The 57,671-nt window shown below is 33.4% G+C and carries 58 protein-coding genes and 1 riboswitch (2 of these 59 cut by a window edge); of the genes, 14 read left to right on the top strand and 44 right to left on the bottom strand.

Annotated elements, in window-relative coordinates:
* Positions 1–236 carry the final stretch of a putative hydro-lyase gene (locus tag ISP02_RS01730; protein ID WP_195719950.1) on the top strand. Its footprint begins 550 nt before the window's first position, so the window shows 236 of its 786 coding nt (coding positions 551–786); the start codon falls outside the window, past its left edge; its stop codon occupies positions 234–236.
* 32 nt (positions 237–268) lie between these two features.
* On the opposite strand, the gene ISP02_RS01725 is transcribed toward ISP02_RS01730, so the two are convergent.
* Together ISP02_RS01725 and ISP02_RS01720 are read right to left on the bottom strand one after the other, a co-directional pair.
* The gene (locus ISP02_RS01725; protein WP_195719949.1) at positions 269–838 is read right to left on the bottom strand and encodes a sugar O-acetyltransferase; all 570 of its coding nucleotides are present in this window, start codon (positions 836–838) and stop codon (positions 269–271) included.
* A gap of 21 nt (positions 839–859) precedes the next feature.
* Positions 860–2,053, bottom strand: coding sequence for a DUF819 family protein (locus ISP02_RS01720; protein ID WP_195719948.1), 1,194 nt, complete (start codon positions 2,051–2,053; stop codon positions 860–862).
* Positions 2,054–2,241: 188 nt separating this feature from the next.
* Between ISP02_RS01720 and ISP02_RS01715 the strand changes: the two genes are divergently transcribed.
* Positions 2,242–3,663 carry an SLC13 family permease gene (locus ISP02_RS01715; protein WP_195719947.1) on the top strand — a complete coding sequence of 474 codons (1,422 nt, stop codon included), beginning with the start codon at positions 2,242–2,244 and terminating at the stop codon, positions 3,661–3,663.
* Between the two features lie 114 nt (positions 3,664–3,777).
* Positions 3,778–3,984, top strand: coding sequence for a hypothetical protein (locus ISP02_RS01710; RefSeq protein ID WP_195719946.1), 207 nt, complete (start codon positions 3,778–3,780; stop codon positions 3,982–3,984).
* Positions 3,985–4,482: 498 nt separating this feature from the next.
* Here the strand turns inward: ISP02_RS01710 and ISP02_RS01705 are convergent, their stop codons facing one another.
* Complete coding sequence (locus ISP02_RS01705; protein WP_195719945.1) at positions 4,483–6,372, bottom strand: ABC transporter permease; 1,890 nt, start codon at positions 6,370–6,372, stop codon at positions 4,483–4,485.
* Entirely contained in the window at positions 6,362–7,123 is a 762-nt protein-coding gene (locus ISP02_RS01700; protein ID WP_195719944.1) for an ABC transporter ATP-binding protein, read from the bottom strand. Before ISP02_RS01700 ends, ISP02_RS01705 begins: the two co-directional genes overlap by 11 nt.
* Positions 7,124–7,402: 279 nt before the next feature.
* Between ISP02_RS01700 and ISP02_RS01695 the strand changes: the two genes are divergently transcribed.
* Together ISP02_RS01695 and copZ are read left to right on the top strand one after the other, a co-directional pair.
* Entirely contained in the window at positions 7,403–9,778 is a 2,376-nt protein-coding gene (locus tag ISP02_RS01695) for a heavy metal translocating P-type ATPase (protein WP_195719943.1), read from the top strand.
* A gap of 27 nt (positions 9,779–9,805) precedes the next feature.
* On the top strand, positions 9,806–10,012 hold the full coding sequence (gene copZ, locus ISP02_RS01690; RefSeq protein ID WP_195719942.1) for a copper chaperone CopZ: 207 nt from the start codon (positions 9,806–9,808) through the stop codon (positions 10,010–10,012).
* Between the two features lie 64 nt (positions 10,013–10,076).
* Here the strand turns inward: copZ and ISP02_RS01685 are convergent, their stop codons facing one another.
* Together ISP02_RS01685 and ISP02_RS01680 are read right to left on the bottom strand one after the other, a co-directional pair.
* A complete protein-coding gene (locus tag ISP02_RS01685; protein ID WP_195719941.1) occupies positions 10,077–11,237 on the bottom strand; it encodes an aminotransferase class I/II-fold pyridoxal phosphate-dependent enzyme in 1,161 nt (386 codons plus the stop codon).
* Positions 11,238–11,542: 305 nt separating this feature from the next.
* Entirely contained in the window at positions 11,543–12,319 is a 777-nt protein-coding gene (locus ISP02_RS01680; protein WP_195719940.1) for an aggregation-promoting factor C-terminal-like domain-containing protein, read from the bottom strand.
* Positions 12,320–12,886: 567 nt separating this feature from the next.
* Here ISP02_RS01680 and ISP02_RS01675 point away from each other — a divergent pair.
* Positions 12,887–13,177 (top strand): hypothetical protein, encoded by a 291-nt coding sequence (locus ISP02_RS01675; protein WP_195719939.1) that lies wholly within the window; start codon positions 12,887–12,889, stop codon positions 13,175–13,177.
* A gap of 120 nt (positions 13,178–13,297) precedes the next feature.
* On the opposite strand, the gene ISP02_RS01670 is transcribed toward ISP02_RS01675, so the two are convergent.
* From ISP02_RS01670 to ISP02_RS01645, 6 genes are all read right to left on the bottom strand, one after another.
* Positions 13,298–14,341, bottom strand: a complete 1,044-nt coding sequence (locus tag ISP02_RS01670; protein ID WP_195719938.1) for a PTS transporter subunit IIC — start codon at positions 14,339–14,341, stop codon at positions 13,298–13,300.
* Between the two features lie 172 nt (positions 14,342–14,513).
* Positions 14,514–14,939 carry a 6-pyruvoyl trahydropterin synthase family protein gene (locus ISP02_RS01665; protein WP_195719937.1) on the bottom strand — a complete coding sequence of 142 codons (426 nt, stop codon included), beginning with the start codon at positions 14,937–14,939 and terminating at the stop codon, positions 14,514–14,516.
* A 70-nt stretch (positions 14,940–15,009) separates the two neighbouring features.
* Entirely contained in the window at positions 15,010–15,594 is a 585-nt protein-coding gene (locus tag ISP02_RS01660; RefSeq protein ID WP_195719936.1) for a M23 family metallopeptidase, read from the bottom strand.
* A gap of 179 nt (positions 15,595–15,773) precedes the next feature.
* The gene (locus ISP02_RS01655) at positions 15,774–16,526 is read right to left on the bottom strand and encodes a trypsin-like serine peptidase (protein ID WP_195719935.1); all 753 of its coding nucleotides are present in this window, start codon (positions 16,524–16,526) and stop codon (positions 15,774–15,776) included.
* Between the two features lie 354 nt (positions 16,527–16,880).
* Positions 16,881–18,383 carry a CoA transferase gene (locus tag ISP02_RS01650; RefSeq protein WP_195719934.1) on the bottom strand — a complete coding sequence of 501 codons (1,503 nt, stop codon included), beginning with the start codon at positions 18,381–18,383 and terminating at the stop codon, positions 16,881–16,883.
* A gap of 228 nt (positions 18,384–18,611) precedes the next feature.
* A complete protein-coding gene (locus ISP02_RS01645) occupies positions 18,612–19,466 on the bottom strand; it encodes a fructosamine kinase family protein (RefSeq protein WP_195719933.1) in 855 nt (284 codons plus the stop codon).
* A 201-nt stretch (positions 19,467–19,667) separates the two neighbouring features.
* On the opposite strand from ISP02_RS01645, the gene ISP02_RS01640 reads away from it, so the two are divergent.
* Together ISP02_RS01640 and ISP02_RS01635 are read left to right on the top strand one after the other, a co-directional pair.
* Positions 19,668–20,732 (top strand): quinone-dependent dihydroorotate dehydrogenase, encoded by a 1,065-nt coding sequence (locus tag ISP02_RS01640; protein ID WP_195719932.1) that lies wholly within the window; start codon positions 19,668–19,670, stop codon positions 20,730–20,732.
* Positions 20,733–20,814: 82 nt separating this feature from the next.
* Entirely contained in the window at positions 20,815–21,237 is a 423-nt protein-coding gene (locus tag ISP02_RS01635; protein ID WP_195719931.1) for a universal stress protein, read from the top strand.
* Positions 21,238–21,312: 75 nt separating this feature from the next.
* On the opposite strand, the gene ISP02_RS01630 is transcribed toward ISP02_RS01635, so the two are convergent.
* The 4 genes from ISP02_RS01630 to ISP02_RS01615 form a co-directional block, all read right to left on the bottom strand.
* A complete protein-coding gene (locus tag ISP02_RS01630) occupies positions 21,313–22,119 on the bottom strand; it encodes a Cof-type HAD-IIB family hydrolase (protein WP_195719930.1) in 807 nt (268 codons plus the stop codon).
* Positions 22,120–22,318: 199 nt separating this feature from the next.
* Entirely contained in the window at positions 22,319–22,699 is a 381-nt protein-coding gene (locus ISP02_RS01625) for a VOC family protein (RefSeq protein ID WP_195719929.1), read from the bottom strand.
* 52 nt (positions 22,700–22,751) lie between these two features.
* Positions 22,752–23,177, bottom strand: a complete 426-nt coding sequence (locus tag ISP02_RS01620) for a MarR family winged helix-turn-helix transcriptional regulator (protein ID WP_195719928.1) — start codon at positions 23,175–23,177, stop codon at positions 22,752–22,754.
* 178 nt (positions 23,178–23,355) lie between these two features.
* Positions 23,356–24,264, bottom strand: a complete 909-nt coding sequence (locus ISP02_RS01615) for an ABC transporter substrate-binding protein (RefSeq protein ID WP_195719927.1) — start codon at positions 24,262–24,264, stop codon at positions 23,356–23,358.
* Positions 24,265–24,525: 261 nt separating this feature from the next.
* On the opposite strand from ISP02_RS01615, the gene ISP02_RS01610 reads away from it, so the two are divergent.
* Entirely contained in the window at positions 24,526–24,990 is a 465-nt protein-coding gene (locus tag ISP02_RS01610) for a thioesterase family protein (protein WP_195719926.1), read from the top strand.
* A 91-nt stretch (positions 24,991–25,081) separates the two neighbouring features.
* Here the strand turns inward: ISP02_RS01610 and ISP02_RS01605 are convergent, their stop codons facing one another.
* The 4 genes from ISP02_RS01605 to ISP02_RS01590 all read right to left on the bottom strand — a co-directional run bounded on the left by ISP02_RS01605 (position 25,082) and on the right by ISP02_RS01590 (position 28,868).
* Positions 25,082–25,738, bottom strand: a complete 657-nt coding sequence (locus ISP02_RS01605; protein WP_195719925.1) for a TetR/AcrR family transcriptional regulator — start codon at positions 25,736–25,738, stop codon at positions 25,082–25,084.
* A gap of 9 nt (positions 25,739–25,747) precedes the next feature.
* Positions 25,748–26,878, bottom strand: a complete 1,131-nt coding sequence (locus ISP02_RS01600; protein WP_195719924.1) for an ABC transporter permease — start codon at positions 26,876–26,878, stop codon at positions 25,748–25,750.
* 1 nt (position 26,879) lies between these two features.
* Positions 26,880–27,584, bottom strand: a complete 705-nt coding sequence (locus ISP02_RS01595; RefSeq protein WP_195719923.1) for an ABC transporter ATP-binding protein — start codon at positions 27,582–27,584, stop codon at positions 26,880–26,882.
* A gap of 138 nt (positions 27,585–27,722) precedes the next feature.
* Complete coding sequence (locus tag ISP02_RS01590) at positions 27,723–28,868, bottom strand: bifunctional cystathionine gamma-lyase/homocysteine desulfhydrase (protein ID WP_195719922.1); 1,146 nt, start codon at positions 28,866–28,868, stop codon at positions 27,723–27,725.
* Positions 28,869–29,103: 235 nt separating this feature from the next.
* Here ISP02_RS01590 and ISP02_RS01585 point away from each other — a divergent pair, with 235 nt between their 5' ends.
* The 3 genes from ISP02_RS01585 to ISP02_RS01575 all read left to right on the top strand — a co-directional run bounded on the left by ISP02_RS01585 (position 29,104) and on the right by ISP02_RS01575 (position 31,833).
* The gene (locus tag ISP02_RS01585) at positions 29,104–30,384 is read left to right on the top strand and encodes a homocysteine synthase (RefSeq protein WP_195719921.1); all 1,281 of its coding nucleotides are present in this window, start codon (positions 29,104–29,106) and stop codon (positions 30,382–30,384) included.
* 225 nt (positions 30,385–30,609) lie between these two features.
* On the top strand, positions 30,610–31,362 hold the full coding sequence (locus tag ISP02_RS01580; RefSeq protein WP_195719920.1) for a threonine/serine exporter family protein: 753 nt from the start codon (positions 30,610–30,612) through the stop codon (positions 31,360–31,362).
* 12 nt (positions 31,363–31,374) lie between these two features.
* Positions 31,375–31,833 carry a threonine/serine exporter family protein gene (locus ISP02_RS01575; RefSeq protein WP_195719919.1) on the top strand — a complete coding sequence of 153 codons (459 nt, stop codon included), beginning with the start codon at positions 31,375–31,377 and terminating at the stop codon, positions 31,831–31,833.
* A 59-nt stretch (positions 31,834–31,892) separates the two neighbouring features.
* Here ISP02_RS01575 and ISP02_RS01570 read toward each other — a convergent pair whose 3' ends face one another.
* Together ISP02_RS01570 and manA are read right to left on the bottom strand one after the other, a co-directional pair.
* Complete coding sequence (locus tag ISP02_RS01570) at positions 31,893–32,783, bottom strand: ROK family protein (RefSeq protein WP_195719918.1); 891 nt, start codon at positions 32,781–32,783, stop codon at positions 31,893–31,895.
* A 20-nt stretch (positions 32,784–32,803) separates the two neighbouring features.
* Positions 32,804–33,739 (bottom strand): mannose-6-phosphate isomerase, class I, encoded by a 936-nt coding sequence (gene manA, locus ISP02_RS01565; protein ID WP_195719917.1) that lies wholly within the window; start codon positions 33,737–33,739, stop codon positions 32,804–32,806.
* 307 nt (positions 33,740–34,046) lie between these two features.
* On the opposite strand from manA, the gene panE reads away from it, so the two are divergent.
* Positions 34,047–34,964 carry a 2-dehydropantoate 2-reductase gene (panE, locus tag ISP02_RS01560; protein WP_195719916.1) on the top strand — a complete coding sequence of 306 codons (918 nt, stop codon included), beginning with the start codon at positions 34,047–34,049 and terminating at the stop codon, positions 34,962–34,964.
* Positions 34,965–35,054: 90 nt separating this feature from the next.
* Here panE and ISP02_RS01555 read toward each other — a convergent pair whose 3' ends face one another.
* From ISP02_RS01555 to ISP02_RS01505, 11 genes are all read right to left on the bottom strand, one after another.
* Positions 35,055–36,407: a PTS ascorbate transporter subunit IIC gene (locus ISP02_RS01555; protein WP_195719915.1), complete on the bottom strand. Its 1,353-nt coding sequence runs from the start codon at positions 36,405–36,407 to the stop codon at positions 35,055–35,057.
* Positions 36,408–36,429: 22 nt separating this feature from the next.
* Positions 36,430–36,714: a PTS sugar transporter subunit IIB gene (locus ISP02_RS01550; protein WP_195719914.1), complete on the bottom strand. Its 285-nt coding sequence runs from the start codon at positions 36,712–36,714 to the stop codon at positions 36,430–36,432.
* Positions 36,715–36,719: 5 nt separating this feature from the next.
* Complete coding sequence (locus tag ISP02_RS01545) at positions 36,720–37,160, bottom strand: PTS sugar transporter subunit IIA (RefSeq protein ID WP_195719913.1); 441 nt, start codon at positions 37,158–37,160, stop codon at positions 36,720–36,722.
* A 12-nt stretch (positions 37,161–37,172) separates the two neighbouring features.
* Entirely contained in the window at positions 37,173–39,104 is a 1,932-nt protein-coding gene (locus ISP02_RS01540; RefSeq protein WP_328806060.1) for a BglG family transcription antiterminator, read from the bottom strand.
* Positions 39,105–39,279: 175 nt separating this feature from the next.
* A complete protein-coding gene (locus ISP02_RS01535; protein ID WP_195719911.1) occupies positions 39,280–40,011 on the bottom strand; it encodes an amino acid ABC transporter ATP-binding protein in 732 nt (243 codons plus the stop codon).
* Positions 40,008–40,727 carry an amino acid ABC transporter permease gene (locus tag ISP02_RS01530; RefSeq protein WP_195719910.1) on the bottom strand — a complete coding sequence of 240 codons (720 nt, stop codon included), beginning with the start codon at positions 40,725–40,727 and terminating at the stop codon, positions 40,008–40,010. Before ISP02_RS01530 ends, ISP02_RS01535 begins: the two co-directional genes overlap by 4 nt.
* Positions 40,711–41,505 carry an amino acid ABC transporter substrate-binding protein gene (locus tag ISP02_RS01525; RefSeq protein WP_195719909.1) on the bottom strand — a complete coding sequence of 265 codons (795 nt, stop codon included), beginning with the start codon at positions 41,503–41,505 and terminating at the stop codon, positions 40,711–40,713. The genes ISP02_RS01530 and ISP02_RS01525 overlap by 17 nt, the downstream gene beginning before the upstream one ends.
* A 349-nt stretch (positions 41,506–41,854) precedes the next feature.
* Positions 41,855–42,148, bottom strand: coding sequence for a PTS lactose/cellobiose transporter subunit IIA (locus tag ISP02_RS01520; RefSeq protein ID WP_235980523.1), 294 nt, complete (start codon positions 42,146–42,148; stop codon positions 41,855–41,857).
* Between the two features lie 43 nt (positions 42,149–42,191).
* Positions 42,192–42,512, bottom strand: coding sequence for a PTS sugar transporter subunit IIB (locus tag ISP02_RS01515; protein WP_195719907.1), 321 nt, complete (start codon positions 42,510–42,512; stop codon positions 42,192–42,194).
* A gap of 14 nt (positions 42,513–42,526) precedes the next feature.
* A complete protein-coding gene (locus tag ISP02_RS01510; protein WP_195719906.1) occupies positions 42,527–43,423 on the bottom strand; it encodes a DUF7916 family protein in 897 nt (298 codons plus the stop codon).
* A gap of 25 nt (positions 43,424–43,448) precedes the next feature.
* Positions 43,449–44,777 carry a PTS sugar transporter subunit IIC gene (locus ISP02_RS01505; protein WP_195719905.1) on the bottom strand — a complete coding sequence of 443 codons (1,329 nt, stop codon included), beginning with the start codon at positions 44,775–44,777 and terminating at the stop codon, positions 43,449–43,451.
* 134 nt (positions 44,778–44,911) lie between these two features.
* On the opposite strand from ISP02_RS01505, the gene ISP02_RS01500 reads away from it, so the two are divergent.
* Positions 44,912–46,108: an ROK family protein gene (locus ISP02_RS01500; protein WP_195719904.1), complete on the top strand. Its 1,197-nt coding sequence runs from the start codon at positions 44,912–44,914 to the stop codon at positions 46,106–46,108.
* Between the two features lie 79 nt (positions 46,109–46,187).
* On the opposite strand, the gene bioB is transcribed toward ISP02_RS01500, so the two are convergent.
* From bioB to xylB, 11 genes are all read right to left on the bottom strand, one after another.
* The gene (gene bioB, locus ISP02_RS01495) at positions 46,188–47,171 is read right to left on the bottom strand and encodes a biotin synthase BioB (protein WP_195719903.1); all 984 of its coding nucleotides are present in this window, start codon (positions 47,169–47,171) and stop codon (positions 46,188–46,190) included.
* Positions 47,172–47,323: 152 nt separating this feature from the next.
* Complete coding sequence (locus ISP02_RS01490; protein ID WP_195719902.1) at positions 47,324–48,457, bottom strand: zinc-dependent alcohol dehydrogenase family protein; 1,134 nt, start codon at positions 48,455–48,457, stop codon at positions 47,324–47,326.
* Between the two features lie 43 nt (positions 48,458–48,500).
* Positions 48,501–49,349, bottom strand: a complete 849-nt coding sequence (gene ahlS, locus ISP02_RS01485) for an AhlS family quorum-quenching N-acyl homoserine lactonase (protein ID WP_195719901.1) — start codon at positions 49,347–49,349, stop codon at positions 48,501–48,503.
* A gap of 168 nt (positions 49,350–49,517) precedes the next feature.
* Entirely contained in the window at positions 49,518–50,564 is a 1,047-nt protein-coding gene (argF, locus tag ISP02_RS01480; protein ID WP_235980486.1) for an ornithine carbamoyltransferase, read from the bottom strand.
* A 254-nt stretch (positions 50,565–50,818) separates the two neighbouring features.
* The gene (locus ISP02_RS01475) at positions 50,819–52,078 is read right to left on the bottom strand and encodes an MFS transporter (protein WP_195719900.1); all 1,260 of its coding nucleotides are present in this window, start codon (positions 52,076–52,078) and stop codon (positions 50,819–50,821) included.
* 245 nt (positions 52,079–52,323) lie between these two features.
* Positions 52,324–53,322, bottom strand: a complete 999-nt coding sequence (locus ISP02_RS01470; RefSeq protein WP_195721805.1) for a ThiF family adenylyltransferase — start codon at positions 53,320–53,322, stop codon at positions 52,324–52,326.
* The gene (locus tag ISP02_RS01465; RefSeq protein ID WP_195719899.1) at positions 53,322–54,089 is read right to left on the bottom strand and encodes a thiazole synthase; all 768 of its coding nucleotides are present in this window, start codon (positions 54,087–54,089) and stop codon (positions 53,322–53,324) included. The genes ISP02_RS01470 and ISP02_RS01465 overlap by 1 nt, the downstream gene beginning before the upstream one ends.
* A gap of 1 nt (position 54,090) precedes the next feature.
* Positions 54,091–54,291, bottom strand: coding sequence for a sulfur carrier protein ThiS (gene thiS / locus ISP02_RS01460; RefSeq protein ID WP_195719898.1), 201 nt, complete (start codon positions 54,289–54,291; stop codon positions 54,091–54,093).
* Entirely contained in the window at positions 54,275–55,393 is a 1,119-nt protein-coding gene (gene thiO, locus ISP02_RS01455; protein ID WP_195719897.1) for a glycine oxidase ThiO, read from the bottom strand. Before thiO ends, thiS begins: the two co-directional genes overlap by 17 nt.
* Positions 55,386–55,970, bottom strand: a complete 585-nt coding sequence (locus ISP02_RS01450) for a thiamine phosphate synthase (RefSeq protein ID WP_195719896.1) — start codon at positions 55,968–55,970, stop codon at positions 55,386–55,388. Before ISP02_RS01450 ends, thiO begins: the two co-directional genes overlap by 8 nt.
* A gap of 80 nt (positions 55,971–56,050) precedes the next feature.
* Positions 56,051–56,160, bottom strand: a riboswitch (TPP riboswitch).
* Between the two features lie 86 nt (positions 56,161–56,246).
* A protein-coding gene (xylB, locus tag ISP02_RS01445; protein WP_195719895.1) for a xylulokinase crosses the window boundary here: on the bottom strand, positions 56,247–57,671 show its 3' portion. Its footprint extends 84 nt past the window's final position; only the last 1,425 of its 1,509 coding nucleotides appear in the window; the start codon falls outside the window, past its right edge — the gene reads right to left on this strand; it ends in the stop codon at positions 56,247–56,249.

Below are 57,671 nucleotides of genomic sequence, written 5' to 3'. Positions count from 1 at the left end.
ACGTTCATGGAACACCTATCCATATAGGTAATCCACAAGAAATAGGTATCGAAAATATTAATAAACCAGATTTTGGGGAAGCTGTTTCTATTTATAATAATGAAGTACCCGTTTTTTGGGGGTGTGGCGTTACACCACAATCAGTGGCACTAGAAGCCAAACCTTCATTAATGATTACACATGCTCCTGGACATATGTTTATTACAGACATAAGAGACAGTGATATGACACATTAAAAAGCGCCATTTCAATTGAAATGGCGCTTTTTTTATTTTTCATTATTGTTTATTGATTTAACAACTTTAGCTGGTGCTCCCATTACGAGTTGATTGTCACTAATATTTTTCGTCACAATGCTACCAGCACTTACGACTACACCATCGCCAATAGTCACGCCAGGCAAGACGCTAACGTTAGCGCCTAACCAAACATTATTGCCAATAGTAATGGGTAATGCTTGTTCTAAACCTTTATTTCTTACTATCGCTTTTAAGGGATGATTAGCCGTATACAAACCACATTTAGGTCCTATAAAAGTATTGTCTCCTATAGATATCAGCGCACAATCCATTAGGTAGCAATCGTGATTAATAAATACGCTATCTCCGAGACTTATATTGTATCCATAATCAACCATAAACGGGCTTAGTATTTCTATATTGCTAAATTCATTATTAAAAAGTGAATTCAATATTTTATGTCTTTGGTCTATGTCACTTGGTTTAGTATGATTCAAATCAAAACATAAATCTTTAGCTCTTATTCTTTCTTTATTTAATGCACTATCATAGTTAGCATCATACCACTCGCCAGCTAACATTTTCGCTTTTTCATTCACTTCTAATCCTCCTATTGGTCATTACAACGTTAGTAATAAATGATAAATAAGTGTTCCTGCATAGTTACCGATAATGTAACCTAGCGTCCCTATAATTAAAATAGGACCGATTAAATTGGTCCATCGTTTTCCTATTGCTAAAGCTGCAGCAGTAGTTGGACCTCCAGCAGTAGCATTACTAGCTAATAATATTTCTTCAATTTTAAAATGAAATAATTTACCGATAATTAAACTAAGCCCTAAATTAAATATTAATATGATAATGACAAAGACAAATAATAAAGGTGCTGTTTGAATAATGGTAGCAAATGATGCGGGAATACCTATAACCACAAAGAAAATATATATTAGAAACGTCCCTATTTCCGATGCTCCAGCTAATTTTTCAAAAAAGTCTCCCCAAATTGCCACCACAATTAAAGTAAAAGTTGTTAATAATAAATATTGATCACCAAAGAATGACACAATAATCGTCATAAAGACGTTACTCTTTGGTATCCAATGTTGTATTAACTCTGATAATTTAAAACTTACTGCTACCAATGTAAAAGCTGTTGCCACAGAAATTGCAATATCTAAAATTTGAATCTTCTTCGGTTCCCAAAAAGATTGCTGTTGTTCATCTGTTGTTGCACCATTATAGTTAGTTTTAAAATGTTTTTTGATAAATGGCATAGCAGGTATCGCTATAAGTAATAAAAAATAAAGTGCCATTACGCTATTATCTGCCACGACCGTTGATGAGATCATATCTTTAGGTGTGTTTAGTTTAGAACTTATAGCCGCAAAATTTACGCCTCCACCTATATAACTACCTGTCATCATGGCTCCAATTTTTTCTAAATATGGAATCCACTTATGTAAAGTTAAAAATCCAACCACTGCACCAATCATTGTCCCTACTGATGCAATCAGAAAAATAACCAATAATCTTCTACTTTCTTTCCATACCTTAATAATATTCGAACCGAATAATAATAAGGGAATAGATAAAGGTACAATATAGTCCCAAACTGTATCGTAAACTGGTGCAGACGTCGGTATGATTTTGAAATTTGATAATAGCATTGCACCAACTAATGCTATGATTGCACCTGATATTGTGCTCGCCCATTTATAACGCTGCTCTAGAAATAAACTAACCGTAGCCCAAATAATAATAATCGCCCACAGTACCCAAGTATCATCTTTTGCAATTACAGAACTTAAAATCATTAGCGTCACCTTTCTATTTTTTATTTGTTACATTGATGTGCCTTATTTTATTCTATATTATCAAGGAGTATTAGTATTTAAGCAACTTTTCAGAATTTTTTAACTTTAATTGGAATATTATTGTGTTGACCTAAGTAAATTGCTATTCTTAGTCATAAGGTTTCATAAAACAAAGGGGGACTTTTTATATGAAACAAAAAATCGGATTAATACTTGGCCCAGCCTTATTTTTAATTTTCTATTTTATTCCTGGGATTACAGGCCTCAGTGATGCACCTAGAGCAGTATTAGCTGTTACGTTATTTGTAGCAACTTGGTGGATTACGGAAGCCATTCCAATTCCTGCAACTTCGTTATTACCATTAATCCTTTTACCACTAACTGGTGGTACAAGTGAAAAAATTGCAGCTTCTGCTTATGCTGATCCAATTGTATTCATGTATATGGGGGGGTTTATTATTGCCATTGCATTAGAAAAATGTAACTTACATAAACGTATTGCAATGACGATCATCACTATGATGGGTTCAAACAGTAACCGTATTATACTCGGCACAATGATAGCTACCGCCTTTATTTCAATGTGGATTTCTAATGCCGCTACTGCTTTGATGATGTTACCTATTGCATTAGCACTTATCGAAGAAATTAAAGAAGCAAAGTTTTTATCTCCTGAATCTACACATAAATTTTCTAAAGCATTATTATTAACCGTTGCTTATTCCGCTTCCATTGGTGGTTTGGCAACATTAATAGGTTCTGTACCTAATGCGGTATTTGCGGCTGTTGCTTCGTCAAGTTTACATAGAACAGTATCATTCGCACAATGGATGCTGTTTGCAGTACCAATCACAATCGTTTTATTAGTAGTATTATACTTCTTATTAACGAAATGGTTATTCAAAATTGAAGATGCAGATCAAGTATCTTCTGACTTTGCCAAAAAAGAATTACATGCGTTAGGACCAATGAGTACCGATGAAAAACTTACTGGCATCGTCTTTCTATTCGTCAGTATTTTATGGATTTCTAGCAGTGCATTACCAGCATCATTACACTTATCAGATACTGTAATTTCTATGAGTGGTGCTGTGTTACTTTTCTTAATTCCTGCTAAATCCAAAAAAGGTGGTTTACTCGTTTGGGACGACTTAACGAAACTCCCATGGGGTATTTTAATATTATTTGGTGGTGGTCTATCGTTAGCTGCGGCTTTTGAGGATTCAGGCTTAACGAAATGGATTGGTGGATTATTAGATATTGTTAAACCTTTACCGCTAGTATTAATTGTTATTATTTTGACTACTGCAATTTTATTCTTAACAGAAGTCATGTCAAATACAGCGGTATCAAATATGTTAATGCCTATCAGTATAGGATTAGCCGCTGCAATCCATCAAGACGCATTCTTTATTATGGCAGTAGTTGCATTATCATCCACATGTGCCTTTATGTTACCGATATCAACGCCTCCAAATGCGGCAGTATTTAGTTCAGATGAATTGGAAATGAAAGACATGATTAAAGCAGGTTTTATATTGAACTTATTCACGATCGTTATTATTTCACTATTCGTTTATTTCTGGCTACCTATTGCTTTTAGTATATAAAATATTTAACTATACTACTAAGGTTTGATAAAACTTCTATACTAGGGACGCATGTTTTATTATCATTAAAAAGTTAAACTATATATATCAAGTAGTCAAAGGAGTTATTTTATCATGAAAACATTACTAAAAGTTGCCATTGCAGTATTATTAATTCTTGGCGCTATCAAAACGTTCCAAGAACATAATGTAACCGAAGATGCTAACCACTATTATAATCAAGTCAAAAATGGCGAGATTTTACAAAGTGTTGAAAACATAAATTTTAAATCATTAAAGAACATTGATATTAAAGATTTAAATCCTGCTGACTTCTTTTAAAGCTTTATTTAATTAAGGAATAGCAGCACCTATAATAACTTTTCTAACTCCTATTCACTTGCTTTATATATAAGCACAGACAAATGGCACTAAAAGGCCGCTAACTTTACATAAGTTAGCGGCCTTTACTTTAAATTAATTTATTTTAATACGATTCACAATACGATTCGCATTCCTAGTGGACCATTTCAACCTATACTCCACTACTCTTACGCTACCCTTCAGCAATCTCGCACTCTATACTTTACAACTTACTTAAATTAACCATTTTTACAATGTACCTCTTCATTAATAGTGATTATTGGCATAATTTATATCCTATAAATCTACTTTATAAATAAATATAGTAACAAAGCAAATACCAAAAGCTTAAAAAAGGGCGATTTCTATCTTATTACAACAGAAATCGCCCTTTTGTATTAACCGTGGATATTTTAGTTATAGATTTTAATTTCAAAAACTATGTTTAAGCATTGTTGAAATTAGATCGTTTTAGTTTTAAATGGAGTGTTTAACAATTCTTTTGGAATGTATAAACGCCATAATCGCAAATATACAATAAATGAAAGAATAAGCAATCATTACAATATAAACAGGCATCAAGGTACTAACTCCCATTAATTTCATAAATGCTAAAGCAGCAAATAGAGAATGTAATAACGATACTACTAAAGGTAAACCAAAGTTAAATGCCACTTTTAATGCTAAACCTAGCGTCATATCTTGGTGTGTGTATCCCATTTTACGTAAAATGCGGAAGTTCCCTATCTCATCTTCAGTTTCATCCATTTGTTTAATATAAACAATACAACCCGCTGCAACTAAAAATGCTAAACCTAAGAAGCTTGTTACAAAAAGCAAGATGCCTGTGCTTTGATCCACTTGATGTTTAACTTCTTTTTTAGATTGAATTGTCGGATTAACTTTGTGAGCTATTTTTTCTGCCTGTGACATTTGTTTTTGATGAGCAATATCAAATCCTGATTGTGTCCTTACATCTTTACTATGTTGTTTTAAATTTTTATATTGCGTATCACTTACTAATAGCACTGGACCATTAAATGAAGTTTCAATAGAAAAATCAGTACTATCACTTTTTGAAGTTACTTTAAAACTATGCTTATCTGAGCCTTGTAACACAATATTATTATTTATTTTAGGATGCATATCAGGTCCCATATTACCCATATTAATCAATTTAGCCTTGTCACCTTTAACACCTTCATCATGAAAATATTTATTGCTCGTAACTGTCATTGTTTCACTATTGCTATAAGTTTTAGGCGCATTTAATACATTGTCCTTTAATAATTTAGGCGTAGCAACTTCTTTATATTTAAGTTTGTAATCGATTTTGTGTTGCTTTAATTGTTTTTCAAATTTATTAGCTTGTTTCTGGTCTGTAAATGTAAAATCTTGCGGAGATGATGACGCAATTTGATTATTTATTTGTGATTTACTAATCGCACCAAAGCATAGAATAGTAACTGTCACAGCTGAAATGGTAGCAATAATTGTTAGCGACAATGCGTTTTTCTTCATTCTATGCATTATTGAAGACGTAAATACCACGTCTGTTATAGATACATTTCCTTTTTTCATATGTTTAAGTGATTTAAAAATAAGCGATACAGAACTTCTAAAGAATAAGTAAGCACCCACTACTGTCAAGGCTAATATAACAAATGGTAATACCATTATTATCCCTGAAAATTTACCTAACATTTCTGTTGATAAGTAATAACCAATAAGAATCATTGCAATACCTAGAACGCCTGAAACTGTTTCAGCAATTGTAACTTTTGGGTTCTTTACATCTGATTTTGATTGCTCCCCCATCATTTGTAGAATACTGCGTTTTTTAATAAATAAATAATTTTGGAACATAATTAATATAAATGCTAATACAAGCATCATGACAGTTTGTAATAAGGCTTGGTAGTGAAAATTAATTGAAACGCTTGTGTGTATATTTAATACTTTAAGTACAATCATTAATAATATCTTGGAGCCAAATATACCAATGATTAATCCCAATACGCCTGTGATAACAAACATTGCAATTTGTTCAATCATTAACATACGCATAAGGTTGTTTTTAGTAAGACCAATGAGTTGATACATTGCAAATTCTTTAGTACGTCTTTTAATAAATAAATGACTTGCGTACATTAAGAATACAATGATAATGATAAATAAAAAGTACGCCCCTGTATTGGCTCCTTTTTTAATAATCGCAATTGAATCCGCATTATTAATACTATGTGTGTATTTTAAGGTTACGAAGCTAAAGAATAAAATAATACTTACAATTAACGAAAATATATACATCCCATAATGCTGTATATTCTTTTTAAAGTTTTTTAATACAATTTGATTAAATATCATTCGTTACACCACCTAAGGCAGTTTGCATATGAATAATGTTTCTGTAAAATTCATTATTTGTATCGTCGCCTTGGTATATTTCTGAATTAATACTGCCATCTTTTAACATGATAACTCTGTTTGAGTAACTAGCAGCTACAGGATCATGGGTGACCATAACAATAGTAGCATTTAATTGATTATTCATTTCTTCCAATCTATACAATAAATCTTGAGCGCTTTTTGAATCTAATGCTCCTGTTGGTTCATCAGCAAAAATAATTGATGGCTTATGCACAAAAGCACGAGCCGCCGCTGTACGTTGTTGTTGCCCACCAGATATTTCATTTGGATACTTATGATCAATTTGATCTATACCTAAAGTTTGTGTCACTTCTTGATAATTTTTCATCATCGTAGATTTCGATAAATTTTGGATAGACAGAGGTAACATAATGTTTTCCTTTACCGTCAATGTATTAAGTACACTATAGTCTTGAAAGATAAAGCCCATTTCTTTTTTTCTGAAATCAGCTAATTTTTTATTAGTCATTTTATTTATTTGTTGCCCTTTAATTTCTACAATACCGCTCGTAATATAATCTATAGAACTTAACACATTGAGCAACGTCGTTTTCCCTGAACCCGAAGGCCCCATTATAGAAACGAACTCTCCTTCTTCAATACTGAAGTCTAATCCTTTCAATACTTCTTGACGCTGATGTCTATTTCCATATGTTTTAGTTAAACTATTTGCTTTTAATATAGACATTACACACACTCCTTTTATCTAATTATTAACCATATTGTAAAAAAGATTTACTACTTTTTCGTTTGTTTCACCTAACAAATCAAACTACAAAAATGACAAAACTGTCACATCAATAATTACACCACTTAAAGTAATTCAATTTATTTATATATTGTTTTTATCTTATCATTTTCACTTCTTAACGTAATAAAATTTCAAAGCACGAACGTTGACTTTTATACCTGATAGGGGTATATTGAAATTAAGATAATTGATAAACAAACAGGGAGGTGTAAGTTGATGACCAATAAAAAAAAGGACACTATAGCCATAACAGGTATGACGTGCGCCGCTTGTGCTAACCGTATCGAAAAGAATTTGAATAAGTTAGATCAAGTTACTGCTACGGTAAACCCATCTACCGAAAAAGCTACCATTGAATATAACAATCAACAAACTACATTAGAAGATATTACACAAACAATTCAACATACAGGTTATGATGTAGTCACAGATACTGTCGAATTAAATATTTTTGGTATGACATGTGCTGCTTGTTCTACGCGTATTGAAAAAGTGCTAAATCGCACACATGGTGTACAGCAAGCTACTGTAAATTTAACTACTGAGCTTGGCAACGTTTCTTTTAACCCTGAAGTAATATCTTCAAATGATTTAATTAAACGTATTCAACAATTAGGTTATGATGCTCAATTAAAATCTAGCTCTATAGACAAAACATCTCAAAAAGCCAAAGAATTACGTTATAAACTAATTAAGCTAATTATTTCAATTGTATTATCAATACCGTTATTGATGACGATGTTAGTTCATTTGTTTGGCTTGTCGTTACCACATATATTTATGAACCCTTACTTCCAATTTGTCTTAGCAACTGTTGTGCAATTTGGTATAGGTTGGCAATTCTATACTGGCGCTTACAAAAGTTTACGGAGTGGTTCTGCCAATATGGACGTACTTGTAGCATTAGGTACTAGCGCCGCTTATTGTTATAGTATATATGAATCTATAAAATGGATTATTAATCCTAACATTGAACCTCACCTTTATTTTGAAACAAGTGCTATTTTAATTACACTTATACTTTTTGGTAAATATTTAGAAGCACGTGCAAAATCCCATACTACTCAATCTTTAAGTAAATTAATGAATTTGCAAAGTAAAGAAGCACGAGTAATTAGAAATAATGACATACACATGTTACCCGTAAGTGAGATTGTCGTGGGCGATATTATAGAAGTTAAACCAGGTGAAAAAATACCAGTAGACGGTACTATTATCAAAGGCCAAACAGCCGTAGATGAGTCAATGCTTACCGGTGAATCTTTGCCAATCGAAAAAACAATAAATTCACAAGTTATCGGTTCAACATTAAATAAAAATGGTGCAATAACAATGAAAGCTACACAAATTGGTGAAGATACTGCTCTTGCTTCAATTATTGAGTCAGTCGAAGCCGCACAAGGGTCTAAAGCCCCTATTCAACGTTTGGCGGACGTTATTTCAAGTTATTTTGTCCCCATTGTAGTAGGGTTAGCTGCCATTACGTTTTTAATATGGATTATATTTGTTAATACCGATCCATTCGAGTCTGCATTAATTGCTTCGATATCAGTCCTAGTTATTGCTTGTCCTTGCGCATTAGGTTTAGCGACTCCGACCTCCATTATGGTAGGCACAGGCAAAGCCGCTCAAAGTGGTATTTTATTCAAGGGCGGAGAACATATAGAACAAGCCCACAAAGTAAATACAATCGTCTTTGATAAAACAGGTACTTTGACTAACGGAAAACCTGAAGTAACAGATTTCACTAGTGATTTAGCTACATTACAACTTGTTGCAAGCGCTGAATATTATTCTGAACACCCATTAGCCGAAGCAATTGTAAACTATGCGGCGCAAAAAAAAGTATCCTTAATAGAAGCTTCAATCTTTGAAACGATACCTGGTCAAGGTATTCAGGCGACGGTTGATAATAAAGAGGTATTAATAGGTAACTCTAAATTAATGGACCAACATCAAGTAAGCCTGCATGGGGATTTATCTCCATATGAAAATGAAGGTAAAACAGCTATGTATATCGCAGTTTCAGGCACGTTAACTGGTGTAATTGCAGTAGCAGATACCTTAAAATCAAATGCCAAACAAGCTATTGAACAATTACATGCTTTAAATATCGAAGCAATCATGTTAACAGGTGACAATGAACTTACGGCTAAGGCAATTGCTAAACAAGCAGGCATTGATCGTGTTATTGCGGGCGTGTTACCAGAACAGAAAGCTAACGAAATTAAACAATTGCAAAATCAACAACAAACCGTAGCAATGGTTGGCGACGGTATAAACGATGCGCCTGCGCTAGTCCAAGCACAGACCGGCATTGCTATAGGAACAGGGACAGAAGTTGCTATAGAAGCAGCAGACATTACTATCTTAGGTGGCGATTTACTGCTTATACCCAAAGCACTCAAAGTTAGCAAATATACCATTCGAAACATCCGACAAAACCTATTCTGGGCGTTTGGTTATAACGTTGCAGGTATTCCAATTGCAGCATTAGGATTACTCGCACCTTGGGTAGCAGGCGCTGCAATGGCGCTAAGCTCTGTCAGTGTTGTTATCAATGCTTTAAGATTGAAAAAAGTGAAATTATAATCCTATACTTTAAGGGAGGTGATTTATATGGCAACTAAAACAATTCAAGTAGAAGGTATGAGCTGTGAACATTGCAGAAATGCTGTATCTGACTCATTAAATAGTTTAGATGGCGTATCACAAGCTGACGTTAATTTAGAAGCAGGCACTGTAGACGTAAACTACGACGATACAAAAGTTGATGCTGCAGCAATGACAGAAGCTATAGAAGATCAAGGATATGACGTTAAGTAAAATAGTATAATTTAATAATAAAAAGCACGTTCCTTCTATTACATTGGAACGTGCTTTTTATTAATTATTTATGATGGTATAACTTTATTAGTGATTTTATCCTATCAATTGCCTCTTTCATTTGATTATCGTCCAATGCTAATGACATACGCACATAATGCTTGGCATTTTGACCAAATGGGCTACCTGGCGCTACAAGAATAGATTGCTGTTGTAATAGATATTCCACAAATTGTTCTCCGTCATATGCTGGTGGTGTTTTAAGCCATAAAAATATACCACCAGACATAGGTTCATAAGGGATATCTACCTCGTCTAATTGGGACTGAACATAATCTCGCCTTTGTTTAAATTTACCATTTTGTTCCTCTAAAAAATCGTCATAATTATTAAGTGCATATGTTGCGGCATCTTGCAAAGCACCAAACATACCTGCATGTGTATGAGATTGATATTTTTTTAAGGCTGCTATAATATCTTTATTCCCTACTGCAAAACCCACTCTAAAACCAGACATATTATACGCTTTGGACAGCGAAAATACTTCAACTGCTAAATCTTTAGCGCCTTCAGTTTGTAGTATACTTGGATTTTTAGCGTCAAAACCAAAAGCACTGTACGCAAAGTCATGGACTATTTTTGTTTTAGTGCCTTTAAATTGATTAATTGCATCATCAAAAACTTTTTGTGTGGCAACCGAGCCAGTCGGGTTATTGGGGTAAGTTAAATAAACTAATTTAGTGTTTATTAAAACATCATTAGCGATTTGTGACCAATCCGGTAAATAATATGGTGGTGATAACGGTAAAGTTTTAGGTATGGCATCAGCCAATTGTACTCCTGCCAAATAGTCAGTATAACCTGGATCAGGTAGCAATACATTTTCCCCTGGATTTACAATGCATGTAGGCAAACCAACCAAGCCATTTTTTGTCCCATATAATATACACACTTCTTCTGGATCTAAATCGACACTATATTGTCGTTGATAAAAATCGACGATAGCTTGTTTAAAGGTATCTTTGCCATGAAACGCTACATATTTTTGATTTTTAGGATGGTATAATGCTTTTGCAAAATGATCTAAAATACCCTTAGGTGTTTCTCCATCAGGTATACCCACAGCCATATTTATTAATGGTAACGGACCATGTTCAATTTTACGCCCCATTGTTTTACCAAAATAACTTTCTGTTATTTGGGCTAGTCTATCCGATATAACCATTACAAATTCCCCTTTCTTTATGCCGTGCCAAATATTCGTCCAATAATTAATTCCAATTCTATTATATATCTACATTAAATTACTTAATACTTTCAAATTAAGATTAAGTTTAACAAAAAGGTTAAGCGTGTCAACTTAATATATAACATTCTATTAAAACTAATATCTTTTCACTTCCTAAAACCCAACTAATATTACATATGTATTTATATAATTAATGATTTAGTCACAATTTATCAACATAAAAAAGAAGCTAAGACATCTAACTATGTCCTAGCCTCTAAAATATTTATATTAGGTAATTCTTACCACCAGTTGTTGCTGTTACGGAAAGATAAAGCTGAGTCTACTGAACCATAACGTTGTTTAGCGTAGTTAAGTAAACCTTTAGTTTGGTCAGCAACTGAACCAGTTCCCCAAGATTCTTTAGTTTGACCTAAACCTCTGTAACCTAATTCGTTAACTGCGTTAGGATTGCCTCCTGATTCAGGTAAAACGATTGTGTTCCAAATTTCTTCAGTACCACCAGCAGCTAAGAATTGAGCTTTGACTGATCCACCAGTTGAAGCTGATGAGCTTGAAGTGCTTTGGCTTGAAGTACTTTGGCTTGTTGTTTTTGTTGGTTGTGCAGTTTGAGTTTGTGCTTGGTTTGTTGTTTTTGTTGCTTGTGTAGTTTGAGTTTGTGTTTGGTTTGTAGAAGCTTTAGGTGCTGCTACTGTTTTAACTTCTGATTTTTGAGAAGTTGTTTGTTGTGGTTGAGCAACTTGAGCTGAGTTATTATTATTGTATGAAGCTGAAGATGCTTGTTTAGAATCAGATTGTCCGTTAACTGACCAAGTCCATGAACTACCATTTGATTGGAAATGGAATGAATGACCAGGGTAGTTGAAGCTATAGTCATATGAACCAGCTTGTACTGGATGCTCGTTTAATTCTGAAGCGTTGTTTAATGCTAATTGAGCTAAATGAGCTTGATTAACATTTTGTTCTGAAGCGTGTGCTTGGTTATGGTCACCGCTTACTGCGTATCCTGTTACTCCTAAAGCTACTGCTAATGATGAAGCTAATACTGTCTTTTTCATAATTAAAAAATCCTCCAATTATTTTTGTTTGATAAAACTATATTTTAATTTCATAAATTTCGTATGTGCTAACTTAAAAAAATAATGTGTTGCTTTTTCGACAAGACATAATATACCACAAAAAATATGCATTTGTATTACACATTAATAACAAAATAATTACAAAACATGTAATTTATATGACATAAAATGGTTTTTGTAACAACATGTAATATAACTTAGTAGGTTTAACCCATCTTAATAATTAGCAATTTACCTTTTTACAAACTTCTACAGCAGTTCTCAATAGAATTATTGTTATTATCAGAAAAATTACATGACATAATTTTATTACATGCTTGTAATATAAAAAGTTGCGTTGAAGTTAAGTTATTTAATATAAACAAGGTGATTTCACCTCAAAAAGTAAAAATCTCTATAAATTGAGCAAAGATATTGTGAAATTTATTTTGTAATAATACACTATAAGTGAAGACATTGGTTTACAGTATGTACAAACGAAAAGTATTCCGTAATTAAGAAAGTTTGAAATGGCTCCACGTTACCATTTGAAAGGAGGATTTTATTATGACTACTTATGATGATGCACGTTTGAGAATTGACAAACTTTATGAAACGCGGTCACAACGTATCTCTACGATGATTGACGAAGGTGGACTCGGCGCCGATCGTTATTATGACATTGAAAAATATAAACTTAGCCAGTTGTCTGACGACCAATTATATGATTGGTATAGTCATACAAGCGATATCGAACTTATTGAGTTGTTAGAGGAATTAATAAAAGAAGACACTAAAAGTACAAACTATCATCTAATAAGACCATTAAAATTAGTCATGCTAGAAAGAATGAATTAAATTTAAGTACATTAACATTTATACTTTCATTTTAGACTTCAACATAAATAAGGGACGTTCTCTAATAATTTAGAGAACGTCCTTTTTTATTATCTATTATTCATTTTATAACAGTAAAAATTACGCTAAAAACTTAAATATCTCCCTGTTATATAATTTAAACACTTTCATATATATCGTATTCACTGCGAAACCTACAATAAATGGCACAACAAAAAATGTTAATACCACTATTAATAAACGCATCAATGGATCAGCATCCATTAATTTAAAAGCACTAATTGGTCCTATTAAACCAATAATACCAAATCCTGCTGATTCTTTTGTTCCACTTATTTCTAATAATCCCCCGACAAAACCTGTGATTATGGCCGTCGTAAATATTGGTAGCAAAATTACTGGGTGACGGACCATATTAGGTATCATCATCTTTACGCCACCTAAAAATATAGTTAAAGGCACTCCTACTTTATTAATTTTGATTGTGCCTGATACTAATGCTGCTTCACAAGCTACGATGCCTAACGACGCAGATCCTGCCGCTATACCACTTATTCCTATAGCTAATGAAGTTGCTACTGTAGATATTGGAGAAATAATAAGAAAACTAAAGACAATAGCTATTAAAATAGACATTAATACAGGTTGTAATTCAGTAAATGTATTAACAAGTTTCCCGATACCTGTAGTAATCATTTTGATATACGGTAGAATTGTTACACCAATCAGACTTGCTGAAAAACCTACAGTAGTTGGTAAAAATATGAGTGCCAGGCTGCCAAAGCGATCCCCTATTATTAAAATAAATAATACTGCAATAGCTGCTGTGATCATTGTATTAATTAAATCACCTACACCAACTAACACAACGGCGCCATTTTTAAATTGGGCAATGCCACTTCCTACGAAAGCAGAACTGGCTACTACAGCTGTAGCTAACGGTTGAAGTTTAAAACGCATCGCTATTAATGTTCCAACTAATAATGGCACAGTAAATTGAATAGCTAATACGATTTGTAAAGGGGTTTGAAATATTGCGTTTTTAGAAGATAAAAATTTTAATAATTCTCCAAGTATTGCATTAGGTACAAAAGCTGCAACAATCGCAATTGCAACCCCCGATAAAACATTATATAAAAATTGTTTAGGACTTACTCTTTCCATTTTATATGTACCTCCGTGGTAAAATATAAAACATAATATAACACATATCATTTATAAAAAAATAGTTATTAAATTTTTTATACAAAAATCTACAAAATTTAACCCATTATAAAAGAAACGTAATAATCATTGCGTTTTTTTATAATGGGTTATGGTTATTTTCAATATTTTACTATTGCACATCATCGGCTTTAAGGACTAATCCTTGAGTTTCATTTTCGTAGAATGTTAATTTTTCTAATTTATTACCCCCTGGTATCTCATTAGCAAATTGATCCCAAATCCAAAACGCAATATTTTCAGCTGTTGTATTCATTGTAGGCAATGTTTCATTCACTAGTTGATTGTCTAAATAAGGTGCAATGCGTTCTTCATAAATTTTATCTACTTCATTGAAATCTAGCGCTAATCCTAAATCATCTATCGGTGATAATATTTCGATATCAAACTTATAAAGTTGATTAGTTAAATCTACGTGTTTGCTTTTAGAAAAAAATATGCGATTATCACAAGTAAATTGAAAATAGTTTTTAATTCTTACTGGTGTATTTCTATATTTAAATTGTTCGGGTGGATGTACATTTTTTATATCAGACATATAGTAATCCTCCTTCGTTTAATATTTAAATATATTTACCCTAAAATTATTAATCTAAAGATACTACCCATTACAAATCGTATATATTACGCTCTTTGTGGGGTAATTTATTGATAAATGGAGTGGGGTCTTCGGCGTAACTATTACCGACACCATCTTTCATACGTTGAAAATGTACATGGGGGCCTGTTGTTTGTTTACCAGTATTACCTGACAACGCAATGACTTCCCCTGGCTTAACTTTATCTCCAACTTTAACTTTATAGTCATTTAGGTGCATATACCATTGATAGTACCTGCCATTACTTTCTGTAATTTGCAAAACTTTACCACCTAAATCGTTATCGAAAGTCCGCGTAACTGTTCCATGTGATACAGCTTTTATTTTTGTATCTTCTGGCACAGCATAATCGACACCATAATGTTTGCCTTCACCACTAAGTTTATTTTCTTTATAATCGCCAAATGATTCTGTTTTCCTACTTTGCTTCTTAGAGATAAAATGACTAGAATCAAACTCTTTATTTTCAATATTGTCGTTATTTTGCAGTGTCTCATATAAATGATGCTTCACATTTCCAATATTGAAAGTAATTATAACGGTTGGCACAACTACTATTAATATCCACACACATACTTTTACAATGGTTTTCACTTACTTAATCATTCCTCATATAGATAAGATTGGACTGTTAAGTATACTTATCTATTTTTTTAAAAGCGAATGATTTACACATCTTATAGAAGAGTTTACTTACATTTTTTCTCTATCCAAAATCACTAATGCTTTATGCACTTCTGCTATACACAATTTTTCGAATTTTCTTATCTTCATTAACTATTATTTTCATTAACGAACTTTAATACGTCTCCAGTTAATGGAACGGCATTATTACTTTCATTTTCAACGCCACCATAATGTAGTGCAATTAACTCATTTTCATCATTAAATACGCCCGAACCAGAGTTACCTCCATACGTACTCGCGTCATACGTCATACTTGTTGCGCTATTAGATAGTATTCTACCTTTACTTTCCCACATTGTAGCCGTAGGTTTATCTCCTGGATAACCTGTGACTGTGATGTTGTCCCCTTTTTTCTCTTGAGTCGAATCGCTAATAGTTGCTGGATTAACTACGTCACCTATGTGTTGCCCCTTATCATTAGCTTTAAAATGAACTACAGCTAAATCGGCATCTCCGTCATATTGTTCACTACTTTCTTCTTTAAACTCTCCGTATGGATAAGTATTTTCATCCGTTGCTGCCGGTGCAAATTTCATATTGCCATTAGATAAATCTGCTACGTGTTTATTAGTCAAAATAGTATTTTCACCTATAACAACACCTGTTGCAATATTTTGACCCATATCCACAAAACCTAAAGATTGATAGTGTGCACTTTTTGTATCAGAAACTTGATGTCTATCATTGTTTGGTAATATAACTCTAGAACTTATTTGGTCTGATGGCTGTGTGTCTTGTGCTTGATTATTTGTGGCAGCTTGAATATTATGATGACTAAAATTAATTACTGAAGTTACAGCTAATATTGCCACCAAACTCGTTAATACTTTTTTTGACATAATAAAAAACCTCCTATTCTTTTCTTAATTCTTAATTTATATTTAATATCAAAAATAATCAAATGGTTTATAGAATTAATTTGTAAAATAATTACTCTTTATAAAAAATATACATTTATGTAATCGAAATAACGATAAAAATAATAATCCAACTCATGATATGAAAGCGACACTTATTAAAAATTGCTGACAGTTATATTTGAGATTAAAAAATCCCCTCACCATTTATCATAGCGAGGGGATAATAATAGTTAGCATACGGAATCAGACTAGTAATTTGTAATTAACAATTGAATTTCTATATTAAAAATTATTTTTGATTTAAATTCTATATAATTATCAATACACATTAAATTAATATTTCAACCATTCAGGTTTACTTGACCCTCTCGGAATAAGGGTGAATTTGTAGTGTCCAGGTGTCTCAGTCATTTTAACTTGATCTGTGACTCCAACATAATGGCCAAGTGGCGTATCATCTTCGAATTGGTCTGGACTAACAATTTCATGTTCATCTGTGGAATTGAATGTGCTATTCACATATTCCTTATCAAAGATACCTAAAGATAGGAGGTATAAAGATACACGACTTAGATTAACTTGAACTTTATAACTACCACCCTCTTGGGCCCTTCTTTCTAGTGCTTTAATGGCAGCAGTTTCTAATAACCAAGAAATAACATAATCATTCACTACAACTATAGGTGGCAATTTCGGTTTATCGGCTGTTCCTTCTAAATCCATAACCCCCGTTACACATCCTGCAGTTTGATCGAATCCATTTCTGTCTGACCATGGTCCTTCCTCTCCGTAACAACTTACTGAACAATGAATAATACCAGGTCTTTTTTCCGCTAATTCATGTGGCGTCAAATTTTTCTCAGTCATAAAGCCGTTACGTTTATTTAAAAAGAAAATATCGGCATCTTGCAATAGCTCATCAAATTTTTTAAGATGTTTTTGTTGATTATCAATATCTAAATATGTTGAACGCATGCCAATATGAGAAGTTAATAGCAATGTTTCTTCTTCAAATTCAGTAGGGCGCCAAACATTTAATACATCAGCACCATGTAATGCTAAACCACGTCCTAATCCAGCACCTGCAATGACATGTCCCATGCCAAGCACACGTATGCCGTCTAAAGGTTGTGAAGGATTACTAGTAAAGGGTTCTGGCTTAGATTCTCCTATTTTTTCAATAGTCACTAGAGGATTCTGTGCTGTATATTCAAATTGTTCTTCATTTAAAAATTCAGGCACCGAGCGGACGACAGGCATTACAACACCCCTTTCGGCAGCTTTCTCCTCTAAATCATGTGAATGCCATTGTCTAATAGCATGAGAAATTGACTTTTTATTTGGCAGTGCATTTAATAATTCTAATGTATGTCTTTGTGCACTAGGATAAGGATTTAAAGGCATAACCCAACGTCCATCTTTTGTTTGGTAAAAATCAAATCGTGTTGGGTTATCAGGAAATATTTGTGATTTTGCAGCAAAACCATTTAATGTTTCCCACTTTTTTTCATAGAACGGGGAAAGTCTTTTTAATGCTTTTCTTATATCAACTTGTATATCTTGACTTATACCTGTTCTTTTTTTCCATAATGAAGCAACAGCTACCGATTTGGCTGCTAAACCAATACCAGCAAGAGAAGCTATTTTCAGTGTGCTAGGTTGTATAGGATCTTTACCGTAAAATTCTACCTTGCCACCTGTGTCTTCTACAGAATAGCCAATACCATTTAAAATACTTTCTAATTCTTTATTAATGTCAAAATCGTCTTGTTCTGCTGATTTGATACGATTGTCATAATTATCCAACAAAACATTTTTTAGTCTGTTACTATCCATCTAATTCCTCCTAATTTTTTCCACTCTACAGATAATAATTCTACTAACTTATATATTTTGCAATCTTTTAGCCCATATATTCCTGCTTAAAATAAAAGTTTCCCTTCTTGCTAAAATACAATGACATTAAATCTTTTATAATTTAAATTAGTAGTAGCACCTTGAATTCATTACTCACGAAAAAATTAAGGCTGAGATATCTATTGACATCACAGCCCCATAACTTTATCAATTTAAAATTTTGACCATCGAACGATCTACACTTGTAGCATACAATCCACCAAATTTAAGTAAGTGAATCATTAAAATATATAACTTATAAAATTCCATGCGGAACTCGGCATCTTTAGCTAGTGGATACTGTTTGTTATATTCTTCATAAAATGCTTGATTAAAACCACCAAACACCGTAGTAATACCTAAATCAAATTCTCTATCACCATATAACGGCGCTGGATCAAATAATGCAGGCTCGCCGTCAGTTAGGAACATATGGTTTCCTCCCCACATATCACCATGTAGTAATGAAGGTTTGCTGTTATGTTCTTTTAAAGACTTGTTGATGACGTCTTTAACTTGATTAAAGGTATCTACATCAGCCTCTATCCATAAGCCTTTATCTACTAAAGCATCTTTTAATGGTTCTAAACGTTTTTCAACAAATATTTCTTGCCAAGTATCACACCAACTGTTATCAAACGAAATATCTCCACCTTGATAAGGCATTTCAAAACCAAATTTACCGTCGGGTTGCTGTTGACTGTGCATTTTAGCAACTAATTTAGCTAACTCGCGTTGATCTCCACGTCCACCTTCTTGCAAATAGCTTAATAATAAATAGGCATCATTATTGATTTGACCATTGCCCTCTACTATAGGGGCTTTGATACCCGCTTCTTCAAATTTTTTCAAGCCAGCAATTTCTGCCGCATAAAAATCTGCATCTCTATTTTTTTGTACAAGCAAAAAGTAACTGTCACCGTTTGTTTCTACAATATATGCATCATTAACATCTCCACCGCCAACAGGCGATATGTTTTTAATATTGTTTAATGGTAGTTGTGCTTGCCATGAATTATTCATAACATCCCTACTTTCTTTCATTCCGTATAATTATAATATTACCTAATTAGTCATTTTTTAATCTCATGTTTCCAATTCCTAAGCAAGGAAAATATAATATTTCTTATAGTAACTTTATTTTACCTTACTATTTATTATAGAATAAAGATAATTACCGGAGTTAAGTTTAATGTACAAAATCAAATTATTGGAGCGTAATCAATGTATAAATTAATGAAACCTTTGTTATTTAAAATGGATCCTGAAGAAGCTCATGGCAATACAATCACTGTTCTAAAATTAACACAAAATCATCCTCTATTTTTATCAGCTATTAAACGTTTCTTTTATTATGAACATGCATCATTAACGCAACATATTAAAGGTATTACATTCCCTAACCCTATCGGTCTTGCCGCAGGTTTTGATAAATCTTGTGAAGTACCTAAAGCGCTTGAAATGGCAGGATTTGGTGCAATAGAACTAGGCGGCATAACGCCAAAACCACAAGATGGCAACCCTAAACCGCGTATGTATCGTTTACTTGAAGACGATGCACTAATTAACCGTATGGGGTTCAACAATCTAGGAATGAACAAAGCATTAAGTAATTTAAGACGCTTTGCTTATTCGTTACCTATCGGGCTGAATGTAGGAGTTAATAAAGTCACACCGTATGAAGAAAGATATCAAGACTATATTAAAGTGATTGATACTTTTAAAAATGACGTGACATATTTTACGGTTAACATTAGTTCACCTAATACAGCAAACTTACAAAACTTTCATGACAAAGATGAATTTACAATGTTATGCCGAGCAATTAGTGATTATAAAAAGCAACACAATTTACAAATTCCAATTTTTATTAAACTAACTTCTGATTTAGAAACATCAGAATTAAATCACATTCTGCCATCTATCGTTGACACTTTCGATGGTATCGTATTAGCGAATACAACTCAAAAACGGGAAAATTTAACGTCACAACATAAGCATGAAACTGGCGGTTTAAGTGGCAAGCCATTATTTGAACGTAACTTAGAGCTTATTAAATGGACTTATAAAGAGACTAACGGTAACTTCTTGATTATAGGTACAGGGGGCATATTCACTACAGAAGACGTTATAACTATGCTACGTAGTGGTGCATCTTTAGTTCAAATTTATAGTTCTTTAGTATTGCAAGGTCCAGGACTAACTAAAAAATTAAACAAAGGATTAGCTACTTATTTAGCACAGCATGGCTATAGCAGTGTAAGCGACATTATCGGTTTAGATGTTTAAACTTTATAATTTATTTATTTAACTAAAGTGACATATATTTTTGCTGAAACAGGGTATAGGAATAATAAAGGGGGCAAAGGTTATGTATAAAAATATTTTATTAGCATATGACTTTGAAAACTCATTTACGAACGTACCGAAAGCAATTGAGAATTTAAGTAGTGGACGCGAGGATGCGACGGTAACCATTTATAATGTTATTTCTGATGCAGAATTACAAAGCTCCGTGCGTTATGATAACCAACACGTAGAAGATTTAACAGCTAAAAAAGAAGAAAAACTACAGCCTTTCGTGGAACAACTTCAATCAACAGGTGTACAAGTTAATATAAAATTCAGTTCTGGCCCAATCCGAAGTAAAATTTTAAATGAACTTGAAAACAATGGCTACGACGTTGTAGTCATGAGTAACAAACGCGACAAAGCAAGCTTGGGGAACGTCTTAGGCAATGTAACGCATAAAGTAGCTAATAATTCCCCCGTTCCTGTGCATATCGTAAACTAAATTGAAATAGATAAAAGGGTTATCTCCTAACATTGTAGGAAATAACCCTTTTTAATATAAACAAAGCAACTACTATTATTGTTCTTTTAAATATTTTTCTATTATATGTAAAACACCTGATTCGTCATTAGAAGGCGCTCGATGATGTGCCACTTCTGCTAATTCAGGACTGCAGCTCTCCATTGCATAACTATGTGGTGTTAGTTGTAGCATCTCGATATCGTTGTTAGCATCACCAAATGCTAGTAATTCATCTTCTTCAATGCCCCACTCTTTAAGTAATTCTTTAATTGCTTCTCCCTTATTAACATGAGGTACTAGCAAGTCTAAACTATCAAATCCACTCGTCACTGAACGAATAGACTTACCAAATTTAGCGTTTAATTCATTAACAACATCATTCAATAAAGTTTCATCAGCGATGTGCATTGCTACTTTGACGATTTTGTCGTGACTTAAATCATCAAAGTTGTCTACATATGTAATATCTTTATAATATAATTTAACGTATTCTTTAAACGTTTCAGGGGCATCATCCCGTAAATATGAAGTCTTAACTCCGCTTAAAATAATATTTTTTATTTTATACCTTTGTTCTAAAAATTTAACTGCATCTTCAATTAATGTCGCATCGAAATGATGAGCATTTAGTAATTTATTATTGAAATATGTAACCGCCCCGTTCTCCCCTACGTAAGTAATATCTTCATCTTTATCAGGGAAAAATGATTGTAACTGTGCATATTGATTCCCACTAGCAACAATAAATTTAATGTTTTGGCGCTTGATTTCGTTAAATAATCGATCAAAATAAGTATGATCGTATGTGTGCTCCGAATTTAAAAATGTACCATCTTTGTCTACTGCAATTGCTTGAATCAAAAATATCCCTACTTTCATTGATTATGATTAACAAAAAAGGGAGTGTGACAGAAATCTAAATTTTCATCATAGATTTCATACCCCACTCCATAACAGCGGAAATAACTTGATTAAACTAAGTATAAATTTATGTTCAAATCTCTTTCTACTGCTAACACAATATTATAACCTAAGGCTTCAAATAATATTCCAGCTGTTTTTACATCGTTATAATATTAAAACGATTACCATCAGGGTCACTAAACAGACCACCATAATAACCTTCTAATTCACTACCACGCTGTAAAACTTTCCCATCTGAAGCATCAACTAAATTTAAAAGTTCATCAACTTCATCATTTGTAGATACAGATACAGAAACTAATGCGCCATTGTTCGTCGTTTCGTTTACACTCGCTGCTTTTTTGAATTGTTGTTGTTCAATTAACATGATAATATGCTCATCCTTAGTTTGAACACCTAACATTTTGTCCAACATTGCCTCATTTTTTTTAATTTCAAAACCTATTTTTTCATAAAATGCTTCGCTCCGTTGCAAATTTGAGACACATAAATTTAACCAATTACCCGTAATTTTCACACTAATACCCCCTTTAAATGATATTTTGTTACAATAAAACATCTAACAAGTATTAGTTATTACTGCTATTACTTTTATCATTGTGTGCAAGTTGACGAATATGACTAAAATCAACTTTTTCTAAAATTTTAGCATAAGTATTACTAACATCCTTTATAATTTCGGCACCAGCATCTGTTAAATATATATACATAGCACGATGATCTTCTACACACTCTCTCCTACATACATAATTAGGTGAAAAGCTTTCTAATCTATTAATCAATCGTGACATGGCACTTTGACTTAAATCTACCACGTTAATTAAATCATTGATTTTATATTTATTCCCTTTAGCATTGTTAATTTCATATAATACATAAAATTCTTTTAAACTGAGGTTATATTGTTGTCTTAAACTTTTCTCCATCATTGCTTCAATATAATGCACATATTGCGTTAATTCCAACCATTGTGCGATTTGTTGATCTTGATCCATATACAACTCACACCTCCTTGTCATTTAATTGCCAAAGTTTTCAACGCTTTAAGTATATATGATTTATACAATTATTTGAAGTTCAAGATACTGTGACGAATACACTTTTATACGTTTATTGAAATATAATAACTCCTACGATACATTTATCTATCGTGGGAGTCATAAATAACATTTATTATTGTTGTTTTAACAATTTAGATTTTAAATCTTTACGTTCGTAGTCTAATGAATAAGGATCATTTAACCAATAAATCCCTTCGTCAACTTTGATATCATGATGTTGCGTTACTGCTTTACTATTTTTCCATACGTCTTTATCGCCGAATGATAATTTAGCACCCTTAGCTACTGGTGTAATTACGTAATCACCTGTCATTTTCGGAATATCTTCTTCCGAAATTTCAGCAAGATCATTTTTCTTAGTTGCTTTAGCTACATTAGCTGGCATCTTTAGACCAAATGAATCGTAAAGCACTTCACTACCATGTCCATAAGTTTTACCTAGTACATACAATTTTTTATCGAAATCTTTAATAATTGATACTGATGTGTCAGCACCGATGGCTTTTTTAATTTCTTTACCATCATTTTTTGTCTTTTTATCCCAGTCTTTAACCCATTGTTTCGCTTTATCTTCTTTACCTACAAGCTTACCTAATTCAATATGTTGTTGCTTATAGTCATGTTTTTGATAATTAAATGCTACAGTAGGAGCGACTTTTTGAAACTTTTTAAGGTTTTTATCAGTATTATAATCTATGATTAAATCTGGTTTTAATTTCGCTACACTCTCAACGTTTTCTGGATCTACTTTTTTCACATCTTTAAATTTATCTTTTAATACCTTGCTGTCATTGACGATTTTAGCTACACCAACGACATTAGCGTCTAATTGTTTTAATCCTCCGGCATAGGTAGCGCCTAGAACAACGATACGTTTAGGTTTCTTGGGAACTTTAATATTTTTCCCTGAATCTTGTTTATAATTCTTTGTTGCTTCTTTATCGTTTTTATTACTAGAACCATTACTACAAGCCGTCAACACAAGTAACATTGCAATTAATGTAATAATTATTTTCTTCATTTTATGTACTCCTTTTTATATTAATAATTTATTTCTTATATATTTACGTTTTCCAAACTATTTATATTTTATCTCTATATCTATTTAATAGAAAGGTTAAAATTATATTTTAAAGATTATTGAGATTCAAAGTGCAATTTGGTTCTCAATTTTAATAAAATTAAGCATTTTGAGCGATTATTCTATACACAATCTAATAATTTGGTATAAACTAATATCATTGAGGAAATTGTAAGAGTGAAATTAATTGGAGGACTTCTAATGACAACATTTGAGTATAACTTTACAGTCGAAACATCTTGGATAGATCATAATGACCACATGCATGATGCTAAATATTATTCGTTATTTAGTGATTGCGTGGTCTATTTCTTCAAATCTGTAGGTTATGAATTTGAACGTGAAGATTTGCCAGTAACCATTTTTAGTTTAGAATCACACATTTCTTTTTTAAAAGAATTACGTTTAGGTGATTCCTTTACTGTAAGACCTTATATTTATGATTATGATGCCAAACGTACGCATCTTATTCTAGTAATGTCTAATGCACAGGGAGAAAAAGTTGCTACCTATGAAGTAATGATGATTAGTGTAAGTAATGAGACACGTAAGAGTGCACCGTTCCCGGATAAAATTTATCAAACTATCGCTGACTATTACACACAACAACCGCAATTTGAAGTACCTAAACAAGTCGGTCATGTCATTGGCATCCCCAAAAAGTAAGCTGATGACTAGTATATAGGTACTTCAAACGTATAAAGAGGCTGGGAAATCGCTTAGGTTTCTCAGTCTCTTTACGTTAGTTTTTTATTTTTTACGCTTCGTCACTTTTGAAAGTTCTATACAAACCATCTTTCACAAATACCGCAAACTGTTCAAAATGTTCACTTTTAGTATAGTCGTGATTTACTATGACAGGAATGTTTAAATTAATAATCTGTGCGATGACGGTACGCATAAAAAATTCAGGTTTAACGTCGCGCATTTTACCATTGGTGATAAACCATTCAATTTTACTTTTTAAATTACTAGTTAACTTATGAGTAAAAATATTAACTAATATTTTTTGGAAATCTTCGTTAGTAATAGCTTCATTAAAGACAACTTTAAGAATACGTCTATTGTCATAAATAAATTGAGACCTATTGTCTACAAATAACTTTATAAACTCATCAAAATTAGTTGTTTCGTTTAATTCGTCTGTAAATTGTTTTACTGCCACCGGTGCGATATGATCTCTTAAAATTGGAACTAATCCTGCATATAATAACATTTTTTTACTTTTAAACTGCTTAAATACTGTTCCTTCAGCGACATTTGCACGCTGCGCAATTTGCTTTGTACTCGTCTTATCAAAGCCTTGCTCGCTGAATAACGTAATGGCACTCTCAATGACTCGCCTTTGTTTATCACTTAAATATTCAAGCTGAGGGACTATACTCTCAACTAAAGATTTTATATCTTGATTCATATTATCCTCCTATACTTTTCTGTATCTTTTCATACCTATGATATTTAGAATAAGTAGCAAGATAAAAAAGGCTGCTAACACTATTAAATAAATGTAAATATCATTAAAACTATAACCTTTAATCATAATATTTTGCATTGTTTGTCCCGTGTAAAACAATGGCATGATATGCGCAAAGTATTGTAATCCTTTATTCATAGATTCAATTGGGATAATACCTGCAAATAACACTTGTGGCACAATAACTAATGGGATAAATTGAATCATCTGGAATTCTGATGAAGCAAAAGTGGATAATAATATGCCGAATGTTACGGCTACTAATGCCGTTAGAATTGTTGTTAATAAAACAAAACCTATAGACCCTACTAAATTGATGTGCAAAATATAAATAGCATACAACACAACGACGATAGTTTGGATAACGCTAAAACTACCATAACCGAATACGTAACCAAAAATAATTTCACTTCTTTTTATTGGAGAGGCAAGTAAACGTTCTAATGTGCCAGAAGTACGCTCTTTTAATAAGCCAATGCCAGAAATTAAAAACGTAAAGAAAAAGACAAAAAATCCAATTAAAATAGGATTTATCATATCAAAATACGTAGAATCTGATGAACCATATAAATAGTGCGTTGTTAGTTTATATGGTTTAGCCATATCTTGATGAGGCGTGTCTCCCCCATCCCCGGGCATTTTTTGTTGTATTTTAGTTAACGCTTGATGCAATTTATTAGTATTATCTTTCATGGCATTCATGTTATGACTCATTAACCATTTTTGATTTGCACCTGTTAGTTCTCCTGCTTGTGTAGGATTATCGTTAGCATAAGTCACTGATACTTTTTGACCATCACTGTGCAAAAATCCTGTTAATTTGTCGTTTTTAATTTTATTAGCTATATCATTGTTATTATAATAATGTTCAACATGAATATCTTTATCATGCAATTCAGTAATTAATGAATCCGGTACGTTAGAAACGCCAACCTTGACACCATTAGTATTATCAGCAACTGTGAAAATATAATATAGTAGCGACAATATTAATATAGGTGCAATAAGTAAGAGTGCCAACGTTCTTACATCTCGAATCGTCTGTTTGAAAATACGTCCCGCTATGTGCAACGAATTCATATTATCCCTCCATATTCAGAAATACGCCTTCAATCGTATCTGTATGATATTGTTTTTTCACTTCATCAGGTGTACCCGTTGCCAATATTTTTCCTTGGTTCATTAATACGAGCTTGTCACAGCGTGTAGCTTCGTCTAATACATGCGTTGTCACTATAATGCATTTATCCTCTGCCTTTGCTTTAGCTAAATCCTTCCAAATCGCCTGACGCAATTTAGGATCAATGCCGACTGTAGGTTCGTCTAAAATAAGGATACTAGGATTTTGCAAAAAGCTAATCGCTAAAGATAACCGACGTTTCATTCCACCAGAATACATTTCGACTTTTTTATCCAAATCATTGTCTAACTGAACCATTGAACTACATATGTTCACACGTTTTTTAATATCTTCTTTGTCACGTATATAAATTCTTGCGAAAAACGTTAAATTTTCACGTCCAGTTAAATCATTATATAAAGCATCATTTTGAGCCATATAACCAATATTTGATAATATCTTTCTATTCGGCATTGAATGTTCTTGAATAGTGACTTGCCCACCATCAGTTTTCTCCATGCCTAAAATGCACTGTATTAACGTCGTCTTTCCAGTACCTGAAGGACCAATTAGTCCCACAACTTCACCAGCATTAAATGATATCGATATATCATCCAACACTTGTTGTTTACCAAAGGATTTACTTACATTTTTTACCTCTATCATAAAGTATTCCTCCTCACGCCAATAAAATGAGTGACCACTCACTTTATTTACATATTACTCTTTTTTAGTACGTTGTCAATACAAAAAAAGCGATACTAAAACTTAGAGTTTCAGTATCGCTATTAAACACATATTAAATTATTTAACTACATCTAATGCTTGTTGTAAGTCTTGTACTAAATCTTCTGTGTCCTCAATACCAACAGACAGACGAATTAAGCCATCTGCAATACCTTCTTTTTCACGGACATCTTTTGGAATTGAAGCATGCGTCATAAGTGCTGGTACTGAAATTAAACTTTCAACAGCACCTAAACTTTCAGCTAAAGTAAAGTATTGTGACTGTTTGATGACCTCTTTAGCTTTTTCAATATCTGCAACCTCAAACGCGACAACCCCAGTATGACCAGAAGTTTGGTTTTCATGAATATCATGGTTTAAATGACTTTTAATACTAGGATGGAATACATTATTTACGGCAACGTGATTTTGTAGCATTTCAATAATAGCTAACGTATTGCGTTGAATTTGATCCATTCTTAAGCCTAATGTTTTAATGCCTCTAATTAATAAATAGCTATCTTGAGGCCCTAATACGCCACCAGTTGAATTTTGAATAAAGCCGATACGTTCAGCTAAATCATCACGTTTTGTCGCAACTAATCCTGCTACAACATCACTATGACCACCAATATATTTCGTAGCAGAATGTAACACGATATCTACACCAATCGCTAAAGGATTTTGGAAATAAGGTGTCATAAACGTATTATCCACTACAGAAATTAAATCATTTCTGTTGGCAATATCTACAGCTGCTTTTATATCTGTAACACGCAATAATGGATTTGAAGGTGTTTCAATATAAAGCATTTTAGTTTGTGGTGTAATGTGTTGTTCGATTTGATCGGCATGTGTCGTATCTATAAAATCAACTTTAATACCATAGCGCGTAAATACTTTCGTTAAGGCACGATAAGTACCACCATAAACATCAGAGTTAATTAATAAATGATCGCCTTCATCTAATAACATAATGACCGCTGTAATTGCAGCCATACCAGAACCAAAAGCAAAGCCATAGTTACCTTGTTCTAATTCTGCAATAACACTTTCTAATGAAGAACGCGTTGGATTAGCTGAACGTGAATATTCATAACCTTGTCTTAAATCACCAATGCCGTCTTGCATATAAGTACTTGTTTGATAAATTGGTGTCGTCACGGCTCCAGTGTATTCATCTGTAGTGTGTCCACCATGTATTAATTGAGTTTTTTTATTCATTATAATTCTCCTTTAACTCTCTGTTTGAACTTTCTATTTCTATTGCTAAGTACAAAACTTAAAAATATAAATTAATTCCTATTTAATCGATAAGTATTATACAATAAGCTTGCAAATAATAGCAAACAATCAAACTACTAATCCTTATCTCTTTAATAGGATATATTGATTTCTTTAATGTCACATAGTATAGTTGTAATTATCAGAATATTCTTAATAAAAGGAGTGCTTTGTATTGAGTAAGAATAAATGGCATTTAGATACACTTTCCATTCATGCTGGGCAAGAAGTAGATGATTTTTCAAAATCACGTGCAGTACCAATTTATCAAACTTCTAGTTACACATTTGATGACACTCATCATGCACAATCGCTTTTCTCTTTAGCAGAAGATGGTAATATATATACTCGCATCATGAATCCTACTCAAAATGTATTAGAGGAACGCCTTACTGCATTAGAGGGTGGTGTAGGCGCACTTGCAACATCATCTGGTCAAGCTGCAATTCATTTAGCTCTATTAAACATTGTGGAATCAGGAGATGAAATCGTCGCATCTTCTAATTTATACGGTGGAACTTATAATTTGTTAAATGTAACCTTTAAAAAATTAGGAATCAAAGTACATTTCGTTGACCCAAGTAATCCTGACAACTTTAAAAGCGCAATCAATGATAAAACAAAAGCAGTATATGCCGAAACTATAGGTAATCCACGTATTGATATTTTAGATATTGAGGCTGTAGCTAAAATTGCACATGATAATGAATTACCATTAATTGTTGATAATACTTTCCCAACACCTTATTTATTAAGACCTTTCGAATTTGGCGCCGATATCATCGTACATTCAGCCACTAAATTTATTGGTGGCCACGGTACTTCTATTGGTGGTGTCATCGTAGATAGCGGTAATTTCAATTGGGATAATGGTAAATATCCTGGTCTAGTTGAACCCGACGAAAGTTATCATGGCATTTCATACGTCAATGATGTCGGAAAAGCAGCATACATTACTAAAGCACGCGTGCAATTACTACGTGACCTTGGCTCTGCAGTGTCACCTTTTAATGTTCATGAATTTTTAATTGGCTTAGAAACATTGCATTTGCGTATGCAGCGTCATTCTGAAAATGCTCTACGTGTCGCTCAATATCTAAACGAACATCCAAAGGTTACATGGGTAAACTATCCTGGGTTACTAGACAATCCATATAATGAATTAGCACAACACTACTTACCTAATGGTCAAGGTGCAATACTAACGTTTGGAATCGATGGCACTGTGAATGAAATTTCAAACTTTGTCGATGGTTTGCAACTATTTTCACATTTAGCCAATGTAGGAGACTCTAAATCTTTAGTAATTCATCCAGCAAGTACGACTCACCTACAATTATCCGAAGAAGAACGCCAAGCTTCGGGAGTACTTCCAGAGCTTGTCCGTTTATCAATTGGTACCGAAAACATTGACGATATCATTAGTGATTTAGAACAGGCATTAACTAAAGTCTAACTTGGACATGGAGAAATATATTAAGATACATTTACACCTACATACAACACTTCATTTGTATGTAGGTGCTTTTATTGTCTTGTAGTTTATCACCAATTAGACTACCCTTCATTCTAACGTCAGACAACCCGAAGGCTTACATATATTAGTACTTTTAACATTTTTTGAATTTATAGTTTGATATTGGGATAATAAACTTAATTTACATGACCGGAGGTAGAGTTATTGGTTAATGAACGAGATAAAATTACTATGACTGTTATTTTATTAGCAGGTAAAATATTATTGTCTTCCGGAGCTGAAGTCTCTAGAGTAGAAGATACTATGCGTCGTATGGCAATAAGTATGGGTTATTACGATAGTCAAGGATATGTGATTAATGTATTTATTAATTTCTCCTTAAGTCCCGATCACGACACCCGTATTATTAGAATTGATAAAAATATAACCAATTTATTGAAAATATTCCAAGTTAACACAATATCTAGAAATTTAACGAGTAATCTCATTTCAATAGAAGAAGCACATGACAGTCTTAAACGCATTGATCATACTTCTTATAGGAGTGCTTTATGGAAAAAAGTCATTGTAGCTGGTTTAATTTCATTAAGCTTTTTGTATTTATTAAATGGTACTTGGCAATATGTAGTAATTACTTTTCTTGCAGGTTCAATAGGTTATTTTATCGTTGAATACATGCAAAGTAAATCATTAACTATGTTCATTCCAGAGTTTATAGGCTCATTTATTTTAGGATCTATCGTCATATTGGGGGCAAAACTATTTGGTGTAAGTGGTAACTTAGGAGCTTCAATCATTGCTTCAGTCATGCCTATTGTACCCGGTGTTGTCATTACCACTGCTATCCAAGATTTATTTAGTCGTCACATGTTAATGTTTACTGCTAAGTTTCTAGAAGCGCTCGTAATAGCTTTTGCCATAGGCTCTGGTATAGCTATCGCCTATTTAATTTATTAAGGAGGTATCGTAATGACATTCGCTTTCTCTTTTTTCTTTAGTTTTACCGCTTCATATTTTTTCGCATTTATTTACGATGCACCTAAAAAATTATTTATACCTGCTGGTTTAGCAGGTGCTTTGGGATATATTGTTCATTTTATTTTTATTGAAACCATGCAAATGGATACTATTTATACGAGTTTAATAGGGAGTTTAACTTTGGGTTTAATTAGCCAAATATTAAGCCGTTTATTAAAATCGCCAGTCGTTATTTTTATGATACCTGGAATTATTCCTCTGGTACCGGGGAGTTTAGCTTTTAGAGCAACTCAACAACTTGTAACACTAGATTTCACAAGTGCTGGTACAACATTTATTAGAGCAATCTTAATTGCAGGGTCCATTGCTTTAGGTTTACTATTATCGGATCAGCTATCAAAAACACTAAACATTACAAAATATTGGCGTGTTAAAAAGAACAAATTATAAAAAAGATTGAGTATGCAAGATACGTTGTTTAAAAGCGCATCATTCATACCCAATCTTTTTTATTTCACATCATATAATCCTGCCAAAACATTTGAGTTTAAATTACTAATTTTCACTTTAAACTCTCCTTCTGTCATTAAATTATGTTTTCTCGCATAATTTTCAATACTTTCTTTATATGGTAATGCACTATTCGTAACACCACCACCTAATACAATCGTATACACATTATATAAACTATAAATGTTATTACATAGTTGTTGGGTCATTTTCATTACTTCATTCAACATTGCAGTAATTTCGCTATGCTCCTCATTCATATACATATCAATAGCTTGCCGTGTAGAAGTTTCTTCCCCCATTAACTCAGTTGCTTTTCTACTAATAGCTAATCCTGAAATTTCATTTTCTACACATCCATATTGTTTACATACAGGACATTGATAATCGCTATCCGTTTTAATGATTGTATGGCCAATCTCTCCAAAGTTCCCATCTACGCCAGGTAAAGGTTTACCGTTCTTCATATATGCTAAACCTATACCTGTACTTATTGTTAAGTAAATAAACGAGGACTCATTTACATCTAAGTCACGGTATTCAGCTCTAATTGCCGCATCAGTATCATTGACAAAGGCTGGTTCGAAGGCACTATATTTACGTATATAGTCACCTGCATTAAATCCATTATATTGTTGTAAGTTCGGAGGATTTAAAAAAATACCTTCGTTATAATTACACGGACCTGGCATGGCTATATTCAATGTTTGAAGTGCTAATTGGTCATATTTTTCTATATAGTCTGTAGCTAATGAGATGATTTGGTCGAACTGCTGCTCCGGGCTCGTCGCAATTGTCTTAAAAGTTTGATAATCAATAATTTCCATACTCTCATCAACAATACCGACAATCGTTTTTGTTCCACCAATATCGACTGCTAGTTTATACATGATTTACATCCTTCCTTGATTTAGACATAGCTTACAATCATGGTAAAGGCACCATTATATTGAATCGCCTCATCTTCTGAAGTTAAAATGAAGTGTTGGCCTTTATCAAGCGTATATTTATCTCCATCTACTGAAACTTCACCAGAACCATCTATTATGGATACAAGACAATAATATTGTGGTTTTTCAAAAATAGTTGTATGTCCTATCTCCCATTTTTCAACGGTGAAAAAGTCATTAGAGACAAGTTGAGTATAATTTTCGCCTGCTCTTTGTAATTCTATTGGTGTCACGTTTGGCGATGCTTGAGATAAATCGATGACGTCTTTGCTTTCGTTCAAATGTAATGCACGCTGTTCACCGTTTTTATCAGTTCTATCATAATCATAAATTCGATAAGTCGTATCTGAAGATTGTTGCGTTTCTAAAATCATAATACCTTTACCGATAGCGTGGACAGTCCCAGCTGGAACATAGTAAAAATCGCCTTTTTTTACTTTTACAGTATTAAACAATTTATCAAATTCACGATTGTCTATCATTTTATTTAATGTTTCTTGATCTTGTGCATTAACGCCATATATGATTTCGGCATCTTCTTCGGCATCTAGTATATACCAACACTCTGTCTTACCATACTCTCCTTCATGTTCTTTAGCATACGCATCGTCAGGATGAACTTGTACTGATAATTTATCTTGAGCATCTAATATTTTTGTTAATAGTGGGAATGCTTCTCTATCATCGTTGCCAAAAAGCGCACGATTATCATACCATACTTGATCTAATGTGTAGCCTTTGTAACGCCCATTTAAAATAGTATTTGCACCGTTTGGATGTGCCGAAATTGCCCAACATTCACCTGTTTTGTCATAGGGTATATCATAACCAAATTCAGTCAGTTTTGTCCCACCCCAAATACGCTCTTGAAATACAGGTTTTAAAAATAATGGCATGTCATTCACTCCTTTTATATTTCTTTTAATTGTGAATATATACTATCAATACTACCAGATTCTATAAAATATTGATGTCTATTGTAAACGTTTTCCACTTTACTATTTTAATGATTGAATGTTATTTAAGCAACTTATCTTGCTACTTTACTTATAGAAGAAATGAAATATCTTGTTAAATTTTATACAAAAACGTTACTCTATTCATTTTTACGGGTAATAATAATATAATAATTTTAATAACTAATAAATGTGTGTTAACGACAAATTACTTAAGTTTTTGATACATATTAAAGGAGTGTTCTACATGCGTATATTAGTACTTGGTGCTGGCGGCATTGGCGGTTATTTTGGAGGTCGTCTAGCAGAATCTGGTAAAGATGTTACTTTTTTAGTGCGGTCCAAACGAAAGTCGTCGTTAGAAGAAAATGGTCTAATAATCAATAGCGTTAAAGGTAACTATGTATTTTCTCCCAAGTTAATCACTAAATCAGATTATGCCGAACCTTTTGATGTCGTGCTATTATCAACAAAGGCATATCATTTAGACGCTGCTATAGAGGACTTAAAACCATTTATCGGAGAGCAAACAATTATCATACCTTTACTTAACGGTATTGCTCATGTTTCTCGCTTACAACAATCCTTTGGAGAAGATAAAGTATTTGGTGGATTGTGTATCATCGAAACAACCTTAGATTCACAAGGTGAAATTAATCATACGAGTGATTTCGATCAATTAATTTTTGGTGAATTTACTAGCGAACAAACTGAACGTGCGAAAAAAATAGAAACTGCCTTATCTGGTTCTAAAGCAAAAATCATTTTAAGTGACAATATTAGTAAAGATATGTGGCACAAATACTTAATGATAACCGTCATGTCTAGCGTTACAACGTTAATGCATGCACCTATAGGTCCAATTAGAGATAGTGAAGATGGTAAATTATATATTGAAGATATGTACAATGAAGTTGCACAAATTATGCGCATACATCAAGCGCCTATTTCAAATAATATTGTCAGCAATTACATGAAGTCATTAGATAATTTGTCTTATCATTTTAAAACGTCTATGCAACGTGACATGGAAAAAGGCTTAAATATCGAAGGCCATCATATTCAAGGCTATATTTTAAATTTAGCACATAAATACAATTATGACGCGCCTTTATTACGTTCTGCTTATCAACATCTAAATGTCTATAATGAGATGTTAAACTAATTACTTTAACAAACTATAAAAACTATATTCATAATAATTTAGGCTGGCACATCTTCTCGATGTCCCAGCCTTTACATTTAGTATTCAAAATTATTCTGCTTGTTTCTGACCCACACGTTTTTGAATTAATATAGATACCGCAGCTATGATTAGAATTAAAACTATAATACCAATAATTCCTAAATATTTAGCAACATTACCAAATACTATACCTACCGCTAAGAAATCCGTATCTGAAAATGTGGTAGCAGCACCACCTAAATCTCCTAAGAATGGTAAGAATAACAGCGGTAAAAATGTAATTAAAATTCCGTTAAGTGCCGAACCTGCTACCGCACCTTTAATACCGCCTCGAGCATTACCAAAGACGCCAGCAGTTGCACCTAAGAAGAAGTGAGCCACGACGCCCGGTAATATAATGACGCCACCGAATAAAAATAGTACAAACATACCAATAACACCTACGATAAAGCTTACGAAGAAACCAATCAACACAGCATTTTGTGCATAAGGAAAGACGATTGGACAATCTAGTGCTGGCTTTGTATTTGGTACTAACTTTTCAGATATACCTTTAAATGCTGGCACTATTTCGGCCAAAATTAGACGGACGCCAGTTAAAATGATGAATACGCCTGCTGCAAAAGTTACACCTTGAATTAAAGAAAAGACGATAAAATTTTGCCCTTTGCTAATATCTGAATGGACGTATGCAGGTCCTGCAAATAGAGATGCTATAAAGTAAAGAGCAGTCATTGTAATAGAAATACTAATCGTACTTTCTCTTAAAAAACCTAAACTTTTTGGAAATTGTATATCTTCAGTTGATTTAGATTTTCCTTTAAACAACTTACCTATCATGCCTGCTGCCCAGTAACTTATAGTACCAAAGTGTCCTAGTGCGACTTGATTGTTACCTGTTATTTTTTGCATTGTCGGTTGGGCTAACGCTGGTAATACTGCCATTATCAATCCTAAAATAATCGCACCTATAACAACTGTCAGTGTCCCTGTTATTTTACCTGCTGATAATAAAATGGCTAAAAATGCTGCCATATAAAATGTATGATGTCCTGTTAAAAAAATATATTTTAAATTTGTAAATCGTGCTATTAAAATATTAACAATCATACCAAACACCATGATTAAAGCTGCCGTCGTGCCGAATTTATTTAAAGCTATGGAAATAATAGCTTCATTATTCGGTACGACACCTTGCACACCAAAAGCATGTTGGAATATTTTTCCGAAAGGTTCTAAAGATTGAGTAACTACGTTTGCCCCAGCACTCAATACTAGAAAACCTAAAATCGTTTTAATTGTGCCTGATGTTACATCTACTGCTGATTTCTTTTGTACTTTCAACCCAATTAATGCAATCATAGCAACTAATATGGCTGGCTGACTTAATACATCAACGATGAAATCTAGAATCGGTTTCATAACATCCCCTCCATTTTAACTTTTATAATTTACCTAGCTGTTGTAACTTTTCTTTTAACTTAGTTTGTAATTCTTCTTTATCTAAAATATTATCTAACACTAATACTTCACCAAGATTTTTAGTGTTTTCTTCAAGATCTCTACCGCAGATAAATAATTCTGCCATATCAGGACTTGCTGACATAACGTCACTATGTTCTACTTTAATATCTGAAGGCGCATTTAAATTTTTCAACGCCTCTTGAGCATTCATTTCAACCATAAAGCTACTTCCTAAACCATGTCCGCATACTACTAAAATTTTCATTGTCATCATTCTCCTTTTAAAATATTAATGAGTTTATTTTTATCCGTTGTTTGTAATAACCGTTCAACGGTTTGTTGTTCTCCTAAAACTTGAGCCAATTGCCTTAATAATTCTAAATGTTGTGTATTATCTACAGCACTTAATACAAATATTAATGATGCATAATGACCTTCTGCAGAAAAATTAATGTGTTTTTCTAATTTCAACAAACTTAAGCCTACTTTACTAACTGACTCATCTGGTCTTGCATGAGCGATTGCAATTTCAGGTGCTATAACGATATAAGGACCTAAATTATGTACACTATCAATCATTGCTTGTACATAACGTTTATCAAAATATGCTTGCTGCAATAATGGTTGCGAGGCAATACTAATTGCTTCAGACCAGTTATCAACTTGATTTTTAATTTGAACTTTGTCTGGTGTTAACATTTCTAAGTTCATCGGCTCCCTCCCCTATGTCTCACTGACTTCATCTATGCTCTCTATAATTTGGTTTAACTCTCCTTGTAATAAAATCTGTCTTTTATTATTATCCATCAATAATTCGCTCAATTGTCTCAACGCATTTAAGTGAATTTTAGGTTGTTCGGTAGCTAAAGTTATCACTATATATACTGGATCGTATTGATTATGGTTAAAATCAATTCCTTCATTGTAGTGCACTAAACTAAAACCAACACCTTGGTTAACATGGCCATGATGGGCATGGACAAGAGCGATATGTGGACTAATAACCATGTAAGGACCAAACTTATCTAATTGCTCTATAACCGCTTTGGCATATGTTGTATCTACAATGCCTTGTTTTACTAATAATTCTACACCTTGATAAATCGCTGCATCTCGGCATACTTTTGGCTGATCAGTTAATATATTAGCTTGTGATAAAACTTGATTTAACGTTGGTCCTACAGATTTAATACTGTTGACATATTGTTCTCTCGCGTTATTAATTATGTTATTTAATTTAATACGATCCTCTGCAGCTAAAAATGGGCTAACATTAACAACAGGAACGGATAATGATTTTACGGGTACAGTGGAAATTACATAATCTATACCATCGTGTGTTAACTGGTTCTCTGAAATTTCATAAATTGAATACGCATCAACGACCTCTAATTCAGGATAAATGTTAATAATTTTACTCTTAAGTAGTTGGGATGTACCGATTCCCGATCCACAAAGCAATACTACTTTTATTGATTTCTTTTTTAATGACGTACCGCGTTCAATAGCCGATGCAAAATGTAATGTAATATAAGCAATTTCGTGATCATCAAATTGAATATTATAGGCTGATTCAATTGCACTTAAATGTCTATTGAGTGCCTCTACAATATGTTCGTATTGAGCATGAATATCATGCAACAATGGATTTACATGACTCATGTTGAACTGCATACGATATATCGCAGGTTGAAGATGGACGATTAAACCATTTAATAATTTATTATCAGCCATCAAATCAACGCCTAGTTCACCGCTCATATGCTCTATAAGTTCATAACCTAATACTTCCAAATTATCGGAGCGCTCTAACATTGTATTTTCTTCAACACTTTTAGCGCCCAATAAATGTAAAGTAATAAACGCTGCTTCACTTGTCGGAAATTGAATATCAAACACCAATTCCAGACGTTGTGCAATAAGTGTCGCTATATAAAATTGTTCAGTTTGAGCGAGTCGATCATATTCTGCTTGAGGAATTTCAAAAGTATATGCTTCTTTGGTACGGTGAATAGCGATTAAAATATGATAAATCAAACCATCTATTGCACTTTGAACCAATTGATATCGATGCTCCATTAAAGTTGTAGTAACGGTTAGACGAATTTGTTTTAAATCATCATTAGAAAATAAATGGTTTCCTATTTGGTGCGTATGCGTTTGAAAATACTCATTAACACGTGTTGCATAGGCTTTTCTAAAGTTATGTTCATCACCTTCAATAATAAACCCTTTATTCTTTACGTAAGTTAAATTTAATTTTTGTGAGGCTAGCCATTTTTGTACATCTTTCAAATCTTCTACGATTGTTCTACGAGATACTGATACCATTGCAGCAAATGATTGTGAGGACGTAGGCAGTGATGACTCGAATAATTTTAAAATGATATATAATATACGTTCACTTTTAGCATAATGTATAACTCTGTTTTGAGCTGATTCAGAATTAGTTGTTTGCTGACGTGTATTAATTATCTTAATCCCATTGGCCTTATTTCTTTCCAAAGTTATGTGCAACGTATCAATCATGTTTTCAATTAACTCTATATCATACTGAATGGTGCGTGCAGAAACTTGAAATTGCTTGGCTAGATCATGAACCGAAACATATTGTCCTTGTGCAGATACAAAATCAAGAATTTGTCGTTGTCTCATACTTAGCAACTGTAATGCCTCCTCACATTTATATTGTAAACGCTTTCTATTATTTGTAGATGTGTAATGTGATTCGCTAAAAATTCCGAATTATTGCACATCTAACTAATCAGCAGTCTTTATAATATTAGTGTAATAAATTAACCAAAATAAAAAAGCCTAGTGCGACATTACACTAGACTTCTCTAATTACGTTTAAAAAACGTTGCAATTCATTTGTTTGGGGCTGATTAACAATTTGTTGTGGTTCTCCTTGTTCGCCAATATAACCATCATGTATAAAGACGATTTTATTGGAGACTTCTCTAGCAAAGCGCATTTCGTGGGTTACGATGACCATTGTCATACCTTCGTTTGCGAGTTCCTTAATAACATTTAATACATCGTTGACTAATTCCGGGTCTAACGCTGATGTCGGTTCATCAAATAACATAACCTGTGGATTCATAGCTAGAGCTCTAGCTATTGCCACGCGTTGCTGTTGCCCTCCTGACAATGCATTAGGTCGTTGGTTTTTTACTTCTGTAAGTCCAACCTTTTCTAATAAAACCAAAGATTGCTTTTCAGCTTTTGATTTCTTAACCTTTTTAACAGTTATAAGTCCTTCCATAACATTTTCTAAAGCTGTTTTATGTGGGAACAAATTATAACTTTGAAAAACCATACCCGACTTTTGACGCACTGTTATTTGAGATTTTTTGTCATCATTACTATAGCTTTTACCATCGACATACACTACTCCAGATGATGGTAACTCTAATGCATTAATCATGCGTAATAATGTAGTTTTTCCTGAACCAGACCTGCCAATCAAAGTCACAACTTCTCCCTGATTAACAGTTAAATCTATACCTTTAATCACTTCGGTATCACCAAACGATTTTTTTATGTTTTTTAATTCAATCATGAGCGATACCCTCTTTCGAGATAAGATTCATAGTAATTTTGTGCGATAGATATAATGAAACATACTACCCAATACAATAAAGCGACTAAAATATATATTGTTAAATATTCATAAGTCGTCGATGCAACTTCTTGAGCCTTTCTAAACATTTCTGCGACTAATATAAAACCTAAAAGCGATGTGTCTTTTATTAAACTTAAGAACGTATTACCCAGAGCAGGCACTGATACACGAATTGCTTGCGGTAAAATGATACGTTGTACTGTTTGTCGGTAATTCATACCGATAGAATAAGCTGCTTCAGTTTGACCTTTAGCTATAGATAAAATACCGCCTCTAATGATTTCTGAAGCATACGCACCTACATTTAGCGATAAGCCAATAATCGCTGCTACTACAGGGGCTAAAGTCCACTGGTTATCGGAATTATCAGTAATAAGTCTACCTAGTTCCGGGATTCCATAAAAGATAATAAATAGTTGTACGATCATAGGTGTCCCGCGAATAATTGAAATGTAAAATCTAGCAATGCTTCTCAACACTCGACTCGTAGATATTCTCATTAAAGCAGTAAATAATGCAATGATTAACCCAATAACAAAAGTAACTAACGTTATTGGAATTGAATATTTAACGAGTCCCTCTAACATAGGGCCAAATGCTTGTCCTGCTGCGTTTAATGCGTGTTGTTGTTCATGGTTAAGGTTTAGAAACATCTGCGCCGAACCATTTCTTACTTATTTTTGTTAATTCGCCATTATCTTTTAATTTTTTCAATGCTTTATTCGCTTGTTCAATCGTCTTTTTATCTTCTTTTTTAGTGAAAGTTAGTGCAGATTGACTTTTCTCTGCATTACCTTCAATTGACTTAACTTTAGCGTTAGGCTTTTGTTTCTTATAGTCTAAATATGAAATATTATCGTTAAATGTACCTTCAACACGATGAGATTGTAACAAGTCCATTGCTTGATTGAAGCCGTCAACTTTAGTTAATTCAGCACCTTTTGATTTCGCTAACTTACCATAGTTAGAAGTAAATGTTTGTGCTAATTTTTTACCTTTAACATCATCAAATGATTTAATATTTTTATTGTTTTGGTTAACTACTAATACCGCTTGAGAATATGTGTAAGGCTCAGAGAATTGGTATTTTTCTTTACGTTCATCATTGATACCAACTTGGTTAGCAATAACGTTAAAACGTCCAGAATCTAAACCTGCAAACATTGAGTCCCATTGCGTTTCTTTAAATTTAACTTTATAACCCATTTCTTTCGCTACTGCTTTCATCACATCTATGTCATAACCAGTTAATTTATCATTTTTATCATGGTAAGAGAAAGGTGCATATGTCCCTTCTGTACCTACGATAAATGTTTTTTCTTTATCGACTGTTTTAGTTTCACTACTTTTCTTATTAGAGCTGTTATTCCCACATGCAGCTACCGCTATAACAATCACTAAAGCTAATAAACTAAAAAGAATTTTTTTCATCACATTACCTCTATTCCTATTATTCTTATCAGATTAAAAATAGTTTAGCCCCATCTACTTAAATAGTCAACATTTTTTTTTAAAATTACATAACTTTTTAAATTTTGCTTAATTTCTTACTGAACCTTTATTGCAATAATTGCTGCTATACTAAACATATTTACTAAAAATTAAATAAATATAATTTACAACCTAAAAAAAGTCTGCGACATAACTAATTGTCGCAGACTTAACACTAGATTTTGATGATTACTTCAAAAGAGCTATTTATTTTCATACTTATATATCATTATAGCAATAGTCAAATAAATTTATTAAACGAACAAACTTCTACCCATTTCCCATTCATTTAATTTTGTACTTTTACTTCTTTATATAAATCAATCATCTCTTTGGCGATATCATTAAATGCAATTGCGGTCATTAAATGGTCCTGACTATGCACTGTTAACAATGTAAGTTCTTGATGATTACCTTGTGCTTCCTCAGTAAGCATCTTAGTTTGAATTTGATGCGCTTCTGTTAATGATTGTTGTGCTTGTGTTACTTTTTGTTCAGCACCCTCAAAATCCCCTTTTTTTGCAGCATAAATAGCTTCCATAGCACTACTTTTGGCATCCCCACCAAATGCAATTAATGACATTGCTTGTTCAGTTATTTTATTATTTTCCAATCTAAACACCACCTTATTGAGACATTAATTGTTCTGCCAAATTAATTACATTTTTCCCATTCATAGTACCATAATCCGTCATAGGGATAACTTCAACAGGAATATTATGTCCACTCGCACGATGTTCAAATTCGTTTTTTTTATATCTTACTTGAGGTCCAAGTAGTAATACATCGATGTCCTCATTATCAATATGAGCATCAGCGTCTGAAGTAGAGACAGCAAATATTTCACGTTCTAGACCTTGATTATTTGCCGCTTCTTCCATTTTCTTTACTAACATGCTTGTACTCATGCCTGCAGCGCACACTAACATTATAGTTTTTTTAGCCATATTAATCCCATCCTTTATCTATTAATAGAACGCGCCACCATGGAAACCGTGTGTCTTTGTCCTCTTATAGCTTTACTCATCTCAAAAATATTATCTACTGGTGCTAAACCTCCATAGCCAGCATCGCCTATATGTTGTATATCTACCCCGCAAACTTTATTTTTAATGGCAAAATCTCTAATTGTACTAGGATCAGAACTTTCTTGGCTAGTTCCAATAGCCGACATTACAAGACCACCATTATGATGTACGGCTTTAACTATATTTTTTAACTGATGTTCATCAAAACCAGGTACAGTGCCTATAGATGGCACAAGAATGATATCCGCACCAGCAGAGATAAATTTCTCTACATATTCTGTAGTTATAACTGGTTCATCCACCCCTGCACTGTGCATTTTTCCAGCTATAATAAGTCCAGAGAAATGTTTATGCGTATTTTCTATTGCCCCTACTATTTTTTCATTTGTTACACCAGTTCCTGGATTGCCTGTCATACAGACGAAATCTAAACCTAATTGCTCAATAGCTTGCACTGTTTTCGTATTAGCCTGTCGTCCCTCTGCAATATTCAATTTTTCTTCAGCCATATTCGCAATATCATCTACTGGTTCAAGGTTAACTCCAATTGGTCGCCCTACCAAACGTCGTAATTCCTCAATTACATGCTTATCTTCATCTACATTTACAACCTTTGGAGCTAACGCGTCTAAACCATTTAATAAAATTAAATCCGCTCCAAATGCACGGGATAATTCAGCGTTAGTAATATCTGGAATGACAGGCGTTCTTGTCACAACATTTTCTGCTAAAATAACTCGCCCGTCGCTAGCTTTTATACTTTGTTTAAGTTCTGTTGGTGACATTTGCAAAATTTCTGATGCGTTTGCGCTTATTAATCTTTTTACCATTAAAATAGCCCCCTAAATTAGTTACTTAATTATTTATATTTGTTTCAGATTCTTTACTTGTTTCTTCTTGTTCAGCTAAAATGTTATATTTTTCCATCGCACGATAAAATGGGTAATATAATAAAATATCGATAATAATACAGCAAATTTGAATGAGTGACCCACTAATATGACCCGTTGCTAAAAATCCACTCAAAATAGGTGGCATCGTCCACGGCATTGCTGTTCCATTCGTTAAATGTACTAAGCCGGTAGACATCGCTGTATAGGTTATCGTCGCATTAATCATTGGCGCTAATACAAATGGTACGATAAGTCGAATATTTAAGACGACGGGTATACCAAACATCGTAGGTTCATTAATATTAAACAAACCTGGTATAAATGTTATTGGTGCCATCATTTTTGTAACTTTACTCGCTCGATGTTTTATAGCAAACACTGCAATTACGATAATCAAACCTATCGTCGAGCCACTACCACCCATAAATACAAAGTTATCAATAAATGGCTGTGTAATAATATGTGGTAAATCTCCATTAGGATGAGCTTGATACGCTAATCGGTTTTCGTCAATATTTTTTAACCAAATTGGTTGCATAACTGCGTTAACGACGTTAGCCCCGTGTATGCCGACAAACCAAAACATACTATTAAGTCCAACCAAAATAATTGTCCCAATAAGCGAGCCACCTAAGAAACTTAACGGCACACCTAACGTATTAATAATCAATTTGTGTATGTTTCCAAACGGCAATAAATCTAATGCCACATAAACACATAACCATAAAATTATAATTACGGCACCTGGTATTAAGGCACTAAAACTTTTGGCGACTGCCGGTGGTACCTGATCAGGCATTTTTATTTTGATATCTCTATTGATAAACCATTGGAAAATCAGTCCCGAAATAATACCTATAATTAGAGCTACAAATAACCCCTGACTTCCCATGTAAACTTGTGGTATAGCCTCTTCTGGCTTTTTGCCTCCTGTCATCACATTTGGTGTAACTACTAAAAATGCAGCCATAGAAATTATCCCTGCTGAAACACCATCAGTATTATATTGTTTGGCAATGCTGTGTGCTACACCAAAACAAGCAACTAACCCCATTAACCCAAAAGTTCCGTTTACTGCTTTAGTTAAATAATCTAAAATCCCCGTAGATGTTAACCATTCAATCCACCCTGGAATTGCAATACCGCTAATAACTAAAAAGATAGACCCAATTATAATCAGTGGCATTGCCACAATAATACCATCTCGCAATGATATTAATATTTTATTCGAACCTAGTTTTGAAGCTACTGGCAATAAATGTTTCTCTAATGCATCATTAAATTTACTCATTCTATACACCCCCATTTTATGTAAGCGATTTCACAAGTTTAATTAATTATATTTTATAATTAATTAAGTGTCAATATACACTTATCCTGTTATAATCTTAATAACTATATTAAAACTATAATGGTGGTATTTTTATGACTATGACTGACAAACAAAAAGAAATTCGAGGAAAGATCTTAAATGAATTATATCTACGTGGACCTATATCGCGAAAAGATATCGCACGTAACACTGGCATCACACCAGCTACGACAACAGCAATCACTGGGGAGCTTATAAAAGAGGGAATAATTGAAGCTAATAGTTTAACTGACAACGACTCTAAGTCAAAAAATCGTTCAGGTCGCAAAAAAGTTACGTTATCAATTACTAATTATCATAGTTATTATATTGGTATAGAATTATCTCGCCATTTTTTAACATTATGTCTCATAAATAATGCTGGTGAGGTTATAACTAAACAACACCATAAAGTAGAAATTTTAAACTTTACTAATGATGAGGCAATAAATTACTTGTTAGCTGTACTCACCAATTGTTTAACATACTATCAAAATTTAAATATTCAAGCAGCAGGAATCGCAATACCCGGCCATTTCGATAAACAAAATCAACGTATTGCTTCCTCAGCTGAATGGCAAAAGTTTAATCTAAGTCGTTTAATTAATGAAGCACCAGTACCGCTATTTTTAGAAAATAACGTTCATTGTATGAGTCTATATGAGCATTTAATCTCAACGCATAATAAAGGAAATAATTTTGTATTTTTCCATGCCGTACAGGGCATTTTCTTATCAAGTATCTATAATGAAAGCCTATATGGCGTCAATAATTTCTCGGTTGGTGAGATTGGCCATACGATTGTCTATCCAAACGGCGAGCGTTGTGAGTGTGGTAGATATGGTTGTTTACAAAATTATTTAGGTGGGTTTAATATACTCAAAAAAGCTCAACACAGCTATAACCATAACCAACATTCACTGTTAAGAGGGCTAGTAAATATCTCTTCAGATATTACATTAGCTAAAGTAGCAGAGGCATATAGATTGGGTGATACAGATATAACTCATATTATTGAAGATGCTATTAATGCCGTTGTTGTTACGTTGAACAATTTATCAATGTTGATAGATACCTCAAAAATTTATTTGCACGGTCCTTTATTTAACGACATGATAACGCGTCACATTTTGACTGAATATTTAAGTTATAAAAATTTATATCAAGGCTTACCCGATATTGATTTTGACATTATCCCTTATGAAGTAACTAATGGTGCACGAGGTGCTGCAATACTCGCGTTGTCTCATTCTCTCATTTGGTCTCAATAAATATCTCGTGAAATTCTAAAAAGTCGCTTAACGATTTATTGATTCGCTAAGCGACTTTCTTTCTATAACTATATAATTATTATTGTTGAGCTAGCTCATTAAATCCATAATCAATTTCAAATCCCATATCTTGTATCATATCGTAGTCCAACTTATTAGGTTGGCCTCCGGTAATTAAGTAATCACCTACAAATATTGAATTAGCAACTAATAATGCCGTGGATTGTAGTGAACGTAAGTTAACCTCTCGTCCACCTGCAATACGTATCTCTTTAGTGGGATTAATTAATCTAAACATAGCTAAGATTCGTAAACAAATCATTGGCGTCAACTCATCCATCGATCCAAATTTCGTACCTTTAATCGGATGAAGAAAGTTAATTGGTATACTATCGGCATCGATTTCTTGTAACGCAAATGCCATATCAATTCTATCTTCATTAGTTTCACCCATGCCACAAATAACACCTGAGCATGGGGAAATGTTATTTTTCTTCATAGTTTCAACCGTATTTACCCGTTGTTCATATGTATGTGTAGAAACGACCTCACCATGATAGCGTTCACTCGTATTAAGATTATGATTGTAACGATCCACGCCTGCCGACTTAAGTTGTGCGGCCTGTTGTTCATTAGCCAAGCCTAAACAGGCACAAATTTTCAATTGTGGATGTTTGAGTTTAATGCTTTCTACTGTACGTGAAATATGGTCTACTTCTTTATTACTAGGACCTCTACCACTCATTACAATACAATAAGTTCCTATATTATTTTCGTCGGCAGCTGCTGCCCCTTGTTCAATTTTTTCTTGGGAAACTAATGCATAACGTTCTTTATGTTTCATATCTCTAGATTGCCCACAATACCCACAATCTTCCGGACATATACCACTTTTAGCATTCAAAATCATATTTAATTTCACTTTTTTACCATAGTAATAGTGTCTCAATTTGTATGCTTCATTTACTAAATCCATCGTTTCGATGTCATCATTAGTATAAATATCATAGGCTTGTTCCTTCGTTAAGTGTTTCCCTGATAAAATATTATTAGCTAAATTCATATATCTTCCCCCTTAAGATATATGAATTATAGCACAAATGTAAACTTTATATAAGTTTAAGTTTACATTCAATGCCAAATTGGACTCATTATTTTAAATAAAAAAGCGTCATCACATGGACAACACTTTTTTACAATTTGCATTAAATATATTTAATTATCCATAGTAATGACTAAACGCGCCGCTTCGCCTTTAGCTAAACGATCAAACCCTTCATTAATATCTTCTAAGGGAAGCGTGTCAGTCAATAGTTCATCTACTGGCAAACGCCCTTGTTTATATAAACTTATGAAATTAGGTATATCTCTATCTGGCACACAACTGCCTACATACGAACCTTTAATCGTTCTTTCTTCAGCAGCTAATGTAACTTGGGGAAACGCAAATTTATGTTTTGGATCAGGTAAACCTGTAGAAGTTGTCGTACCACCTCTTTTAGTTATTTTATAGGCAACGTCCATGGCAGGTACCACACCAGCTGTTTCGAACGCAAAATCTACCCCGCCTTGTTCATAATCTTTAACTGCTTCAACAATATTATCATCGCTTGAGTTAAATACTGCAGTAGCGCCTAGCTTTTTAGCTAAATCAAATTTTTCTTCATTAATATCTAAAGCAATAATTTCACTTGCACCGGCTAATTTGGCACCCATAATCGCATTTAATCCGATACCACCTAAACCTATTACTGCGACGGTACTCCCAGAACGAACTTTGGCAGTGTTAATTACTGCTCCAATACCTGTAATAACTGCACAACCGAAGATTGCCACTTTTTCAAAAGGTATATCTTTATCTACTTTTACAATAGAATGAGTTGATACGACTGCATAGTCAGAAAATCCTGCTACGCCTAACAAATGATGCATCACGTCATCTTTATCAGATTGTAGTCTAAAACCACCTTCTATCATTTCCCCTGTAGCATTTGATGCTGCCCCATTTTCACATAAGGCAGGTCGACCTTCTTTACATGGTATACAACCACCACAACTAGGAATAAATGTACAAACTACATGGTCCCCAACGTCATAGTCAGTAACACGGTCGCCTATTTGAATAATTTCTCCGGCCGCCTCATGTCCTAATACCATAGGCATAGGTCTAGGTCTACTACCATTAATCACTGATAAATCAGAATGACATAATCCAGTTGCTTTAATTTTGATTAACACTTCATTTTCTCGAGGCTCTGACAATTCTAATGTTTCTATTGTTAATGGCTTACTTTCTGAATAAGGCCCAGGCGTCCCCATTTCATGTAGCACTGCTGCTCTTGTCTTCATAGTCAATCTCTCCCTTTTCAAACATTAATAAAAGCGAATATTATTATTCATAATACCCTTCTGTTGATTTACGGAATCCTTCAAATTGCTCACCATCATGCCCAAACCAAATTTGAGCTTTTTTTTCGTTAGCCAATTTTTTAATTTTCTCTACAGATTTAGTCCATCCAATAGAGTCATATAGAATGCCTGGTGGTTTAGGAGGGTTGCCCATACTTTCTTTAGTATATATAGCATCAGATGCTAAAATAATGGTTCCTAATTCAGCACTTTCGATTTCTAAACCGATAATTCCCCATGCGTGTCCACTACCAAAGTTTAATACACGTACACCTTCAACTAGTTTGATATTGTCGTCTTCTTTTTGAATTGTTCTCCATTTCAAATTGTTTTTTATCCAAGCGTCAATGTCTGCCCAAATGTATGCCCCTTCTTGTTGATTACGAGCATAAGTTTTCATTGTGCCACTTAATTCATCGTCATGCACGATTACTGTTGCATTAGTAAAATACTCTAAACAACCTGCATGATCTAAATGTAAATGAGATGCAACTACAAAATCTACTTCTTTAGGGTCGACGCCTATTTGTTCTAATCGATTAGGTAAATGACAAGATTCATCGGCAAAATATGGAAATGCTTTTTGTGTCGCATTAATCCATCTACCATTTTCACCCATAGCGTTAGGATTACATGCGGTATCAAATAATATTTTTGCCTCTGGATGATCAATAAATACAGTGTAAATAGGAAATTCATGCATTTCATTAGGTGCTTCTGGATGATCTAACGTAGCTTGGTTCGAGTTGGCAATCATTAAATTTTTATCCATCTTCATGCGACCATTATCTAAAACATAAATCTTCATACGTTCTTTATTGTAGTTCACCATAACTATCATCTCCTTAGATTTATAGTTATATTTTACACTTTAATGTAAACGTTTACAAACAGATATACATTTTTCCCCTTTCAATTAAATTATTTATTATTAATTGAAAGGGGAAAAAAGTAGTGAGACTTTTTACGAGTCACACTACTTTTAGCTTATTATTTAACTTTAAAAAACATCGCCTAACGTCACAGATAAAATTGATTTAATTGAATGTAATCTATTCTCCGCTTGATCGAATACTACTGAATGATCTCCACGGAATACTTCATCACTGATTTCCATTTCAGTAATGCCGAACTTTTCAAAAATTTCTGCGCCAATTTGTGTGTTCAAATCATGGAAAGCTGGTAAGCAATGCAACACTATAATATCAGGATTACATGTATTGGCTAACATCGCACTATTAATTTGATATGGCAATAACTGTTCTATACGTTGCTGATATACCGAGTGATCTTCCCCCATAGAGAACCATACATCAGTATATAGTGCATCAGTTTGATACACTGCCTCTTTAATATCTTCAGTAATTAATATTTTGCTATTAGATTGTTGTGCATATTGTTGCGCCATTTGTTGAATATCATCGTGGGGTTGTAATTCTTTCGGTGCAGCAATATTAATATTGACGCCTAAAATTGCACCAGTAACTAATAAATCATGTGCTACGTTATTACGTGCATCTCCTACATAGGTTAAAGTTTTATCTTCAAAAGTTCCCCAATTTTCTTTTAATGTAAAGAAATCAGCAATCATTTGTGTCGGATGCCATTCATTTGTCAAGCCGTTCCATACTGGTACATTGGCATATTTAGCTAACATTTCAACGTCAGATTGATTGTAACCTCTAAACTCAATTCCATCATACATTCTACCTAACACTTTGGCTGTATCTTCGGTAGATTCTTTTGCACCTAGATGAATATCTCCTTGTCCAAAATATTCAGCTGTTGCACCTAAGTCAAATGCAGCAACACTAAATGCCGAACGTGTACGTGTAGATGGTTTTTCAAAGAGTAGCGCTAAATTTTTCCCTTTTAAATATGGGTGTGGAATACCTCTGTTTTTCTTTTCTTTTAATTCACCCGTGAAATCAATTAATGTAATCAAGTCTTCATAAGAAAAATCACAAGTTTTTAAAAAGCTTTTACCTTTAAATTCTTGCAATTGTTTTAATGTAGTCGTGTACGTCCCATCTAAATCACTCTCCAATATTTGTAAGATTACTTACTATCATAACGAGAGAGCCAATAAAAATCAAGTATATTTATACTATTTATTGTATATTATTTTATTATTATCAGAATGACTACTTTTATAAAATTTTGAAAAACGTCAATAAAAAATTGCTATGTAAGTATTTTAGTTAATAATTAAACTAAACCGAGGTGTTATAATACACACTTTTATATACATTAAATGAAAAAAGATGAGCCTATGAGCTCATCTTTTAAGAATCTAATATATTAGGATGTTACTTGCTTTCTTTTACTATTTCTAGCTCGCTCTTCTGGAGTTTTTAAGAATCGTGTCATAATAGCACTTGCTGCATATAAACCAAAGATCAAGAACATCATGCCTTTAACACCAATTGAACTATAGAATAAGTATACAAGGCCAGGACCTGCGAATACACATAAACCTGCACCAAGATTTAATATTGCCATAGCTGGACCTTTATCTCCTTCACCAACTAATGATGGTACCAATGCGGAGATAGGTACGAATCCAGCTAAACACATACCCCATAGAAATCCTACTAGCCCTACTACAAAGACGTTGCCTGTAAAAAGCTCTGGTAAGAAATATAAACCTAGTGTAAAGATAGCGCAACCTACACCACCGATAAAACTAATTGTATTTTTCCAGCCAATTTTATCACTTAATGCTCCAAAAATTAGATTAAAAATAATATTAGCAATGAAAATTGTACCCCAAATATTCAACCATGTTGTCGTTTCGATACCTTTTTTAGATAAATATAGCGGTAAGAAAAGTGGAAATGCATATTGAGCTGCTTGATTGATAATACGAACGATACAAGCTATCGCAACCCTAGGCTCTCTGTACAAAATAGAAATACCTGCAAATACTTCTCTCATATGCTCTTTAGCGCCACCTTCACGATCTTCCAATGAAAATTTATCGCGGTTAACGAATACGGCAAGCACTGTTCCGATAAGTACCCAAATAATAGCTGTCCATAAAGTGCCAAAGTAACCAATTTGTTTAATCGCAAATGAAGAATAGAATGAACCTAATACACTTAAACCACCTGTAAAGACAAACCAGAACCAACCTACAGCTGCGCCTAAACGTTTTTGTGGGGAGCGATAAGCTACCCAAACTAAGAATGAGTATGCAAATAATGGATAACCAAAACCTCTAATTGCATAAGTCGGAATCATTAAGCCAAATTGCTCTGACGGCACTGCTATACCTGCAAAAACCGCATGTCCTATAATGTATAATGCTGTACCAATCAACATAACTTTTCTAGGTCCTATAACCTCGACCAAGACTCCAGACAACCAAGAACCAATTGCAATCGTAACGCCATAACAGGTAGTTAAAGCTGCCGTTTGTTGAACAGTTAACCCATGATTTTGTAAATATGGACTAATCCAACCAAGTTCTAATCCATCACCCATCATAAAGATAAGCACACCAATGTATCCCCAAAGCAATGTTGGCGGCATACCCATTTTGGCTAATTTATTGTGCATAAGTAACAACACCCCTTTATTATTCACGTTTTCAAAATAAACTATTAAGTGAGCAAAATATCCAAAATAGAAAACGCTTTCATTTATTTATTTTATTCTATTTCATTTTTTCTTATAATGCAAATTTATTTTTGTTTATTTTCGTTTATTTTCGTTTTCTGCCAGTTATATTTCATATAAAACAAGAGTGATAAGCTGATGAATAAGCTTATCACTCTTGTTTTAATTATCATTTTTATGTTTATCTATTTTAATTGCTTATTAAATTCTTCATATAATTGTCTTGCTGTTGATTCATCTTCAATGCCATGAACATTCATGCGTCCGTCTCGAAAGAGGGTGCAATTCACATCTTTATATTGAATTAACTTAGCAAATGGGTTTTCTTTAATAATATGACCTGGGAAATATGTTGCATAATTGAATGCCTGTTTATTGAATCTAAATAAATATGCATTTCCACACATTGATTCGATTTGACTGAGCTGCGTCTTATTTAACAATTCATAATCATCTTGTTCACAAACATGACATTCGTTATTTTTTAATCCATCAATATTAATTGCCTGTTGTTTTAATTCAAAAGTATCAACAGTAATTAACTTTTTAGAAAATCCCTCACCTGCCGCATAACGCATTAATTCGGACACTTGTATACTAACGACTTGATTAATTACTGGTGGTAACACACCATTGATGGCACAACTTTCACCAGTATTTGGTATCGCTTGTAATAAACATTTTAAGCACGGTCCTTTATAGTCAATAGCGTAAACAGTACCTTTACTACCTACAGCTGCACCATAAATCCAAGGGATTTGTAATTTATGACAAGCTTCATTTATAAGATACCTAATTTCGAAATGATCCATACCGTCCATCACAATGTCTGGATTATGGTCACTTAATATCTTTTCAATATTTGTAGAGGTCAGTTCTTCATACAAAGTATTGATTTTTGTTGTTGCATTAATTTTATTTAATTTACTTTTTAATGCTTCAACTTTGGGTAGCATTTGTTGCGCATCTTCTTCATCATACAATGCTTGTCTGTGTAAATTGCTTAATTCTACGATATCCATATCAATAATTGAAATTTCATGTACACCCATTCGTGTTAACATCTCTGCAAGGTTACTTCCAAGCGCACCAGCCCCAAGTATCATCACATTCATTGTCTGTAAGCGGCGTTGGCCTTCTTCGCCAAAACGTCGATAACGTGATTGACGATTATAGCGATTTATCATAGGAATCCGATACCTTCTACTGGACTTGATGCTTGTGCAGTATATTTGACCGGTATTCTTCCCGCTTCATAACTTAATCTACCTGCCTGAATGCCTAGTTTCATAGCTTCGGCCATTTTAACAGGATCTTGTGCACTTGAAATAGCAGTATTTAATAAAATGCCATCTGCACCCAGTTCCATCGCATGACATGCATCTTTAGGAGATCCAATACCTGCATCAACGATCACAGGTACATCTACTTTCTCGATAATATAGCGTAAGTTTAATGGATTATTTATACCTCTACCGGTACCAATAGGTGATGCTAGAGGCATAATCGCATGAACGCCTAACTCTACAAGACGCTTTGCCAATACGACGTCATTAGAAACATAAGGGCATACAGTGTAACCTTTTTCTAATAACGCTTTACACGCTTCATACGTGGCTAATGGGTCAGGTAATAACGTTTCGTCATCACCAATCACTTCTACTTTAATCATGTCACAAACGCCAGCATGATTAGCTATTTCTGCAATTCTAATTGCTTCTTCGGCTGTTTTTGCGCCAGCTGTATTAGGAAAAGTAATATAGTCTTGCAAATTAATATTAGCTAATGGATTAGGCAAGTTTTTGTCGTATAGATTCATTCTTCTCACAGCAAAAGTTAATACAGAAGTCTCTGCAGCATTAATTGCCTTTGTTTGAATTGCTTCGTTTTCAAATTTCCCAGTACCTAGCAATAATCTAGAATTTATTTCAAATTGTCCAATTTTAAACATATTAACCGCCTCCAACGAATTCTAATAACTCTAATTTGTCATTTGCTGAAACTACTTGTGATGCAAATGCGTCTCGCTTAATTAACTTGCTATTATGTTCAACAATGACACGTTGTTCATCTATTTCTAATTGTTGCAATAAATCTAATAATGTTAATTGTTCGCCAAATTTAAATGCGTCACCGTTAATCATGACTTCCATTTAACACACATCCTTTTACTGTAAAATCATTTAGCATTTGTGGTTTCATATCTGTAATAATCCACTTACTCATAAGTTCACCTACAATTGGGGATAATAGAATGCCGTTACGATAATGGCCAGTGATAACAAATAATCCTTTTTCAACTTCGTCCATAATCGGAATTTCATTGGCAATATACGGCCGAACTCCTGACCACTGTTTTAGTTTACGTGCATATTTTAGTTTAGGTATATGCTGCGTAGCACTGTCTATTAACCAATCTACACCACTTTGTGATACACCCACTGAATAGTTATCAAAGTAACTTGTAGCGCCAATAAGCACTCTATTTTTATTTTTCGGTACTAAGTAGCAACCATTCGTCATAAATATAGTTGACTGCAAATCTAAATTGTCTTGTTCCATCAATATGACTTCACCTTTAACACCTGTTAATTGGCGCTCTTTTAACTGTGTTTGCAATAATTTATGACTCCACGCCCCACCTGCAACTACAACTTTTGGAGCGTAATAGTCGCCTTTATTTGTTATCACTTTGTACATCTCTTTGTCTTTTGTAATAGTTAGCACTTCTGTATGTTGTATACGTTCAACGTTGCTCTGTTCTAACGATTTATATAATGCTTTCGTATACTTATTCGCGTTTACTTGGTGATCATTTGGAATATATAATGCCATGATGTCTTCAATATTTAAATTATTACTCGTTAAACGATGAGCTTCTTTTTGTTCTAAAAGTCTTACATCCGGATTAACGTTTGCTAAAAAGTTATATTGTGCTATCACTTTGTTATTGTCTTTGGGTTCGTATGCTAACTTGATTAATCCTGTTTCTTTATATTCGATATCACTTCCAACTTCCGATAGCAGTTGTTCACTTAATTGTTTGAAATATTGCTGGGATTCCAAAGCCAAACGATACGTAGGACTATCGTTAGAAAACTCATTTTGTGCGCCTAACATGCCACCTGCCTTATAAGAAGCGTGCATGCCGTCGACATCTCTATCAATGATGCCTATTTTCAACTTATTATGTTTTAAATTACGTGCGACAGACATGCCCATGACGCCAGAACCGATAATGAGTACATCAAACATAATTTGACCACTCCTCTATAATTTTTCGTAAAGTTTGATTATCACTGTCATAAAATAATGAAATACCAGCAATTCCTGCAAAACCTGTCGGCAATTGTGGTAACGTGCGAATATTCACCCCACCTAGAGCAATAACTTTAATTTTTTTGTTCAGTACTTGCGTAATTTCGCTTTGCGACCTTGGTTCCTGATTAGGTTTGGATGATGTAGGAAAAACATGTCCAAACAATACATAATCACAACGCTGTTGTTGCGCATAAATTACACTTTCTTCACTGTGTGTAGACATACTAACTATCGCTTGAGGATGTTGAGTTTTAAAATTTTTTAGGGCACTATGATATTCACTGAAATGAATAGATGTCATAGCGCAAGCAATAAATACGTCTACATTGCTATGCACAGTCAATTTGTCTTTACTAATACCATGTTCAATAGCTTTTGTTATCCAATCAATGAGCTGAGACGTTGTCATAGGTGTACGTATAATCAGGCGGTCATAATAGCCCATAATAGATTGATAGTGCAAAATATCTTGCAAATTTAACAATTTATACGGTGTAATTGCTATAAACATTGGTGTTCACCTCTATATATAATAAAAAAACGTTATTTTTCTGGTTAGAAAAATAACGTTTATACTCAATTATAAAAATCGTCTAAGTAACGCCACTTTCCTACGCCAGTATGAACTGGATCAGGTTCCGGGAATTTCGAAATAATAATCTCAATCTCAGCCTTCTAAAAAGGCACTTCCAGTGGTTTATATTAAATTTTAATTTATTGTAAAATCAATTGATCGGTAATGTTAATGTAACTTATGTCTTTAGAAATTGCAAACCAGTACTACATATTAGTTAAGTTTACTTTTCTTAGTAAGCTCAAGTAATTTTTTTGTGATAGGTTGTGTTTGATTATAAACATCTTTGTATATTTCAAAGTAATTTTGATAAGCTACATGACATTCTTTATTTGGCTCAAAAATTTTATCTTTATGGATAAATTGTTCAACACATGATGCGATATCATCATACCATTCCAAACCCGTAGCAGCTATCATAGCTGCACCCATAGATGGTCCTTCTTCATGTTTTAGTTTATATACTTTTGCATTAAACACATCTGCTTGCAATTGTAACCAAAAATCACTTTTCGCACCGCCACCAATGGCAACAACTTCGTTTATATGCTTACCTTGAGAGCGCAAATATTCTATGGACTCGTATAACGAGTAAGTAATTCCTTCGACAACAGCACGAGCCATATCACCAAATGTATGCATACCACTTAATCCAATAAAGCTACCGCGAATATTAGCATCTCCATGTGGAGTACGTTCACCCGTTAGATAAGGTGCAAAAATCAATCCTCGGGCACCTATTTTAGATTGTTCGGCACATGACATAATTTCATCAAATGAGTAGTTTTGCGCACAATGACGTTTAAACCAATTCAGACTATAACCAGCTGAAAGTGTTACACCCATAGCATAAGATAAATTATTTACAGCGTGTTTAAACATATGAATATTATTACCATATACAGCCTCTTGCTTTGCTTCACAGGACAATATTACACCTGATGTCCCAATGCTACATAACGATTGATTAGGTTGAATGACTCCTGCCCCAATAGCACCGCAAGCATTATCACCACCACCTGCAAATACGGCAACTCTGTTTTTAATGCCTAGGTTTTCAGCAATCGACTGTTTCAAATACCCTACATGCGTATCTGAGGTAACCAGTGGTGGATAAATATTTGTAATACCAAATTGTCGGCCAACATCTTCTGACCATTGATTTGTCGACGGGTCTAATAACAATGTACTCGACGCATCGGACAATTCCATATTGATTGTATCCGTTAATTTGAAGCGCACGTAGTCTTTAGGCAACAGAAATACTTTTGTTTTAGCCCAATGATCTGGTTCGTATTGCTTTAACCACATCAATTTTGTTAACGTAAACCCTTCTAACACTGGATTACCCAACACAATTTCACCTAGTCGTGATTTAATCTCTTCACATTGGGCAGTAGAACGTGTATCATTCCACAATATTGCAGGTCTAATCACTTTGTACTCATCGTCTAACACAATTAAACCGTGCATTTGTCCAGAAAATGATATACCATTTATTTCAAAATTAGAATGGATTTGCTTCAAATCATTTATAACGTTGTTCATTGTTTCAATAGTTACTGATACCCATTCATCGGGATTTTGTTCACTGTAACCAGGATAAGCATGTTGAATCGTTAACGGCGAACTCGCAGA

This window comes from Staphylococcus durrellii (assembly GCF_015594545.1).
GTDB classification, from domain to species: domain Bacteria; phylum Bacillota; class Bacilli; order Staphylococcales; family Staphylococcaceae; genus Staphylococcus; species Staphylococcus durrellii.
The sequence above is the reverse complement of the archived record's forward strand: the minus strand, read 5'-3'. Positions and strand labels throughout refer to the sequence as shown.

Excerpts from the sequence above, each read along its gene's own strand:
- ISP02_RS01720 (WP_195719948.1), bottom strand. The coding sequence starts at position 2,053 with ATGATTTTAAGTTCTGTAATTGCAAAAGATGATACTTGGGTACTGTGG.
- ISP02_RS01715 (WP_195719947.1), top strand. The coding sequence starts at position 2,242 with ATGAAACAAAAAATCGGATTAATACTTGGCCCAGCCTTATTTTTAATT.
- ISP02_RS01710 (WP_195719946.1), top strand. The coding sequence starts at position 3,778 with ATGAAAACATTACTAAAAGTTGCCATTGCAGTATTATTAATTCTTGGC.
- ISP02_RS01705 (WP_195719945.1), bottom strand. The coding sequence starts at position 6,372 with ATGATATTTAATCAAATTGTATTAAAAAACTTTAAAAAGAATATACAG.
- ISP02_RS01700 (WP_195719944.1), bottom strand. The coding sequence starts at position 7,123 with ATGTCTATATTAAAAGCAAATAGTTTAACTAAAACATATGGAAATAGA.
- ISP02_RS01695 (WP_195719943.1), top strand. The coding sequence starts at position 7,403 with ATGACCAATAAAAAAAAGGACACTATAGCCATAACAGGTATGACGTGC.
- copZ (WP_195719942.1), top strand. The coding sequence starts at position 9,806 with ATGGCAACTAAAACAATTCAAGTAGAAGGTATGAGCTGTGAACATTGC.
- ISP02_RS01685 (WP_195719941.1), bottom strand. The coding sequence starts at position 11,237 with ATGGTTATATCGGATAGACTAGCCCAAATAACAGAAAGTTATTTTGGT.
- ISP02_RS01680 (WP_195719940.1), bottom strand. The coding sequence starts at position 12,319 with ATGAAAAAGACAGTATTAGCTTCATCATTAGCAGTAGCTTTAGGAGTA.
- ISP02_RS01675 (WP_195719939.1), top strand. The coding sequence starts at position 12,887 with ATGACTACTTATGATGATGCACGTTTGAGAATTGACAAACTTTATGAA.
- ISP02_RS01670 (WP_195719938.1), bottom strand. The coding sequence starts at position 14,341 with ATGGAAAGAGTAAGTCCTAAACAATTTTTATATAATGTTTTATCGGGG.
- ISP02_RS01665 (WP_195719937.1), bottom strand. The coding sequence starts at position 14,939 with ATGTCTGATATAAAAAATGTACATCCACCCGAACAATTTAAATATAGA.
- ISP02_RS01655 (WP_195719935.1), bottom strand. The coding sequence starts at position 16,526 with ATGTCAAAAAAAGTATTAACGAGTTTGGTGGCAATATTAGCTGTAACT.
- ISP02_RS01650 (WP_195719934.1), bottom strand. The coding sequence starts at position 18,383 with ATGGATAGTAACAGACTAAAAAATGTTTTGTTGGATAATTATGACAAT.
- ISP02_RS01645 (WP_195719933.1), bottom strand. The coding sequence starts at position 19,466 with ATGAATAATTCATGGCAAGCACAACTACCATTAAACAATATTAAAAAC.
- ISP02_RS01640 (WP_195719932.1), top strand. The coding sequence starts at position 19,668 with ATGTATAAATTAATGAAACCTTTGTTATTTAAAATGGATCCTGAAGAA.
- ISP02_RS01635 (WP_195719931.1), top strand. The coding sequence starts at position 20,815 with ATGTATAAAAATATTTTATTAGCATATGACTTTGAAAACTCATTTACG.
- ISP02_RS01620 (WP_195719928.1), bottom strand. The coding sequence starts at position 23,177 with ATGGATCAAGATCAACAAATCGCACAATGGTTGGAATTAACGCAATAT.
- ISP02_RS01615 (WP_195719927.1), bottom strand. The coding sequence starts at position 24,264 with ATGAAGAAAATAATTATTACATTAATTGCAATGTTACTTGTGTTGACG.
- ISP02_RS01610 (WP_195719926.1), top strand. The coding sequence starts at position 24,526 with ATGACAACATTTGAGTATAACTTTACAGTCGAAACATCTTGGATAGAT.
- ISP02_RS01605 (WP_195719925.1), bottom strand. The coding sequence starts at position 25,738 with ATGAATCAAGATATAAAATCTTTAGTTGAGAGTATAGTCCCTCAGCTT.
- ISP02_RS01600 (WP_195719924.1), bottom strand. The coding sequence starts at position 26,878 with ATGAATTCGTTGCACATAGCGGGACGTATTTTCAAACAGACGATTCGA.
- ISP02_RS01595 (WP_195719923.1), bottom strand. The coding sequence starts at position 27,584 with ATGATAGAGGTAAAAAATGTAAGTAAATCCTTTGGTAAACAACAAGTG.
- ISP02_RS01590 (WP_195719922.1), bottom strand. The coding sequence starts at position 28,868 with ATGAATAAAAAAACTCAATTAATACATGGTGGACACACTACAGATGAA.
- ISP02_RS01575 (WP_195719919.1), top strand. The coding sequence starts at position 31,375 with ATGACATTCGCTTTCTCTTTTTTCTTTAGTTTTACCGCTTCATATTTT.
- ISP02_RS01570 (WP_195719918.1), bottom strand. The coding sequence starts at position 32,783 with ATGTATAAACTAGCAGTCGATATTGGTGGAACAAAAACGATTGTCGGT.
- manA (WP_195719917.1), bottom strand. The coding sequence starts at position 33,739 with ATGCCATTATTTTTAAAACCTGTATTTCAAGAGCGTATTTGGGGTGGG.
- panE (WP_195719916.1), top strand. The coding sequence starts at position 34,047 with ATGCGTATATTAGTACTTGGTGCTGGCGGCATTGGCGGTTATTTTGGA.
- ISP02_RS01555 (WP_195719915.1), bottom strand. The coding sequence starts at position 36,407 with ATGAAACCGATTCTAGATTTCATCGTTGATGTATTAAGTCAGCCAGCC.
- ISP02_RS01550 (WP_195719914.1), bottom strand. The coding sequence starts at position 36,714 with ATGAAAATTTTAGTAGTATGCGGACATGGTTTAGGAAGTAGCTTTATG.
- ISP02_RS01545 (WP_195719913.1), bottom strand. The coding sequence starts at position 37,160 with ATGAACTTAGAAATGTTAACACCAGACAAAGTTCAAATTAAAAATCAA.
- ISP02_RS01540 (WP_328806060.1), bottom strand. The coding sequence starts at position 39,104 with ATGAGACAACGACAAATTCTTGATTTTGTATCTGCACAAGGACAATAT.
- ISP02_RS01535 (WP_195719911.1), bottom strand. The coding sequence starts at position 40,011 with ATGATTGAATTAAAAAACATAAAAAAATCGTTTGGTGATACCGAAGTG.
- ISP02_RS01530 (WP_195719910.1), bottom strand. The coding sequence starts at position 40,727 with ATGTTTCTAAACCTTAACCATGAACAACAACACGCATTAAACGCAGCA.
- ISP02_RS01525 (WP_195719909.1), bottom strand. The coding sequence starts at position 41,505 with ATGAAAAAAATTCTTTTTAGTTTATTAGCTTTAGTGATTGTTATAGCG.
- ISP02_RS01520 (WP_235980523.1), bottom strand. The coding sequence starts at position 42,148 with ATGTCATTAATTGCATTTGGTGGGGATGCCAAAAGTAGTGCTATGGAA.
- ISP02_RS01515 (WP_195719907.1), bottom strand. The coding sequence starts at position 42,512 with ATGGCTAAAAAAACTATAATGTTAGTGTGCGCTGCAGGCATGAGTACA.
- ISP02_RS01510 (WP_195719906.1), bottom strand. The coding sequence starts at position 43,423 with ATGGTAAAAAGATTAATAAGCGCAAACGCATCAGAAATTTTGCAAATG.
- ISP02_RS01505 (WP_195719905.1), bottom strand. The coding sequence starts at position 44,777 with ATGAGTAAATTTAATGATGCATTAGAGAAACATTTATTGCCAGTAGCT.
- ISP02_RS01500 (WP_195719904.1), top strand. The coding sequence starts at position 44,912 with ATGACTATGACTGACAAACAAAAAGAAATTCGAGGAAAGATCTTAAAT.
- bioB (WP_195719903.1), bottom strand. The coding sequence starts at position 47,171 with ATGAATTTAGCTAATAATATTTTATCAGGGAAACACTTAACGAAGGAA.
- ISP02_RS01490 (WP_195719902.1), bottom strand. The coding sequence starts at position 48,457 with ATGAAGACAAGAGCAGCAGTGCTACATGAAATGGGGACGCCTGGGCCT.
- ahlS (WP_195719901.1), bottom strand. The coding sequence starts at position 49,349 with ATGGTGAACTACAATAAAGAACGTATGAAGATTTATGTTTTAGATAAT.
- ISP02_RS01475 (WP_195719900.1), bottom strand. The coding sequence starts at position 52,078 with ATGCACAATAAATTAGCCAAAATGGGTATGCCGCCAACATTGCTTTGG.
- ISP02_RS01465 (WP_195719899.1), bottom strand. The coding sequence starts at position 54,089 with ATGTTTAAAATTGGACAATTTGAAATAAATTCTAGATTATTGCTAGGT.
- thiS (WP_195719898.1), bottom strand. The coding sequence starts at position 54,291 with ATGGAAGTCATGATTAACGGTGACGCATTTAAATTTGGCGAACAATTA.
- thiO (WP_195719897.1), bottom strand. The coding sequence starts at position 55,393 with ATGTTTGATGTACTCATTATCGGTTCTGGCGTCATGGGCATGTCTGTC.
- ISP02_RS01450 (WP_195719896.1), bottom strand. The coding sequence starts at position 55,970 with ATGTTTATAGCAATTACACCGTATAAATTGTTAAATTTGCAAGATATT.